The organism is Pseudomonas sp. ok266 (genome assembly GCF_900110195.1).
Lineage (GTDB): Bacteria > Pseudomonadota > Gammaproteobacteria > Pseudomonadales > Pseudomonadaceae > Aquipseudomonas > Aquipseudomonas neuropathica.
Window position 1 is genome coordinate 175,279 of record NZ_FOCU01000007.1, and the last position, 56,625, is coordinate 231,903.

Annotated in this window: 50 protein-coding genes and 1 pseudogene; 23 read left to right on the forward strand and 28 right to left on the reverse strand. The window is 58.7% G+C overall.

All coding sequences use genetic code 11. The features are described from left to right. The 12 genes and pseudogenes from BMY54_RS14770 to BMY54_RS14825 form a co-directional block, all read right to left on the reverse strand. Nucleotides 1–194 (reverse strand): annotated as a pseudogene (locus BMY54_RS14770) (hypothetical protein); the annotation flags it as partial. A gap of 132 nt (nucleotides 195–326) precedes the next feature. Next, the gene (locus BMY54_RS14775) at nucleotides 327–1,019 is read right to left on the reverse strand and encodes an anti-sigma factor (protein WP_093433910.1); all 693 of its coding nucleotides are present in this window, start codon (nucleotides 1,017–1,019) and stop codon (nucleotides 327–329) included. Next, nucleotides 1,016–1,549: a sigma-70 family RNA polymerase sigma factor gene (locus tag BMY54_RS14780; RefSeq protein ID WP_093433913.1), complete on the reverse strand. Its 534-nt coding sequence runs from the start codon at nucleotides 1,547–1,549 to the stop codon at nucleotides 1,016–1,018. The genes BMY54_RS14775 and BMY54_RS14780 overlap by 4 nt, the downstream gene beginning before the upstream one ends. A gap of 162 nt (nucleotides 1,550–1,711) precedes the next feature. Further along, nucleotides 1,712–2,233 carry a DUF3455 domain-containing protein gene (locus BMY54_RS14785; protein ID WP_093433916.1) on the reverse strand — a complete coding sequence of 174 codons (522 nt, stop codon included), beginning with the start codon at nucleotides 2,231–2,233 and terminating at the stop codon, nucleotides 1,712–1,714. A 167-nt stretch (nucleotides 2,234–2,400) separates the two neighbouring features. Continuing rightward, entirely contained in the window at nucleotides 2,401–4,035 is a 1,635-nt protein-coding gene (locus tag BMY54_RS14790) for an ABC transporter ATP-binding protein (protein WP_093433919.1), read from the reverse strand. A 1-nt stretch (nucleotide 4,036) separates the two neighbouring features. Then, on the reverse strand, nucleotides 4,037–5,059 hold the full coding sequence (locus BMY54_RS14795; protein ID WP_093433922.1) for an ABC transporter permease: 1,023 nt from the start codon (nucleotides 5,057–5,059) through the stop codon (nucleotides 4,037–4,039). Further along, nucleotides 5,059–6,123 (reverse strand): microcin C ABC transporter permease YejB, encoded by a 1,065-nt coding sequence (locus tag BMY54_RS14800; protein ID WP_093433925.1) that lies wholly within the window; start codon nucleotides 6,121–6,123, stop codon nucleotides 5,059–5,061. The genes BMY54_RS14795 and BMY54_RS14800 overlap by 1 nt, the downstream gene beginning before the upstream one ends. Nucleotide 6,124: 1 nt before the next feature. Next, the gene (locus tag BMY54_RS14805; protein ID WP_093433928.1) at nucleotides 6,125–7,990 is read right to left on the reverse strand and encodes an extracellular solute-binding protein; all 1,866 of its coding nucleotides are present in this window, start codon (nucleotides 7,988–7,990) and stop codon (nucleotides 6,125–6,127) included. A 151-nt stretch (nucleotides 7,991–8,141) separates the two neighbouring features. After that, nucleotides 8,142–10,853 carry a TonB-dependent receptor gene (locus BMY54_RS14810; RefSeq protein WP_175559612.1) on the reverse strand — a complete coding sequence of 904 codons (2,712 nt, stop codon included), beginning with the start codon at nucleotides 10,851–10,853 and terminating at the stop codon, nucleotides 8,142–8,144. A gap of 208 nt (nucleotides 10,854–11,061) precedes the next feature. Continuing rightward, complete coding sequence (locus BMY54_RS14815; protein ID WP_093433931.1) at nucleotides 11,062–11,463, reverse strand: ExbD/TolR family protein; 402 nt, start codon at nucleotides 11,461–11,463, stop codon at nucleotides 11,062–11,064. Further along, on the reverse strand, nucleotides 11,463–12,149 hold the full coding sequence (locus BMY54_RS14820; RefSeq protein ID WP_371748312.1) for a MotA/TolQ/ExbB proton channel family protein: 687 nt from the start codon (nucleotides 12,147–12,149) through the stop codon (nucleotides 11,463–11,465). Before BMY54_RS14820 ends, BMY54_RS14815 begins: the two co-directional genes overlap by 1 nt. 67 nt (nucleotides 12,150–12,216) lie before the next feature. Beyond that, nucleotides 12,217–13,041: an energy transducer TonB gene (locus BMY54_RS14825; protein ID WP_093433934.1), complete on the reverse strand. Its 825-nt coding sequence runs from the start codon at nucleotides 13,039–13,041 to the stop codon at nucleotides 12,217–12,219. Nucleotides 13,042–14,154: 1,113 nt separating this feature from the next. Between BMY54_RS14825 and BMY54_RS14830 the strand changes: the two genes are divergently transcribed. Then, complete coding sequence (locus tag BMY54_RS14830; protein ID WP_093433937.1) at nucleotides 14,155–14,778, forward strand: glutathione S-transferase; 624 nt, start codon at nucleotides 14,155–14,157, stop codon at nucleotides 14,776–14,778. A 127-nt stretch (nucleotides 14,779–14,905) separates the two neighbouring features. Here BMY54_RS14830 and BMY54_RS14835 read toward each other — a convergent pair whose 3' ends face one another. Then, the gene (locus BMY54_RS14835) at nucleotides 14,906–15,346 is read right to left on the reverse strand and encodes a CBS domain-containing protein (protein ID WP_008084932.1); all 441 of its coding nucleotides are present in this window, start codon (nucleotides 15,344–15,346) and stop codon (nucleotides 14,906–14,908) included. 198 nt (nucleotides 15,347–15,544) lie between these two features. Here BMY54_RS14835 and BMY54_RS14840 point away from each other — a divergent pair, with 198 nt between their 5' ends. Beyond that, nucleotides 15,545–17,905, forward strand: a complete 2,361-nt coding sequence (locus tag BMY54_RS14840) for a DNA polymerase II (RefSeq protein ID WP_175559613.1) — start codon at nucleotides 15,545–15,547, stop codon at nucleotides 17,903–17,905. On the opposite strand, the gene BMY54_RS14845 is transcribed toward BMY54_RS14840, so the two are convergent. Continuing rightward, the gene (locus BMY54_RS14845) at nucleotides 17,870–18,340 is read right to left on the reverse strand and encodes a DUF1810 domain-containing protein (RefSeq protein ID WP_093433943.1); all 471 of its coding nucleotides are present in this window, start codon (nucleotides 18,338–18,340) and stop codon (nucleotides 17,870–17,872) included. The genes BMY54_RS14840 and BMY54_RS14845 overlap by 36 nt on opposite strands. Before the next feature lie 25 nt (nucleotides 18,341–18,365). Then, complete coding sequence (locus BMY54_RS14850; RefSeq protein WP_093433945.1) at nucleotides 18,366–19,187, reverse strand: aldo/keto reductase; 822 nt, start codon at nucleotides 19,185–19,187, stop codon at nucleotides 18,366–18,368. A 374-nt stretch (nucleotides 19,188–19,561) separates the two neighbouring features. Between BMY54_RS14850 and BMY54_RS14855 the strand changes: the two genes are divergently transcribed. The 7 genes from BMY54_RS14855 to BMY54_RS14890 all read left to right on the forward strand — a co-directional run bounded on the left by BMY54_RS14855 (nucleotide 19,562) and on the right by BMY54_RS14890 (nucleotide 30,643). Then, nucleotides 19,562–20,077, forward strand: a complete 516-nt coding sequence (locus BMY54_RS14855; RefSeq protein WP_007949952.1) for an Hcp family type VI secretion system effector — start codon at nucleotides 19,562–19,564, stop codon at nucleotides 20,075–20,077. A gap of 126 nt (nucleotides 20,078–20,203) precedes the next feature. Then, nucleotides 20,204–23,110: a type VI secretion system Vgr family protein gene (locus tag BMY54_RS14860; protein ID WP_093433948.1), complete on the forward strand. Its 2,907-nt coding sequence runs from the start codon at nucleotides 20,204–20,206 to the stop codon at nucleotides 23,108–23,110. Next, complete coding sequence (locus BMY54_RS14865; protein WP_256573900.1) at nucleotides 23,107–27,780, forward strand: RHS repeat-associated core domain-containing protein; 4,674 nt, start codon at nucleotides 23,107–23,109, stop codon at nucleotides 27,778–27,780. Before BMY54_RS14860 ends, BMY54_RS14865 begins: the two co-directional genes overlap by 4 nt. After that, nucleotides 27,781–28,509, forward strand: coding sequence for a hypothetical protein (locus BMY54_RS14870; RefSeq protein WP_093433951.1), 729 nt, complete (start codon nucleotides 27,781–27,783; stop codon nucleotides 28,507–28,509). Between the two features lie 200 nt (nucleotides 28,510–28,709). Further along, nucleotides 28,710–29,216 (forward strand): DUF4265 domain-containing protein, encoded by a 507-nt coding sequence (locus BMY54_RS14875; RefSeq protein WP_256573901.1) that lies wholly within the window; start codon nucleotides 28,710–28,712, stop codon nucleotides 29,214–29,216. Nucleotides 29,217–29,903: 687 nt separating this feature from the next. Then, complete coding sequence (locus BMY54_RS14885; protein ID WP_007918680.1) at nucleotides 29,904–30,167, forward strand: PAAR domain-containing protein; 264 nt, start codon at nucleotides 29,904–29,906, stop codon at nucleotides 30,165–30,167. 80 nt (nucleotides 30,168–30,247) lie between these two features. Next, on the forward strand, nucleotides 30,248–30,643 hold the full coding sequence (locus BMY54_RS14890; RefSeq protein ID WP_093433957.1) for a hypothetical protein: 396 nt from the start codon (nucleotides 30,248–30,250) through the stop codon (nucleotides 30,641–30,643). Nucleotides 30,644–30,756: 113 nt separating this feature from the next. Here BMY54_RS14890 and BMY54_RS14895 read toward each other — a convergent pair whose 3' ends face one another. Beyond that, nucleotides 30,757–31,905, reverse strand: coding sequence for an aldose epimerase family protein (locus tag BMY54_RS14895; protein WP_093433960.1), 1,149 nt, complete (start codon nucleotides 31,903–31,905; stop codon nucleotides 30,757–30,759). Between the two features lie 278 nt (nucleotides 31,906–32,183). On the opposite strand from BMY54_RS14895, the gene BMY54_RS14900 reads away from it, so the two are divergent. From BMY54_RS14900 to BMY54_RS14910, 3 genes are all read left to right on the forward strand, one after another. Then, nucleotides 32,184–32,933 carry a hypothetical protein gene (locus BMY54_RS14900; protein ID WP_093433963.1) on the forward strand — a complete coding sequence of 250 codons (750 nt, stop codon included), beginning with the start codon at nucleotides 32,184–32,186 and terminating at the stop codon, nucleotides 32,931–32,933. A 176-nt stretch (nucleotides 32,934–33,109) separates the two neighbouring features. Further along, complete coding sequence (locus BMY54_RS14905; RefSeq protein WP_093433966.1) at nucleotides 33,110–34,324, forward strand: MFS transporter; 1,215 nt, start codon at nucleotides 33,110–33,112, stop codon at nucleotides 34,322–34,324. A 228-nt stretch (nucleotides 34,325–34,552) separates the two neighbouring features. Beyond that, a complete protein-coding gene (locus BMY54_RS14910) occupies nucleotides 34,553–35,338 on the forward strand; it encodes a sulfite exporter TauE/SafE family protein (RefSeq protein ID WP_034154648.1) in 786 nt (261 codons plus the stop codon). A 111-nt stretch (nucleotides 35,339–35,449) separates the two neighbouring features. Here BMY54_RS14910 and BMY54_RS14915 read toward each other — a convergent pair whose 3' ends face one another. Then, nucleotides 35,450–35,914 (reverse strand): GNAT family N-acetyltransferase, encoded by a 465-nt coding sequence (locus BMY54_RS14915; RefSeq protein WP_093433969.1) that lies wholly within the window; start codon nucleotides 35,912–35,914, stop codon nucleotides 35,450–35,452. A 208-nt stretch (nucleotides 35,915–36,122) separates the two neighbouring features. On the opposite strand from BMY54_RS14915, the gene BMY54_RS14920 reads away from it, so the two are divergent. Continuing rightward, nucleotides 36,123–36,686: a DUF4174 domain-containing protein gene (locus tag BMY54_RS14920; protein WP_093433972.1), complete on the forward strand. Its 564-nt coding sequence runs from the start codon at nucleotides 36,123–36,125 to the stop codon at nucleotides 36,684–36,686. A gap of 154 nt (nucleotides 36,687–36,840) precedes the next feature. Here the strand turns inward: BMY54_RS14920 and BMY54_RS14925 are convergent, their stop codons facing one another. Further along, nucleotides 36,841–37,974 carry an AAA family ATPase gene (locus BMY54_RS14925; RefSeq protein ID WP_093433975.1) on the reverse strand — a complete coding sequence of 378 codons (1,134 nt, stop codon included), beginning with the start codon at nucleotides 37,972–37,974 and terminating at the stop codon, nucleotides 36,841–36,843. 472 nt (nucleotides 37,975–38,446) lie between these two features. On the opposite strand from BMY54_RS14925, the gene BMY54_RS14930 reads away from it, so the two are divergent. Further along, nucleotides 38,447–38,773 carry a DUF6124 family protein gene (locus tag BMY54_RS14930; protein ID WP_093433978.1) on the forward strand — a complete coding sequence of 109 codons (327 nt, stop codon included), beginning with the start codon at nucleotides 38,447–38,449 and terminating at the stop codon, nucleotides 38,771–38,773. 16 nt (nucleotides 38,774–38,789) lie between these two features. After that, on the forward strand, nucleotides 38,790–39,056 hold the full coding sequence (locus tag BMY54_RS14935; RefSeq protein WP_093433981.1) for a hypothetical protein: 267 nt from the start codon (nucleotides 38,790–38,792) through the stop codon (nucleotides 39,054–39,056). 63 nt (nucleotides 39,057–39,119) lie between these two features. Here the strand turns inward: BMY54_RS14935 and ampC are convergent, their stop codons facing one another. Beyond that, a complete protein-coding gene (gene ampC / locus BMY54_RS14940; RefSeq protein ID WP_093433984.1) occupies nucleotides 39,120–40,286 on the reverse strand; it encodes a class C beta-lactamase in 1,167 nt (388 codons plus the stop codon). A 160-nt stretch (nucleotides 40,287–40,446) separates the two neighbouring features. Between ampC and BMY54_RS14945 the strand changes: the two genes are divergently transcribed. Continuing rightward, nucleotides 40,447–41,319: a LysR family transcriptional regulator gene (locus tag BMY54_RS14945; protein WP_093433987.1), complete on the forward strand. Its 873-nt coding sequence runs from the start codon at nucleotides 40,447–40,449 to the stop codon at nucleotides 41,317–41,319. Between the two features lie 124 nt (nucleotides 41,320–41,443). On the opposite strand, the gene gudD is transcribed toward BMY54_RS14945, so the two are convergent. Both gudD and BMY54_RS14955 read right to left on the reverse strand, forming a co-directional pair. Continuing rightward, a complete protein-coding gene (gudD, locus tag BMY54_RS14950; protein WP_093433990.1) occupies nucleotides 41,444–42,787 on the reverse strand; it encodes a glucarate dehydratase in 1,344 nt (447 codons plus the stop codon). 39 nt (nucleotides 42,788–42,826) lie between these two features. Beyond that, complete coding sequence (locus BMY54_RS14955) at nucleotides 42,827–44,173, reverse strand: MFS transporter (RefSeq protein ID WP_034154657.1); 1,347 nt, start codon at nucleotides 44,171–44,173, stop codon at nucleotides 42,827–42,829. Between the two features lie 346 nt (nucleotides 44,174–44,519). Here BMY54_RS14955 and BMY54_RS14960 point away from each other — a divergent pair, with 346 nt between their 5' ends. Both BMY54_RS14960 and BMY54_RS14965 read left to right on the forward strand, forming a co-directional pair. After that, nucleotides 44,520–45,233, forward strand: a complete 714-nt coding sequence (locus BMY54_RS14960) for a FadR/GntR family transcriptional regulator (RefSeq protein WP_093433993.1) — start codon at nucleotides 44,520–44,522, stop codon at nucleotides 45,231–45,233. Between the two features lie 92 nt (nucleotides 45,234–45,325). Beyond that, the gene (locus BMY54_RS14965; RefSeq protein WP_093433996.1) at nucleotides 45,326–45,559 is read left to right on the forward strand and encodes a hypothetical protein; all 234 of its coding nucleotides are present in this window, start codon (nucleotides 45,326–45,328) and stop codon (nucleotides 45,557–45,559) included. Between the two features lie 334 nt (nucleotides 45,560–45,893). On the opposite strand, the gene yegQ is transcribed toward BMY54_RS14965, so the two are convergent. Next, nucleotides 45,894–47,225 carry a prephenate-dependent tRNA uridine(34) hydroxylase TrhP gene (gene yegQ / locus BMY54_RS14970; RefSeq protein WP_093433999.1) on the reverse strand — a complete coding sequence of 444 codons (1,332 nt, stop codon included), beginning with the start codon at nucleotides 47,223–47,225 and terminating at the stop codon, nucleotides 45,894–45,896. A gap of 155 nt (nucleotides 47,226–47,380) precedes the next feature. Here yegQ and BMY54_RS14975 point away from each other — a divergent pair, with 155 nt between their 5' ends. Further along, nucleotides 47,381–48,442 (forward strand): AI-2E family transporter, encoded by a 1,062-nt coding sequence (locus BMY54_RS14975; RefSeq protein WP_093434002.1) that lies wholly within the window; start codon nucleotides 47,381–47,383, stop codon nucleotides 48,440–48,442. Here BMY54_RS14975 and BMY54_RS14980 read toward each other — a convergent pair. From BMY54_RS14980 to BMY54_RS14990, 3 genes are all read right to left on the reverse strand, one after another. Then, nucleotides 48,439–48,621 carry a hypothetical protein gene (locus BMY54_RS14980; RefSeq protein ID WP_093434005.1) on the reverse strand — a complete coding sequence of 61 codons (183 nt, stop codon included), beginning with the start codon at nucleotides 48,619–48,621 and terminating at the stop codon, nucleotides 48,439–48,441. The two genes, BMY54_RS14975 and BMY54_RS14980, sit on opposite strands and share 4 nt — an antisense overlap. Nucleotides 48,622–48,719: 98 nt before the next feature. Then, nucleotides 48,720–48,914 (reverse strand): hypothetical protein, encoded by a 195-nt coding sequence (locus BMY54_RS14985; RefSeq protein ID WP_016984641.1) that lies wholly within the window; start codon nucleotides 48,912–48,914, stop codon nucleotides 48,720–48,722. A gap of 230 nt (nucleotides 48,915–49,144) precedes the next feature. Further along, a complete protein-coding gene (locus tag BMY54_RS14990; RefSeq protein WP_093434008.1) occupies nucleotides 49,145–49,495 on the reverse strand; it encodes a hypothetical protein in 351 nt (116 codons plus the stop codon). A gap of 256 nt (nucleotides 49,496–49,751) precedes the next feature. On the opposite strand from BMY54_RS14990, the gene BMY54_RS14995 reads away from it, so the two are divergent. After that, the gene (locus tag BMY54_RS14995) at nucleotides 49,752–50,570 is read left to right on the forward strand and encodes a shikimate 5-dehydrogenase (RefSeq protein WP_093434011.1); all 819 of its coding nucleotides are present in this window, start codon (nucleotides 49,752–49,754) and stop codon (nucleotides 50,568–50,570) included. A 218-nt stretch (nucleotides 50,571–50,788) separates the two neighbouring features. Continuing rightward, nucleotides 50,789–51,307 carry a cupin domain-containing protein gene (locus tag BMY54_RS15000; RefSeq protein ID WP_093434014.1) on the forward strand — a complete coding sequence of 173 codons (519 nt, stop codon included), beginning with the start codon at nucleotides 50,789–50,791 and terminating at the stop codon, nucleotides 51,305–51,307. 135 nt (nucleotides 51,308–51,442) lie between these two features. Here the strand turns inward: BMY54_RS15000 and BMY54_RS15005 are convergent, their stop codons facing one another. Next, the gene (locus BMY54_RS15005) at nucleotides 51,443–52,090 is read right to left on the reverse strand and encodes a YceH family protein (protein ID WP_093434017.1); all 648 of its coding nucleotides are present in this window, start codon (nucleotides 52,088–52,090) and stop codon (nucleotides 51,443–51,445) included. A gap of 124 nt (nucleotides 52,091–52,214) precedes the next feature. On the opposite strand from BMY54_RS15005, the gene BMY54_RS15010 reads away from it, so the two are divergent. Beyond that, nucleotides 52,215–52,724 carry a DUF1993 domain-containing protein gene (locus tag BMY54_RS15010; protein ID WP_093434020.1) on the forward strand — a complete coding sequence of 170 codons (510 nt, stop codon included), beginning with the start codon at nucleotides 52,215–52,217 and terminating at the stop codon, nucleotides 52,722–52,724. Between the two features lie 254 nt (nucleotides 52,725–52,978). Here BMY54_RS15010 and sstT read toward each other — a convergent pair whose 3' ends face one another. Further along, nucleotides 52,979–54,211: a serine/threonine transporter SstT gene (gene sstT / locus BMY54_RS15015; RefSeq protein ID WP_093434023.1), complete on the reverse strand. Its 1,233-nt coding sequence runs from the start codon at nucleotides 54,209–54,211 to the stop codon at nucleotides 52,979–52,981. 336 nt (nucleotides 54,212–54,547) lie between these two features. On the opposite strand from sstT, the gene BMY54_RS15020 reads away from it, so the two are divergent. Then, a complete protein-coding gene (locus BMY54_RS15020) occupies nucleotides 54,548–55,711 on the forward strand; it encodes an MFS transporter (protein WP_093434026.1) in 1,164 nt (387 codons plus the stop codon). Here BMY54_RS15020 and nhaR read toward each other — a convergent pair. Continuing rightward, nucleotides 55,706–56,605, reverse strand: coding sequence for a transcriptional activator NhaR (gene nhaR / locus BMY54_RS15025; RefSeq protein ID WP_093434029.1), 900 nt, complete (start codon nucleotides 56,603–56,605; stop codon nucleotides 55,706–55,708). The genes BMY54_RS15020 and nhaR overlap by 6 nt on opposite strands. Between the last annotated feature and the right edge of the window lie 20 nt (nucleotides 56,606–56,625).

Genomic DNA, 56,625 nt, shown 5'->3' on the forward strand with positions numbered 1-56,625 from the left:
CGTTCGAGCAGACGATCCGAACCACCTTCAGCGACGCGGCGTTCAAGCAGACGATCCGAACCACCTTCAGCCAAACGGCTTTCGATCAGTTTGTCCGAGCCGCCTTCGGCGATCATGGTGTGGGCCGGGGTAGCGGCGAAAGCGTTGATAGCGAAGACCGAGAAAGCGATTCCGAGAAGAGTTTGGCGTTTCATGATGGTGTGCTCCGGGGTGTTGTTGGTTGGTATGGAGCAGATGTTACGCCCGGGATTTTTTATGAGAACTTCATTGCCGTGATGGTGAACATCGATGCCGATGATGGTAGCCAGGAGCCGCAGAGCAGAGCCTCACAGCACCTTTACAGCGCGCCCGATCGCCTGAATCGGCCCGGTCGGTTTGCCGATCGGCGAGCCATTGGCGCCCTCAATTGTCAGCTCGAATAGTTGATTGGGTTGCAGCGGCGGCAACTTGTCCAACGGCACCGACAACGCCTGTCCAGGCTTGACCAACCCTAGCGAAACCGGCCCCTGCCAGCCGTCAGCCTTGGTCCAGAATTCCAGCGCCTTGTCCGCCGGCACCTCAACCACACCGAGCGGAATCAACTGAATTTCCCGCGAATTGCTCGCCTGAATCACCCAGCCCGGGGCCTTGTCCTGCGGCGCAACCAGCACTACCAGATAGCTGGGTTTCGGCGTGGTCTGGGTCAGCAGGATCGAACCCAGAATCAACGTGGCGGCCAAACCGGCTGCGCTCAACCCACGCCAGAGCGGCAGCAGGTTCCACCATGAAGTTGAAGGTGCTTGCCGCGCCAGTCGCCCGACACTGCGCTCGATGCGTTGCCACAACTGCGCCGAGGGTTGCTGCGGTTCGGCCAGATCCGTCAGCTCCAGCAGACGCCGTTCCCAGGCGTCTACCGCTGCGCGCAATTGCGGATCATTCGGCAAGCGCCGTTGCACCTCGCTGCGCTGTTCGAACGACAGCGTGCCGAGCACATATTCGCCGGCCAGTTCATCTCGTTCCTGCGCTGATTCGCTGGTCATCCCATGCACTCCCGCAAGGCATTGAGGCTGCGCTTGATCCACGCTTTGACGGTGCCCAGCGGCGTGTCGAGGCGCGCGGCAATCTGCGCGTGGCTGTAGCCGTCGACGTAAGCATGCAGGACGCAACTGCGCCGTTGTGGCTCCAGCTGTTCAAGGCAATGGTGGATGCGCGCCGAGTGCGCGTGGGCGTCGAAGCTGGCATCGTCCGCAGCGGTTTCGTGGGCCTCGCTGAACGGCGTTTCCCGGCCGTGATCACGCAGCAGATTCAGCGCCAGATGCCGGGTCACGCTGAACATCCAGCCACGCGCCGAACCGCGCGCCGGATCAAACCCCGCCGCGCCGTTCCAGATTTTGATGAAGGCCTCATGAACGATGTCCTCCGCCAGCGCCGTATCGCGCACCAGGCGCTTGGCCACGCCGAGCAGACGCGGACCTTCCTGCACATACAAATCGCGCAGGGCCGAACGCTCGCCACGGGCACAGGCAGCGAGGCGGGCTTCGTAATCGAAAACGGATTCGGCTAAAGGCATGTCGTGCAATCTAGCTCACATTCCGTAAACATCCAGAACCCATTGTCCACTGTGGGAGCGAGCTTGCTCGCGAAGGCGGCCGGTCAGAGAAGACTGTGTTGACTGACACTCCGCCTTCGCGAGCAAGCTCGCTCCCACAGGGTTTATCAGTGGTGCCAGAAGTCAGTTCGCCGCCCAGAAAATGTAATCAGCCTGGTACTTCACCACTTCCTGCTTGCCCTTGTTCGCCGTCGTGCATTCGCTGCCCGGCGCCACGCCGCCCTTGAGCGCGACACGCTGGATGTAACTCACGCCGCTCATCGCGCCTTTACCCTCGGCGGGGTTGGCCTTGACCAGTTGATAGGGCAGGTTGCCAGGAGTCGATGGCGCCACGGCCAGTTGTGTGCCGGTGACTTTCGAACCGTCCTTGGCCTGCCAGGTCGCTGGCGGGCCGAAGTAGGTGCCGACCTGCTTGCCGCTGCGATCATTGAGCACCGCTTTCGGACCGACAAACGTCCACTCGGTCTGCCCGGCCGCGTTAGGCTTGTCGCGGCACTCGTAGGTGATCTCGCCGACGCCGGTGGTTTCCATCGCGATCTTGTGGCCGTCCGGCACTTTGATCGCGTCGGGGTAACTGCTTTGGGCGAAGGTCGTCGAGGACAGGGCGAGCAAACCGGTGAGGCCAATCAGCTGGGTGATGTTCATCAGTGTTATCTCCAAAAGGGTAGACCGCTGACAGCCGAAGAGGGCTGTTACAGGGACTACCCGTGACGGAGGCGTTTGGATGCAGTGCCTGAAAAATAAATTTCAATGACTCACCACCATCCATGTAGGAGTGAGCCTGCTCGCGATGGCGGTGGGTCAGGCAGCACTCATGTCACTGGAATACCGCTATCGCGAGCAGGCTCACTCCCACAGGGTTTTGTGTCGGGCTTGAGGCCGGAGGCTTTCAGGAGTTCCTGGGTATAAGGGTGTTTGGGCGCGGCAAAAATCTCGCGTGAAGAACCCTGCTCAACCACCTTGCCATCCTTGATCACCATCAAGTCATGCGCCAGCGCATGTACCACCGCCAGATCATGGCTGATGAACAAATAGGTCAGCCCATGCCTGATCTGCAACTGCCGCAACAACTCCACCACCTGTTTCTGCACCGTGCGATCCAGCGCCGACGTCGGTTCATCGAGCAGAATCAGCGCCGGTTCCAGCACCAGTGCGCGGGCGATGGAAATGCGCTGGCGCTGGCCACCGGAAAACTCGTGGGGATAACGATGGCGGCTCTGCGGGTCGAGACCGACTTCCTCCAGCACCCGGATCACCGCCGCTTCCCGCTCAGCCTCAGTGCCGATACCGTGAGTCAGCAAGCCTTCGGCAATAATCTGCTGCACTGACATCCGTGGGCTGAGGCTGCCGAACGGGTCCTGGAACACCACTTGAATCTGCCGCCGCAACGGCCGCATCAAACGTTGATTGAGCAAGCTCAGTTGTTTGTTACCAAAACGGATATTGCCCTCGGACTCGACTAACCGCAGGATTGCCTGACCCAGCGTCGATTTACCCGAACCCGACTCGCCGACAATCCCCAAGGTCTTGCCCCGTTGCAGAGCGAAACTGACCCCGTCCACCGCTTTGATGTAATCCTGCTGCCGGCTGAACAACGCCTTGGGCAACGGAAACCACACCTTCAAATCATCGACTTCGAGCAGGTTGTGATCGTACTCACTCGGCACCGGCGCGCCGCTGGGTTCCGCCTCGATCAGCAAGCGACTGTAAGGATGCTGCGGCGCCCGAAACAGCGCTTCGCAATCGGCCTGCTCAACGATCTCGCCTTTACGCATTACGCACACGCGCTGAGCGATACGCCGGACCAGATTGAGGTCATGGCTGATCAGCAACAGCGACATGCCCAACCGTTGCTGCAACTCGATCAGCAGTTCGAGAATCTTCTGCTGCACCGTGACATCCAGCGCCGTGGTCGGCTCATCGGCGATCAACAGTTCCGGCTCGTTGGCCAGCGCCATGGCGATCATCACCCGTTGCCGTTGTCCGCCGGAAAGCTGATGTGGATAGGCTTTCAAACGCTGCAACGGCTGGCGAATGCCGACCAGTTCCAGCAGCTCCAGAGTCCGTTCGCGGGCAGCGCGGCCCTTGAGGCCTTTGTGAATTTCCAGTACTTCGCTGACTTGCTTTTCCACGGTGTGCAGCGGGTTCAGCGAGGTCATCGGCTCCTGGAAAATCATCGCAATGCGGTTGCCGCGCAGGCCGCGCATCTGCTGCTCGCTGGCGTGCAACAAGTCCACGCCGTTGTAGCGGATCGCGCCGCTGCTGCTGACGTTCTTGCCCGGCAACAAACGCAGAATCGAATGCGCCGTCACCGACTTGCCCGAGCCGGATTCACCGACCAGTGCCAGACACTCGCCGCGGCGAATATCGAGGTTCAAACCGTGCACCACTTCCTGCCCGGCGAAGGCCACGCGCAGATCGCGGATCTCGATCAAATTGTCGTTCATCTCAGCTCCTTGGATCAAACGCATCACGGCAAGCCTCACCGATGAAAACCAACAAAGACAAAATCAGCGCCAAGGCGAAAAACGCCGTCAGCCCCAGCCACGGCGCTTGCAGATTGCGCTTGGCCTGACCGATCAATTCGCCCAGCGACGCAGTGCCGGCCGGCATGCCAAAGCCGAGAAAATCCAACGCGGTCAGCGTGGCGATGGCGCCGGTCAGGATGAACGGCAGGTAGGTGAGGGTGGAGGTCATGGCGTTGGGCAGGATGTGCCGGCACATCAGTTCGTTGTCGCTCAGGCCCAGCGCTCGCGCAGCTTTGACGTATTCCAGATTGCGCCCACGCAAGAACTCGGCACGTACCACATCGACCAATGCCAGCCAGGAAAACAGCGCCATGATCCCCAGCAACCACCAGAAACTCGGCGAGACAAACCCGGACAAAATGATCAGCAGGTACAGCACCGGCAACCCCGACCAGATCTCCAGCAGCCGTTGTCCGAGCAAGTCGACCCAGCCACCGTAATAACCCTGCAACGCCCCGGCAACGATGCCAATCAACGCACTGATGCCAGTGAGGATCAGCGCAAACAGAATCGAAATCCGCGTGCCGAAAATCACCCGCGCCAACACGTCGCGCGCCTGATCATCGGTGCCCAGCCAATTGCTCGATGACGGCGGACTCGGTGCCGGTTCGCTGAGGTCGTAATTGACCGTGTCGTAACTGAACGGGATCGGCGGAAACAGCATCCAGCCGCCCTGATCCTCAATCAGCTTGTGTACGTAACTGCTGGCGTAATCCGGTTGAAACGGCAGCTCGCCGCCGAAATCGGTTTCCAGGTAATCGCTGAGGATCGGGAAGTAGAAAGCGTCGTGATAACGGATCACCAGCGGCTTGTCATTGGCGATCAGCTCACCGCCCAGGCAAATCACGCACAGTCCGATAAACAGCCACAGCGACCAGCGTCCACGCCGATTGGCCTTGAACTGCGCGACACGGCGCTGGCCGAGAGGGGAAAGAGTGAACATCAGGCAGTCCTCGCCGAGAAGTCGATGCGCGGGTCGAGCAGGGTGTAACAGAGGTCGCCGATCAGCTTGATCAGCAAACCGAAGAGGGTGAACAGGAATAGCGCGCCGAATACCACCGGATAGTCGCGCGACACTGCCGCCTCGTAGCTCATGCGCCCGAGGCCGTCGAGGTTGAAGATGGTTTCGATCAATAAGGATCCGGCGAAAAACACCTCGATCAGCGCCGACGGCACACCGGCCACCACCAACAGCATCGCGTTGCGAAACACATGGCCGTAGAGCACGCGCCTCTCGGTCAAACCCTTGGCCCGCGCGGTGATCACGTACTGACGGCTGATCTCGTTGAGGAAGCTGTTCTTGGTCAGGATCGTCAGCGTGGCGAAGCCGCCGATCACCAGCGCCGTCACTGGCAGCACCAAGTGCCAGAGGTAATCGCCGACCTTGCCCAATGTGCTCAGGCTGTCGAAGTTGTCCGAGACCAGCCCTTGCACCGGAAACCAGTTGACGTAGCTGCCACCGGCAAACACCACGATCAACAGAATCGCGAAGAGGAACGCGGGCATCGCGTAGCCGATGATGATCGCCGTGCTGCTCCAGACATCAAACGCGCTGCCGTTCTTGATCGCTTTGCGAATGCCCAGCGGGATCGAAATCAGGTAGGTGATCAGCGTCGCCCATAAACCCAGCGACAGCGACACCGGCAACTTCTGCACGATCAGATCAGTGACCTTGGCGCCGCGAAAAAAACTGCTGCCCAGATCCAGCTGCGCATAGTTTTTCAGCATCAACCACAGGCGTTCGTGCATCGGCTTGTCGAAGCCGTAATGGTGTTTGATCTCCTCGATCAACGCCGGATCGAGGCCACGGCTGCTGCGCCCGGCGCCGCCAACCGCAGCGACCTCGCCACCACCGCCCATGCTGTGCCCGCCGAAGCCTTGCAAGCGTGCGATGGCTTGCTCCACCGGGCCACCCGGCGCGGCCTGCACGATGAGAAAATTGACCACCAGAATGCACAGCAGCGTCGGGATGATCAGCAGTAAACGTCGACTCAGATAACGCAACATGTCACTGGCCCCCCGCAAGCTGGCTGTGCATTTGTTGCTTGGTCAGCGCCTTGGCCGATACTTCCCACCAGGTGTTGAGGCCTTCGTCGTAGGCCGGTTGCACGGGCGGCATGCCGAAGCGGTTCTGATACACCGTCGGCGTGCCTTTGGAGTAATAGTTGGGAATCATGTAGTAACCCCATTGCAGCACCCGGTCGAGGGCGCGGGCGTAATGCACCATGGCTTCGCGGGTGTTGGCCTGGACCAGTCCGTCAATCAGTTGATCGACCGCCGGATTGGCCAGCACCATCGAGTTGGAACTGCCGACTTGCGTGGCGCTTTGCGAGGCGTACAGGCTGTACAACTCGCGGCCGGGAGAGACGATCGGATCGCCGCTGCGCGGGAAACTGGTGACGATCATGTCGTAGTCGCGGGCGTTGAGGCGGTTGACGTATTGCGCTGAATCGATGCGCCGCAAATTCAGGGTGATGCCGATCTGCGCGAGGGTGCGCTTGAACGGCAGCAACATGCGGTCGAAGCCGCCCTGACCGTCGAGAAAGGTGAACTCCAACGGCTCGCCAGCAAGGTTGACCAAGCGATTGTGTTGCGGTGTCCAGCCCGCCTCGGCGAGCAGCTGCAACGCTTGCAGTTGCTTGTCGCGAATGTAGCCGCTGCCGTCGGTTTTCGGCGCTTCATAGACCGTGGTGAAAACCTCGTCGGGAATCTGCCCACGCAGCGGTTCGAGGATCTTCAATTCTTCGGCGTCGGGCAGGGCGGTGGCGGCCATTTCGCTCTTCGGCCAGAAGCTGTTCTGGCGCACGTAGAAGCCGCGCATCATCTGTTTGTTGGTCCACTCGAAATCCCACAGCAGGCTGATCGCCTGACGCACGCGGCGATCCTTGAAGAACGGGTTCTGCAGGTTGAACACGAAGCCCTGAGCGGCGGTGGGTTTGTCCGGGGCGAGGATCGACTGTTGCAAACGACCGTCGCGCAATGCCGGGCTGTCATAGCCGACCACATAACCGGACGAGGAGAACTCGCGGTTGTAGTCGAACGCGCCGGCCTGCAGCAGTTGGCGGGCGACGTCGGTGTCACCGTAGAAATTCACCGTGAGCGTGTCGAAGTTGTACATCCCGCGACTGACCGGCAGGTCTTTGCCCCACCAGTCCGGATCGCGCTCGAAACTGATGCTGCGCCCGGCGTCGACCTTGCTGACCCGGTACGGTCCGCTGCCCAGCGGTGGCTCGAAACCGCCGCCATTGGCGAAGTCGCGAGTTTTCCACCAGTGCTCGGGGACCACGCGCATCGTCGCCAGATCCAGCGCCAAGGTGCGGTTGAGGTTGTTCTTGAAGGTGAAGCGCACCTGCCGTGGGCCTTCGATCAGCACGTCCTGCACATCGGCGTATTGCTGGCGATAACTCAGGCTGCCTTTGGTCATCAACAGGTTGAAGGTGTAGCGCACGTCTTCGGCGGTGATCGGCGTACCGTCGGCGAAACGTGCTTTTGGATTGAGGGTGAAGCGTACCCAGAGTCCATCGGGATCGCGCTCGATCTGCTGCGCGACCAGTGCGTAAACGGTGTACGGCTCGTCGAGTGAACGGAACGCCAGCGGCGAGTACACCCAGTCGTTGACCTGCACCACGGAAATGCCCTGATCGGCATACGGACTGATGTAGTTGTACTGGCCGATTTCCATCGACGCGCGGCTCAGCGAGCCGCCCTTGGGCGCGTTGGGATCGACGAAATCAAAGTGCTGGAAGTTCGCCGGATACTTCGGCGCCTCGCCGTACACCGTCAGCGCATAACTGCCGCCGGCCAGCGCCGAGGTGCCGGTGCACAGCAGCGCACTGCCCAAAAGCAGGCCCACCATGTTGCGCAAAAAACTCATGCAATCACTCCTCAAAATCCCTGAAGGAACCCGACCCCCCCTGTGGGAGCGAGCTTGCTCGCGAATGCGGTGTATCAGTGAAGGATGTGTTGACTGATACACCGCATTCGCGAGCAAGCTCGCTCCCACATTGGGTTTGCGGTGCTCTTGGTTAGAAGTGGTAAGTCATGCGCGCAAACAAGGTGCGGCCCAGCGGGTCGGTGTAGCGCGGGTCATAGCCGCTCTGGAAGTTGTAGGCCTGGTTGGAGAACGGCGGGTTGCGGTCGAATACGTTCTTCATCCCGGCATCGACATCCAGCACCTTGTTGAAGGTGTAGCCGGCCGACAGGTCCCAGACCGAATACGACGCCACGCGCGCGTGGGTGTCGCGGTCGTAGTCGTTGTAACCCGTGGTGAAGCGGTTGGTCAGTGCCGCCCGCGCCGCGCCGAAGGTCCAGCTGCCGGTGAGGTTGTGCTTCCAGCGCGCGATCACGCCGTCACCCTGGAAGTCGCCGACCTTATCGGTGAACGGTCCTTTGATGGTGCTCTGGAAGTCGTACTCGTCAACGTAAGTGCCTTGCAGGCCCAGACCGAACTGACCGTACGGCGTGTTCGGGAAGCGATAATCCAGCGACACATCGACACCGTTGGTTTCGACGATGCCAAGGTTGGCGTTGCCGGTGACGATGTAGTTGAGCGTGCCGTCGGCGTTGCGCACGAAGCGGTCCGGGTAGGAGCCGGCCTGATCAAACACGGTGGATTCCGGGAACGGCTGAATCTGGTTGGAGATGTGAATCCACCAGAAATCCAGACCCACCGAGAGGTTGTTGATCGGCTGATAGACGAAGCCGAGGGTCACGTTACGGGCCTTTTCCGGGGCCAGATCTTCGTTGCCGCCAATCTGATTGAGGAACTGCTGACCGCAATCACGGCCGCCGTTACCGCCCGGTTGCACCACGCCGCCAGTACACAGCACCGGGTCGTTGTAGTAACCCTGAGTGAAAGTGATGCTGCGCGGCGAATACAGCTCGTACAGCGACGGCGCCCGGAAGCCTTCACTGTAGGCGCCACGCACCACCAGCTCTTTCAACGGCTGATAACGGAACGAGTATTTCGGGTTGGTGGTGCTGCCGAAGTCGCTGTATTTGTCGTGACGCACGGCGGCGGACAGTTCGAGGCTGTCGAGCACCGGCACGTTGATTTCCGCGTAGGCGGCTTTGACGCTGCGGTCGCCCTCGACACTGCCGTTGGGGTCGATGCCGAGGCTCTGGATGTCGCCGGCGAACGACTCGAAGTCCTGATGGAATTTCTCTTTGCGGTACTCGCCACCCAGGGCCAGACCGGACGGACCTGCGCCGAACCAGTCGCCGATTTCACGACTGATACGACCATCGAAACCGGCTACACGGCCCACAGCAGTGGAGTAGGCGCCGTGGTAGGCCGCGTTGTCGATGTACTGCTGACCGGCGGCGGACTGCGGGACGAACGGGTTGAGCAAACCACTGGCCAGACCATTGATCATCGCCTGGTCGCTGACAAAGCCATTGGTGACGCTGGAGACGATTTTGTTCTGGTTGTACGAGGCGCCGACGTTGTAATCCCAGCCGCCAACCAGACCATCGAAACTGAGCAGGAAGCGCTGGCTGGTGTTCTGGTCTTTCGATTCACGCGGGCCGGCCGCAGTTTCACGCCAGTTGACGTCGACCGGTTGGGTCGGGTCGAGGGCGAAATCGGTTGGCGCCGGGGTGATGCCGTTGCCAGGGTAGTAGGGCGACGAGCCGTCGAGGCTCAGGCCGGTCAACGGCGCAGGGCCAATCGCCGTGGCGTTGTTGTTGCGCGACCAGAAGTATTCGAGGTTGACGTTGTGATCGTCGCCGAGTTTGCCGGTGGTCTTGCCGAAGAACGAGGTCTTCTCGGTCTGTGGCACCAGGTCGATGTATTCGCGGGTGCTGAAGCGGCACAAGCCGTCTCGGGCGACCAGGTTCGGCCCGTTGCAATTGCTGTTGGCCAGCGGGTTGGTGGCGTTGCCGTTCTGGCTGTAGTTGCCGGGAAACGCGGTGCCGGAGGTCTGATCGAGGCCGCGACCCGGGGAGTAGTCGGTGGCGAAGGAGCGGTCGTTGGCGTCGAGGTTCTGCTGCTTGTTGTAGTTGAACACGCCGAGGACGTTGAAACGGTCTTCTTCCAGATCGCCGTAGCCCCAACTGGCGCTCATGTCTTTGGTTGCACCGCCGCCGCTGTGGGTCGGGGTTTCGCCGCCGAGGGTCAATTGGCCGTCGGTCAGGGATTTCTTGGTGATGAAGTTGATCACGCCGCCGATGGCGTCGGTGCCGTACAGGGCCGAGGCGCCGTCGCGCAGCACTTCTACACGTTCGATGGCGGCAAACGGGATCATGTTCAGATCCACCGCGCCGCCGGCCGAGTTGGTCCCCGACAAGGCGTTGTTGGCCAGGCGTCGACCGTTGAGCAGCACCAGCGTCTTGTTCGCGCCGATGCCGCGCATGTCGGCGAATGAGGCGCCGCCAGTGGCTGCGCCCACGGAGCCTGCGCTGTTGTTGATCGATTGGCTGCCGGTGATGCGCTGCACCAGTTCGGCGGTGGTGGTCACGCCCTGTTTGCGCAGCTCATCGGCCTTGAGAATGGTGATCGGCACCGCCGTTTCCGCATCGACCCGGCGAATCGCCGAACCGGTCACTTCCACCCGTTGCAGTTGCGTGGTCGGCGCAACCACCGCCGCAGCCGCCGGGACGTTAGCGTTGTCGTCCTCGGCCGCCTGCACAGTCCCGGCGCCCATCCCCATGGCCACCAGATACAACGGAACAAAACGGTGACGAGAAATCGTTGCCACCAATGGTTTGAGCGTGAAGCGTGGAGTGTTCATCAGCATGGTTATTTCCGACTTTTTAGACGTTATCGAATTGGCCTTGTGAGCCCCTCATTGCTCCGCTATCGGTGATACCGCGTGCGGAAAACCACTTTCTTCAAGCAAGCCGATCCCCTCCGAAGACGCGTGGCGTTTTTTCGGTCGGCCGTTTACGACGGGATTCGGTCAGCGGTGCCAGACGCGTGTTTTCAGTACGCGGCCGCCACCGCACTCAGTGGGTGGTCATCACCGAAATCTTGGTAATGCCCGAGCGTTCGATCGACGCCATTGCTTTCGCCACCTGGCCGTAATTGACGGCGGAGTCGGCCTGCAACTGCACGCGCACCTCGCTGTCCTTGGCCTTGACCTCTTTGAGGCTGGCTTCCAGCGATTCCGGGGCCAGCTCGGTTTTCGCCAGATAGAACTTGCCGTCCTGATCGACGCTGACCACCACCGGATCCTTCTTCTCAGCGGGGGCGACAGCGTCGGTTTTCGGCAGGTTGACCTTGATCGCGTTGGTCATCAGCGGCGCGGTGACGATGAACACCACCAGCAGCACGAGCATCACGTCAACCAGTGGCGTGACGTTCATTTCGCTGAGCACTTCATCGCTGTCTTGAGTGGAAAAGGACATCAGCTGGCCTCCCGCACGGCGGCCGTGGTTTTGCTGGCGATGGCCTGACGGCTGATGGAAAACGCACTGCGCGAGGCGAGGGCGTCGAAGTCATGGGCGAAGTCGTCCATGTCTGCCGAAGCGAGCTTCAAGCGACGCAGGAAGAAGTTGTAAATCAGCACCGCCGGTACGGCGACAGCGATACCGACGCCGGTGGCGATCAACGCGTGACCGATGGGACCGGCGACCGCTTCCAGGCTGGCCGAACCGGTTTCGCCGATGCTTTTCAGCGCTTCCATGATTCCCCACACGGTGCCGAACAAACCAATGAACGGCGCGGTGCTGCCGATACTGGCGAGGATCGCCTGGCCGTTTTCCAGCGAGCGGCGTTCCTTCTGGATCTGCTGGCGCAGGTTGCGTTCCAGGCGATCCGAACGGTTGATGGTGTGCGCCAATTGCTGGGTGGTACGCGGCGAATCTTCCACCAGCAGCGCTTCGAAACCGCTGCTGGCGATACGCGCCAGCGAGCCCGGATACTGGCTGGCGTGTTCGGCGGCGGTGAGCAGATCCGGCGCGCCCCAGAAGGCTTTGCTGAATTGTTTGTTCTGCGCTTTCTGCCGCAGGTACTGCGCCGACTTGACCAGCAGGATCGCCCAGCTGACCACGGAAAACAGCACCAGACCCCAGAGCACGCCGGGGACAATCATCGAAGACAAATCGTTCATGGTGACACCTCGCTTGCGTTATTCGGTTGTGCGTTGATTGAGCGTTCGGTTATTGCGGCAATTTGAAATCGATGGTCTGGGTGGCGAAGCCGTCGATCGGCGTGTCACCGCGTTTGGCCGGAATAAACTTCCAGTTCTTCACAGCGGCGACGGCGGCTTCATCCAGTTGCGGCTTGCCGCTGGATTTGGTCACCGTCACCGTGCCGGCGCGACCGTTGGCGAGTACCTGAATGCGTAGCACCACGCTGCCTTCCCAGTTGCGCCGCAGTGCCAGCGACGGGTATTCCGGCGGCGGATTGCCAAGGCTGGCGAGACCGGAAATCGCTGCCGACTCCTTGACCGGACCCGGCGCGGCGGCAGGGGCCGGTGGCGCGCTCGGGGTAGCCGGTGCAGCAGGCGCGGCAGGTTGTGCCGGAGCGGGCGACGCTTTCGGTGGCTCGACCTTTTTCACCGGTTTCGGCTTTTCGACCGGTTTCGGTTTTTCGATCGGCTTGGGTTTCTCCACCGGTTTCGGTGGTGGCTTGACCGCGTCCTCGTCTTCCACCGGTTGTTCCGGTTCCGGCGGTGGTGGCGGAGGAGGCGGTGGTGGTGGTTCCGGTGTGGGCGGTGCCGGTGGCGTCGGGCTGGTCAGCTCAACGGTCATTTCCGGAATCTGCGGTGGCGTTGGCAATGGCTCTGTTTTGGATTGCTGGAGAAACCACCAGGCGCCGCCGTGTATCAGCGCCGACACAGCCACCAGCAACACCATCTGCTGTTTATTCAGACCGCCGGGTTGCGAAGTGTTGGCTTTAAACGCCGGCCTGCCCGGAGGCGGCGGAATTGGCGCTTCCCGCAACGACCCCGGCAGGGTTCTGTGCTTTACCGCATCGTTCATTAAAGCTCCCTCGGGTTGATGAAGGGCAATAAGGTGCCGTCCGAACATCCAGGAGATGTTCGAGTGGGTGGGTGCAACTTTCTTCAAGGTGAGCAGAAGCCGATAGTTTAACTATCCGGTTAACAAGGCTTGTGCAAACTTACTGGCTTGGCGTCATCGACTTTGAGTGTTCATTGGCCATTCCCTGGTTGTTCTTCTATTGCGTAAGACAACGGTCGGTGTCTCATGCTTGTTACACATAGCAACCGCTGTGCCAGATATTGCTGAAATGTAGAGTGCGTATTTCATGAGTGTTACCCATGTCGCATTTATATAAGTTTTAACCTTGTCGTGGTTTTTCCATGGCGCGCAGATTGCCGTTACTCCGGTCGAGGGAGCTTTTTCACAGGCGAGTCAGGCTGTACGCGCAATCCCGCTGAAAGGCGGGATAGAGCGGCGTCGTGACTTGCGGCCTAGGCACTTGCTGGTGCGCGGCGGACCGAATTGGTGCGGGTCAATGTTTTAGCGGCTCACGGGGCATGTTCCTTGTTGTTGGTTAAATGAAATCACTGTTTGAAGTATTGAATAGTTCAAACCCGTGGAGCAGTTTTGGTGCACTTGAAGTGGCGCTGGAAGTTATTGTTCGACAATCCTGCTGTCGTTCAATGCGCACTGCGTTTGCGTAGTAACTGTCCGAGTCTTATTTAAAAAATAAATAGCACGCTGCCGTCGGCCAATAACTCATTGGCGAACGCAGTGCGCTGTCGAGGTGTCAGGTAATAAAGTAAGTGTGAAGGCGGCCGGGACTGTTCGGATGAACTCGGCGGCGAATGGATAAATGCAAATAGGCTGTGATGCGGCAGAGCGTTTGAAGATTCACGCGGTGAACTCCTTGTTGCCAGCTCGGATACGCGAACTTTTGGTTCGGTATCGCACCTTACAAGAACGCGGATAGCGTTCGATGAATGCTCTTGGTGCGGGATGGGCACCGCCAGCGCTGTTTTGCGAGGTTTGAATTCGCAAGTCGCGAGTGCATGGGAAAACCGTGCCAAAGCCGATACACAGGCAGATTATTTCTCCATCCACGCTACAGCCATCTACCCTGTGGCAATGGTCTTTTCGGGGGGATTGGATATGTACCAGCTCTATGGGCACAGAAATTCAGGCGCGGCGGCCATCGAAGCGGCGCTGGAACTGTGCCAGATCGCTTACCGTTTCATTGATGTCGAAGCCAGCACCGAAGCTGCCGAGGCGTTGGCGCAGCTCAATCCACTCAAGCAGATACCGACCTTGCAACTGCCCGACGGCAGCGCCATCACCGAGAGCGCGGCGATCCTGATTCATCTGGGCCTGACATTTCCCAAGTCCGGCCTGCTGCCAGCCAAGGCGAATGATCGTGATCAGGCGATTCGCGGTCTGGTCTACATCGTCAGCAACTGCTACGCGGCGATCGGCGTCATCGATTATCCGGAGCGCTGGCTGCTGATGCCCGACGAAGCCTCGCGGCAGAATCTGGTCGCCGGCGCGCGCGAGCGTTTGCACTGGAGTTGGGAGGTGTTTGCCGATCAGTTTTCCGCCGAGCTGTATCTCGATGACGAAACGCCGGGGGCGCTGGATGTGCTGGCGGCGGTGGTGACACGCTGGGCGGGCAGTCGCGAGCATTTGCGCCAGACGCGACCGGGGTTTTATGCGTGGTTGCAGCGGATTGACCGGCATCCGGTGCTGGCGCCGGTGTTTGCCCGGCATTGGCCGTCCTGACCGCTAAAGAACCCTGTGGGAGGGAGCTTGCTCGCGAAAGCGGTGGGTCAGAAAAACAAGCGTCGACTGATACTCCGCCTTCGCGAGCAAGCTCGCTCCCACAGGGGTAGGGGATGATCCTGAAGGGTTATTCCCCGCGAATGTACTGCTCCAGCTGCTTGATCAGCTCCGCCTGTTCGGCAATCGCTTCCTTGACCAGGTCACCGATCGACAGCAAGCCGATCAGCTTGCCGTTCTCGACCACCGGCAAGTGGCGCAGGCGTTTGTCAGACATGATGCCCAGGCAGGTGTCGACGGTTTGATGGGTGTCGACGGTGATCACGTTCGCCACCATGATGTCGCGCACCGGCGTGCCCACGGATGAGCGGCCATGCAGCACCAGTTTGCGCGCGTAGTCCCGCTCGCTGATGATGCCGACCACCTTATCGTCTTCGACCACCAGCAAGGCACCGACGTTTTTCTCGGCCATCTTCATCAGCGCTTCGAGCACCATGTGATCAGGTTTGATCTGGTGCACTTCCTGATTTTTCTGATCTTTGAGCTTGAGCAGTTGGGCGACGGTCTTCATGGTGGTTACTCAGGTGTTGTCGTTGTTATCCAAGCATCGTAGACGCAAGCGCGCAGGGCAAGGTGGCAAAGCGGCAGATAACACGCAAAAAACGTCATTTGCCGGGTTTTTCCGGGTTTGGCGCCGATTTATCGCCAGAGTCATGCCACGCAATGCCGCGTAGAATGCCCCTCTGTTTCAATTTCCGAGGTTGCAGTGGTGGATTTACCGCAGGGCTTCGTCCTGACCCGGCATTGGCGCGACACCCCGGCCGGCACCGAAGTCGAGTTCTGGCTGGCGACCGACGCCGGGCCGCGCCGTGTGCGCTTGCCGCATCAGCCGTCAGTGGCGTTCATACCCGCCGAGCAGCGCGCAGCGGCCGAACGTCTGCTGCACGACGAGAAGAATGTCGAACTGCGCCCTCTGGCCTTGCAGGATTTCGAACATCGCCCGGTGCTCGGTCTGTATTGCCAGCAACACGGCCAATTGATGCGCCTGGAAACCGCGCTCAACCGCAACGGGGTCGACGTCTACGAAGCCGACGTGCGCCCGCCGGAGCGCTATCTGATGGAGCGCTTTATCACCGCACCGGTGCAGTTCAGCGGCACGCCCGATGCCGACGGCGTATTGCTCAACGCCCAGCTCAAACCTGACCCCGATTATCGACCGAAGCTGCGCCTGGTCTCGCTCGACATCGAAACCACCGAAACCGGTGAGTTGTATTCGATTGCCCTCGAAGGCTGCGGCGAACGTCAGGTATACATGCTCGGCGCGCCGAACGGCGATTACAGCATCGTCGATTTCGACCTCGAATACTGCGACTCGCGCACCATCATTCTGAAGAAGCTCAATGACTGGTTCGCGCGCCACGACCCCGACGCGATCATTGGCTGGAACGTCGTGCAGTTCGATCTACGCATCCTCCACGAACACGCGCGGCGCCTCGGCGTGCCGCTGAAGATCGGCCGTGGCGGCGAAGAAATGCAATGGCGCGAACACGGCAGCCGCAATCACTACTTCGCCTCGGCGGCGGGGCGGCTGATCATCGACGGTATCGAGTCCCTGCGTTCAGCGACCTGGAGCTTTCCGTCGTTCAGTCTGGAAAACGTCGCCCAGACCCTGCTCGGCGAAGGCAAGTCCATCGACAACCCGTACCAACGAATGGACGAAATCAACCGCATGTTCGCCGAGGACAAACCGGCGCTGGCCAAGTACAACCTCAAGGACTGCGAACTGGTCACGCGGATCTTCGCCAAGACTGAATTGCTGACCTTTTTGCTCGAACGCGCCAGCGTCACCGGATTGCCGGCGGACCGCAGTGGCGGCTCGGTGGCAGCATTCACGCATCTGTACATGCCGTTGATGCACCGCCAGGGTTTTGTTGCGCCGAACCTCGGCACTAATCCGCCGCAGGCCAGCCCCGGCGGGTTTGTCATGGACTCGCAACCGGGCTTGTACGAATCGGTGCTGGTGCTCGATTACAAGAGCCTGTATCCGTCGATCATCCGCACCTTTTTGATCGATCCGGTGGGCCTGATCGAAGGTTTGCAGCATCCGGACGATGCTGACTCCGTGCCGGGCTTCCGAGGTGCGCGGTTCTCGCGTACCCGGCATTGCTTGCCGTCGATTGTCTCGCGCGTTGCCGAGGGCCGCGAGACCGCCAAGCGCGAGCACAACGCACCGCTGTCGCAAGCGCTGAAAATCATTATGAACGCCTTTTACGGCGTGCTCGGCTCCAGCGGTTGCCGCTTCTTCGATACGCGGCTGGCTTCATCGATCACCCTGCGCGGTCACGAGATCATGTTGCGCACGCGCAAGCTGATCGAAGAGCAGGGCCACGCGGTGATCTATGGCGACACCGATTCAACGTTTGTCTGGCTGCGTCGTCCGCACGGGCAGGAAGAAGCGGCGAGCATCGGTCATGCGCTGGTCAAGCACGTCAACGACTGGTGGCGCGCGCATGTGCGCGATGAATATGGCCTGGAAAGCGCCCTCGAACTGCAATTCGAAATTCACTACAAACGTTTCCTGATGCCGACCATTCGCGGCGCGGAGGAAGGCAGCAAGAAACGTTATGCCGGTCTGGTCACCCGTGCCGACGGCAGCGATGAAATGGTCTACAAAGGTCTGGAAACCGTGCGCACCGATTGGTCGCTGCTGGCCCGGCAATTCCAGCAGGAACTCTACGAGCGGATTTTCCAGCGCAAGCCCTATCAGGATTACGTGCGCGACTATGTGCGCAAAACCCTAGCGGGCGAATTCGATGATCGACTGGTCTACCGCAAGCGCCTGCGTCGCACCCTCGACGATTACGAGCGCAACGTGCCGCCGCACGTGCGCGCGGCGCGCCTGGCCGACGACTACAACGCCCAGCACGGCCGCCCACGGCAATACCAGAACGGTGGCTGGATCAGCTATGTCATCACCCTGGCCGGTCCCGAGCCGCTGGAGGTGCGCCGCGCCGCCATCGACTACGACCACTACATCACTCGGCAATTGCAACCGGTGGCGGATGCGATTCTGCCGTTTGTCGACGACGACTTTTCAACCCTGATCGGGGGGCAACTGGGCCTGTTTTGAGTCCAGCAGTTGCAGCGTCCATTCATCGAGAATGCCGTGGAAGTAGCGTTCCAGCGCCTGATTGAACACGCTGTCTTCAGCGGCAAATTGAGCGAACAGCGTCATCGAGGAATGAAATTTCAGGTCATCGGGATGGCCGAAAATCTCCGCGATCGAGCGCTGTGGCACATTAAGTACAAGCTGCGTGCAGGTGCGTAGTCGGGCGCCGAGCAGCTCGTGGGACAGATAGGCCCGGGCTTCCTCGGCTGAACCGATGGCGTAGCGCCGGGACATTTCACTGCCGCCCAGGCCGGCGAACTGCGGGAAGACAAACCACATCCAGTGGCTGCGCTTGCGGCCCTCATCGAGCTCGCGTTGCACGCGCTCGAACACCGGGTCCTGAGCCTGGACAAAACGTTGCAGGTTGAACGGGTCGTACTGATCAGTGCTTCTCATCGCGAAGCCCTCGCCAGCCGCTGGCTCAAACCATGGCCAGCCGCTGCTTGCGTTGTGGCGCTTGAAACGCCTGGTCCAGCGCCGCCAGATCCCCGGCCTCCAGTTGCAGTTGCGCGGCTTGTGCATTGAGTTGCACGTGTTCCGGCCGTACAGCCTTGGGAATCGCAATCACCCCATCCTGACGCAGAATCCACGCCAGCGAAACCTGCGCGGGGGTTACGCCATGACGAGCGGCAATCTCATTCAGCAGCGGTTCAGCCAGCATCTCGCCGCCCTGGCCAATCGGACAGTAGGCCATCAGTGGCATGCGCTGGTGTTGGCACCACGGCAACAGATCGAACTCGATGCCGCGCTCTTCCAGGTTGTACAGCACCTGATTGGTCGCGCAGGCGGAACTGGAGAGTTCTTCGAGGTCGTCGACATCGAAATTCGACACGCCCCAACGGCCGATCTTGCCGTCCTCGCGCAGGCGTTCGAAGGCTTCGACGGTTTCTTCCAGCGGATACTGACCGCGCCAATGCAACAGATAGAGGTCGATGTAGTCAGTGTCGAGCCGGCGCAGACTGCGCTCGCAGGCCTGCGGGATGCCTTTGCGGCTGGCGTTGTGCGGGTAGACCTTGCTCACCAGAAACACCTGATCGCGCAGGCCGGCAATGGCTTCGCCAACCACGCTTTCGGCGCCGCCCTCGGCGTACATTTCGGCGCTGTCGATCAGGGTCATGCCCAGCTCGATACCGCTGCGCAGTGCTGCCACTTCACGCTTGTGCGCCGAGCGGTCTTCGCCCATGCGCCAAGTGCCTTGGCCAATGATCGGAACCTGGACGCCGGCCAGTTCGAGGGTACGCATGCAAACCTCCTTGCTGAATGTGTCGATACCTTTTAGTGGGCAGCAGGATAGCTCAGGGGTTCCTTCATCTGCCCGTACAAGTGCGCAAGAAGTTGCGCAGTGCCTTACCAGTTTTCACCCGGGTAAGTCTCTGCAGGCCGCGTAGCTCGTGGCCTTCAGCCAAGTGCGCAACTTCTTGCACACCACTGCGCAAGAAGTTGCGCACTTTCCCTTGTTTTTCATTGGCTTAGTCACAGGAAAAAATCAATCGATGAGCTCGGGGCCTTGATCTGTATGGGTTGCATAAAAGCTGGCATGAACTTTGATGGCGCATAGCCATCCCTTTCAGACAATGGTGCCTGAGAGGTATGTCTTTCAAGCAAGGAGAGCATCCCATGGCAACACCAGCGTACATGTCGGTTACCGGCGAAAAACAAGGCCTGATCACTGCAGGCGCCTTCACCGCTGACTCCGTAGGCAATACTTACCAGGAAGGCCACGAAGACCAGGTCATGGTGCAGGCTTTCACCCACGACGTGATCATCCCGCGTGACCCGCAATCCGGTCAGCCAACCGGTCAGCGTGTTCACAAGCCAGTGGTCATCACCAAGGTCTACGACAAGGCTTCGCCTCTGCTGCAAGCGGCGCTGACCTCCGGCGAGCGCATGAGCGAAATCGTTATCCAGTGGTACCGCACTTCGGCGCAAGGCACCCAAGAGCACTACTACACCACCAAACTGGAAGACGCGATCATCGTCGCCATCAACAACAAAATGCACAACTGCCAGGATCCAGGCAACGCGCACTTCACCCACCTGGAAGAAGTGCAGTTCACCTACCGCAAAATCACCTGGACCCACGAAGTCTCCGGTACTTCGGGTTCCGATGACTGGCGCGCTCCAGTCGTTTAATCACGGCTGACAGTTGTACCGCCCCGGCCGGCATCGCTGGTCGGGGCGCACTCACTTCTAAAGAATTTTTGCCAATAGCCCCGCAACGGGCTGTTGCGCGTCGCAGCACTGCGCGAGGAACAAGGGATGTTCTCACCGGCCAACCAGCCTCATTTCAATCTGACCGTCGATGGCATCGACAGCGATTTCCAAGTGCTGTCGTTCACCGGTCGTGAGGCCCTCAACACGCCGTTCGAATTCGAGCTGGAACTGGTCAGCGAAAAGGCCTCGATCAACCTCGAAAGCGTGCTGCACAAACTGGCGTTTCTTCAGCTGTCGCCAACCGGCACTGGCATTCACGGGCTGGTCTACAGCATTGCCCAAGGCGAGGCGGGCAAGCGCCTGACCCGCTACAAAATCTCTCTGCGCCCACAACTGGCGTACCTCGCGCACCGGGTCAATCAGCGCATCTTCCAGCAGATGACCGTGCAACAGATCATCAGCCAGGTCCTGGAAGAACACGGCATCCTCGCCAGCGACTACCACTTCCAGCTCAGCGCGATTTATCCGGAACGGATCTACTGCGTGCAGTACGACGAATCGGACCTGGATTTCATCCAGCGCCTGTGTGAAGAAGAGGGCATTCACTACCACTTCCAGCACACCGCCAGCGGCCACAAACTTACCTTCGGCGATGACCAGACGGTGTTCCCGAAACTCGCGCCAGTGGCCTATCAGCAGGACTCCGGACTGGTCGCCGACAAACCAGTGGTCAAGCGCTTCGGCCTGCGTTTGGCCACCCGCACCAGCCGCACCACGCGGCGCGATTACGACTTCGTCAAACCGAAGATCGAGCTGGAAAGCGACGCCAAAAGCAGCGCCCAACCCGACCTCGAAGACTACGATTACCCGGGCCGTTTCGTCGATCGCGAGCGCGGCAAACACCTGGCCAATCGCGCACTGGAACGCCATCGCAGCGACTACCGTCTGGCCGAAGGCAACAGCGATCAGCCGATTCTGGTCAGCGGACATTTCCTTGCCCTGACCGACCACGCCAACTCGACCTGGAACGACCTGTGGCTGCTCACCGAAATCTTCCACGAGGGCAAACAACCGCAAGTACTGGAAGAGTCGGTGACCAGCGACACCACCGACCTCAAGGACGATTTCCACCAGGGCTACCGCAACCGCTTCAGCGCCATCCCGTGGGATGTGCCGTACCGTCCGCCGCTCGATCACCCGAAACCGAAAGTCCTCGGCACCCAGAGCGCGGTGGTCTGCGGCCCGGAAGGCGAAGAGATCTACTGCGACCAGTACGGCCGGGTGAAGGTGCAGTTCTTCTGGGACCGCGAAGGCAAGTACGACGACATGACCAGTTGCTGGATGCGCGTCGCGTCGAGTTGGGCCGCGGAAACCTTTGGTTCGATCAACATTCCGCGGGTCGGCATGGAGGTGTTGATCACCTTCCTTGAGGGCGATCCGGATCAACCACTGATCACCGGTTGCCTGTACCACGGCGCGAATCTACCGCCGTACAAGCTGCCGGATTTCAAGACACTGGCTACGGTCAAGAGCAAGGAATACAAGGGCAGCCGCGCCAACGAACTGCGCATCGACGACACCACCAGCGAGATCAGTATTGCGCTGCGCAGCGACCACGGCGCGAGTGCGATCAACCTCGGTTATCTGACCCATCCGCGCCCGAGCGGTGGCCAGCCGCGCGGCGAAGGGTTCGAATTAAGAACCGACCGCCACGGTGCGGTGCGTGCGGGTGCGGGTCTTTTGATCACCACTGAGCCGCGTCCGAACGAATCCAAGCACCACAAAGACTTGCCGGAAACCGCTGAACGCCTCGCGACGGCCAGCGATCAGCAGGACGGATTCGCCGTGCAAGCCAAAGAGCTTCAGGCCCAGGAAGCCGGCGATCAGGACGACGTCGCCAAAGCGCTGCACGCCCAGCACCAAGGCGTACTCGGCAGCGGTCCGGCCAACCTCACCGCCAACGAATTCCCCGAATTCACCGAGCCGCATCTGGTCCTCGCCAGCCCGGCCGGCATCGCCCTGACCACGCCACGCTCCAGCCACATTGCCACCGGCGAACACCTGGCCCTGAGCAGCACCGGTCACACCAGTCTGTCGATCGGCAAACGCCTGCTCGCCAGTGCGAGTCGTGGCATGCGCCTGTTCGTGCAAAGCATGGGCTGGCGGCTGGTCGCCGCGTCCGGCGACATCGATGTGCGCGCGCTGAAGGACAGCATCAACCTGCTGGCCAAACTCAACATCACCGCCAATGCCGACCGCATCACCATCACCGCCAAGACCGAACTGGTGATTCAGGGCGGTGGCAGCGCCACCACCTACAACGCCGGCGGCATCACCCACGCCACCAGCGGCCCGTACACCGCGCACGCGGCGAACTTCGCCTACACCGGCGCGAAAAGTCTCGCCGGGGTATTCCCGGAACCGCCGAAACCGGGCAAGGGCAATCTGGAATTGTTCAACCAGTACGCCGGGCGCCAAGGCATCAAGGACGGCGATTACGAAGTCATCGATGCGCTGGGCAAAAGCATCAAGGGCAAGCTCGATGGCAAGGGTTTCGCCAGCGTCGCCGGCGCTGCGCCGGGGCCGGCGCGTGTGCTGTTCGGCAAGGATCCGGCGGACACCTGGAGCGATGGCAGTTATATCGGAAAACCGGAGTGGCCGTTGAATCCGCCGGGGGCTGAAGACGTGCCGAGCCAAGTGCAGGCGATGGTCGCGCAGGTGTTGCCGAGCAAGAGTTGGGAGATGTTGGAGAAGGGTAAGGACATGGCGCAAACAGGGATGAACGCAATGCAGACCGCGCAAGGCGCGATGCAAACAGCACAGCAGGTGAAAGGTGTGGTGCAGGGTGGGGTGGCCGGATTGCCGAAGTTGGCGAGTGCGGCGTTGCCGAGTGCGTCGGGGATTCTGGGGGAGGCGAGCAAGGCGGGAAAATTGCCGAGCCTGCCTGCACCGAGTCTGCCTAAACCTTCCTTGAAAACCCCGGGCCTGTTGGCGGGTGAGATGCTGTCATGACTAATGAAGTAGCTGCTGTAAAACGTGAACCTCAAGTTGCCATCGTTCCACTCAATGCCATCGACATTCAGGACGTCGCCAGCAGTGCGGCAACCTTTGATGCGTGGCTGCAATCGGCCACTGACGGCGTGGTCACGCTTGATCGAATCAAGAACTACGCCGGCTTCCTGCCGGTGGTGGGCAACATCATGGCGCTGGTCGATGCGCTGGGTGACATCGTCACGCTGTCGAACGCCAAGCAACGCGACTTGCTCGCATGGGCCAGCCTTGGCATCAACCTGATCGGCGTATTGCCTTTGCCGCCGTCGATGGCCGCTGCGCGTATGACTTTGCGCCCGACGCTGTTTCTGGTACGTCAGGAGATGAAAGCGAGCAGCAAGTTGTTGCTCAGCACCTCCGTGATCGAGGTGCTGATCGGGCACCTGAATGCTTCGATTGTCGGCACTCTGGACGACTTCGTCGAACAGGCCAAAGGCAAGTTGCCCGGCATCCTGGCGGACGCTGGCAAGCTCGGTGAAGAGGTCATCAACGAGATAGCGAAGGGCATCGAAGCGGTAGCTTTCGGCAATCTGGATGCCAAAGGTGATCTGAATGCGGCTGGCGCACAGGCTAGCGCAGCAGCCGATCAATTCAAGAATGATCCGCTGGGGTCATTGAGCAATGTGTTCGGGGCTGCCGCGAGTGCTTATAAAGCGGCTGGCAAGGGCCTGGCCAACAGCGTGGCACAAAATCTGGTGCCCGATGACTTCAAAAAAAACGTCTCCGACGAAACCAAAAAACTGCGCGCAATGGGCCCGGAGCTGCGCACTCAGTTGAGCAAGCTCGACGATGAATCGGTGCAGAACTCCATCGGCTGGTTGCTGTTTATCCTCTCCAGTGCCGTGACACTGTGGCGCAAGCGCAATGCTCATGGCCAGAGCACCGCAGTCCATCCAGACAAAACCGGTCAGGCAAAGCACACGGCGTCTGATGGTGAATTGGGATCCAATGGCCAACAGGCTCCGGCGAAAGGCGCGCCCGAGCCGAAGAAAAACGGCACCTGCACTAGCACCACGCATAGCATCAATTTTGCCTTGGGTTCGGAAAGCCTTAGCCATAAGGATTTCAGCCTGCCCGGTCCCTTCCCGATCGAATGGACGCGCACTTACAACTCCCGCCTCGACGCCTACGATCAGAGCGAACTCGGCGCTCGCTGGATCAGCGAATTCACCACACGCTTTGACTGCGTGGACGATGGACTGACGTTCTACGGCACTGACGGCCGCGACCACAGCTATCCACTGCCAAAAGTCGGCCTGTTTCACTACGACGCCATTGAAAACATCACCCTGGTCCGCAACAGCGAAGATCAGTTGTTGCTGTGCCGTGGTTTCGAGCGCAAGGAAACCTACGTCCGCCATGGCCAGCGCTATGTGCTGAGCAACATTTCGCTGCGCAACGGCGCCGGAGTGATGCTGCATTACGAACATCGTCACGGCGAATACTCACTGCTCTCGGATCTGATCACCTATCAGGAAAACGATTTCACCAAAGCCCATCTGCACCTCGGCACGATGATCGACGATCACGGCCGGTTTATCGGCCTCTGGCAGATCGTCGACGGCGAACCGCTGCGCCAGCTGTGTGCGTACCAGTACGACGCCTATGGCGACCTGATTCAGGCGCAGGACGAGAACGGTACAGTCTGGTCGTATCAGTTCGAGGATCACCTGATTACCCGCTACACCGACCGCACCGGGCGCGGCATGAACCTGCGGTGGGACGGTTCGGGCGCCAAGGCCAAAGCCGTGCGCGAATGGGCCGATGACGGCAGCTTCGACACGCGTCTGGAGTGGGACGAGAACATTCGTCTGACCTATGTCACCGACGCTCTCGGCAACGAAACCTGGCACTACTACGACATCCTTGGTTACACCTACCGCATTCGCTACGCGGACGAGCGTTCGGAATGGTTCTTCCGCGACGAGGCGAAGAATATCGTGCGGCGCGTCAATGCCGACGGCAGCACCGATCGCTACAGCTACGATGAACGCAGCAACCTGCTCGAGCACATCCGCGCCGATCACACAGTGATGCATTACGCCTACGACGATCAGGACCTGCTGATCAAGATCAGCGACGCCGAGGGCGGGCAGTGGCAACGCGCCTATGACGACCAAGGCAATCTGGTCGAAGCGCTCGATCCGCTCGGCAACAAAACCGAATACGCCTACAACAAATCCGGCCAGCCCACCGCGATCAAGGACGCTAACGGCAACGAAAAAACCCTCGACTACAACGACGCCGGGCAACTGGTCGAATACGTCGATTGCTCGGGCAAGACCAGCGCGTGGGAATACAACGAACTGGGGCAGATGATCTGCTTCACCGACGCCGCCGGGAACGCCACCGAATACGAATACAAGGCTGGCCAATTGGTGCTGATCAAGCACCCGGACAAGACCGAAGAGCGCTTTGAGCGCGACGCCGAAGGTCGGCTGTTAGCGCATGTCGACACTCTCGATCGTTGCACCACTTGGAGTTACAGCGCAGCCGGCATGGTCGCCGAACGCGTTAACGCCGCCGAGCAAACCCTGCGTTATCGTTGGGACCGCCTTGGTCAGTTACTCGTATTGGAAAATCAAAATGAACAACGCGCCTATTTTCACTACGACCCGGTCGGGCGCCTGCTTGAAGAAAGAAGCTTCGACGGCTGCAGCACGCGTTATCAGTACGACCCACTCACCGGGCGCTTGGCCCAAACAATCAACGGTGAGCGCGTCATCTCGGTGAGCTTCGACCCGATGGGCCGGTTGACCGAACGCCGAGCGACCTTAGGCGATCAGTCGCAAAGCGAGAGCTTCGCCTATGACGGCAACGGCAACATGGTACTGGCCGACAACGCCGACAGCCGCCTGCAATGGTTCCACGACCCGGCCGGCAATCTGCTGCGCGAACACCAACATTACCTCGGACTGGAAAAACCCACCGTCGCGATCTGGCACCACGAGTATGACGTGCTCAACCAGCGAGTCGCCACCGTGCGCCCCGACGGCCACCGCGTCAGCTGGCTGACTTACGGCAGCGGCCACCTGCTCGGCCTGCGCCTTGATGAACACGAACTGATCGGCTACGAACGCGACGACCTGCACCGCGAAGTCGCCCGCCATCAAGGCAACCACCTGCTGCAAACCCAAAGCTGGGACCCGGCCGGCCGTTTGCAAGAACAACTGCTGGGACGCAGCGACGACAAATCTACGCTGCTCAAGCGCGAGTACAGCTACGACGCCGCCGGCCAACTGACCGACATCAACGACAGCCGCCGCGGCCCGCTCGCCTATCGCTACGATCCCGTTGGCCGACTGCTCAGCGCCACCACACGCCAAGGCGTGGAAACCTTCGCCTTCGACCCGGCCGGCAACCTATTGGATGACAAGGCGACAGAGATTCGTCGACCACTGGACCTGACCCCACCGCGCAGCAAACTGGTCGATAACCTGCTGCGCGAATACGCCGGCAGCCACTACGACTACGACGAACGCGGCAACCAGATTCAGCGCTGGCACAACGGCCAACGCAGCGACCTGCGTTGGGACCTGTTTGATCGACTGGTGCATTTCGAAGATCCGCGACTGTCCGTCGAATTCGCTTACGACGCACTGGGACGCCGTCTGCGTAAAAACTCCCGCGCGCACTACAAACAACGTCCTGAAGCAGGTTCCCTCTGGAACAGAAACGAACACACGCGCAAACAGCGAGAACTCGGCTGCGGCTTCACCTTGTACGGCTGGGACGGCGACACCCTCGCCTTTGAAAGCAGCCCTGCACAAAGCGATGGCGAACCGGGTCGCACGGTGCACTACGTTTTCGAACCGGGTACTTTTATCCCTGTTGCGCAGGCTGTATGGCATGCGCCAATTGATCTGATGGGGCTGCCGGATTACAGCGGTGAATACAGCCTTGATGAAGATCCAGTGTGGAATCACAAGTCAACGGCATTACCGTTTGATGCGTTGGGCTGGTACCAGTGTGATCACTTGGGTACGCCGCAGGAACTGACCGATTCACAAGGCAACATGGCGTGGAACGCGCAGTACAAGGCGTGGGGACAGGTGACGGAACAGCGATCGGAGTGGGCGCAGCAGCACGGCGTTATGAACCCGATACGGTTTCAGGGGCAGTACCACGATCATGAGACCGGACTGCATTACAACCGGTATCGGTATTACGATCCGGGGGTTGGACGGTTTGTTAGTAAGGATCCGATCAGCTATGCAGGTGGATTGAATCTGTATAGCTATGCGCCAAACCCGATTGGATGGATGGATCCTCTTGGCTTGACACCTTGCCAAAAGAAAAAATGCGCTGCTCATCTTAGTGCGATATATCGTAAGTCGGAAGGAACAAAATCGGCAAATGGTGCCCGAGGATTACAAGAGCGTGTTGATCACTTACATGAAGATAAGTACGATCTTTATCGACTTGCGCCCAAGAATAAAATGGCAGTTGGGCCTCTGAGAGGCAAGGGTTCCTATGATGGCCATGTGCAGGCGGCGAAAGATCTCCAAATGAGTCTGCAGGGTGATATTAATAAATTCGACAGTGATGGGTGCGATAAGTACTATCGAGTGCCAACTCGCATACGTGAGATGGCTCATGCAAAGATCCCTACAGCTCCAGCGGGCCGATAAATGAATTTTGATCATATTATTTTTATTGCGAGCACCGACTGCTTTTCAGCAATGCTCTTAGGGGAGCGGTTTGCTGATAATCTTGATGGCATAAAGAATATCGCCAGAGCGGCGACTCTGGAGTTAATGAATGGAGATGCTGACTATTACTACGATGCAGATTTTAGAGAGGAAAGAATAAATAAGACAAAAAACGATTTTGTCCAAAAGCTCTCAATGCTCAGCGATTCAATTTCTGGAAGATTTGCTGAGCTTGACTCAATTGCTAACCAGCGGGCGCTAAGCCAGAGCGCCAATTCGATTCAACTTATAAAGAGTGTGTCTGCCAGGATATATTGGTTGAATACCGATGACTTCCAGATTGAAATTTCTGACGAATTAATCGAGGCAGTCATTCAGGCTCAGCTTATGGAAGTGCCTTTAGACACAGAAACAGATCTTGCTTGGGAAGAAATTCATGAGCGATGGGAGTATTCATCGTCCGAGTGGGATAAATATATAAAAAATATTATGAAGGACGTTCCTGACGCGATCTGTGCGATATTTAACGATCTTTACAACTCGCCGCTTTCTTTAAGCTACCTGAATGTCTGGAGTGAAAGATTGTCAAGAAAACACTTTATGACTCTGATTAAGGCCGTTGAAGATGAAGCTTTCTTGGAAATGGAAAAAATCGATAAGGGTTACGCGGAACTGGTCAGGCCTACTATGAAACAGTTTTACGAATGAAGAGTTTTTAACGGGCGGATCACGTTTTTAATACTATTTAAATCCAGTCTGTCCCTGATGAGTTTTGGCGAGTAAAGTTGGTGGCGGAGTTCGAGTGGTATAGAGGTTGGTCTTGTCAGAGCGCTTAGTGGGCGGGTCAAGTTTTTTGACTGTTAGTCAAGCACAGTCTGCGAGCGGCTCCTCACCCGGAGTGTATGGACATGAACGACATTGTTCACAAGATTGTCTTTGAGTTAACGCCTGACGAGGATGATTATCCTCCTGTATCCGCTGAGTCGATTTGGGGCATCTATGCCGGTGATGGCACCTATACCTTAGACAATACTCCCTATTACGTTTATGGCGTGAGTAAGGGAGATTCCGTGCAGGTAAAGTCCAGTGGCGATGAGATGATAGCTGTGCGTGTCGCAAAACAGGGCGGCCATTCGACTGTCAGAGTTTTTGCCAGTGATACTGAAGAGAAAAGTAAAATAATCGCTCATCTTCATCAGTTAGGTGCCTCGTGCTCAGTTAGTCAGGAAATGTCGCTGTTTACAGTGGATATTCCCTCAGATTGTGATTTTGTCGCAATCGACAGATATTTGTCTGATATTGCTGGTGGGGAAAATATTGCATATGAGGATGCTTGTCTGCAGCACTCAGATATCGAGTCATTTCGTCTAGGGGAGTGCCTGTCATTGGCTTCTTTACCACTACTAGCTCATTGATTGAGTAACCCCTGAAGTGGGTCATGGAGACAGGTCGGGATAAAGAGCGTTTTCGCAGGTGGGCTGCGTTTTTATAATTAATTAAACGTAGTCTGTCCCAGTAAAAAGTCTTGGTTAAGCACTTCATATTCATATGTCATCAAAGCTGCCTACGCCTAAACGGTGGAGACCACACGGATCATGAGTTATGAATGCAAATTGTTATTTGGCGACAGCTTTATAGCTCAGCATGTCATCGACGTTGTCAAAGCTAGTAGCGCTTGTGTTCGGGCGGAAACGGTGATCTTTATTTGAAGGGTCACCCGTTAAGTAACAGTGAAACTTACGATGCTCGTCTGATCTATGGGGATGATGGATCCTTGTGGCTCCAAGTGAATTTCCAATCAGCAGAACTTCACGCCCTACTTACTACAGCACTCAATGGAAGAAATTTCAGGTGCCTAGAGTATGGAGACGAGGATAATGAGGTTGGTTTAAATGAGGCCTTCCGTGTGTAGGTTTTATCTCGGTCAAAGTGCAACGGAATAATCTGTTTTTAGTTCTGAAAAGTTACGAAGCTCGCAGGGCGAGACCACGTTTTTGAAGATTGATAAAACGTAGCATACCCTTAATATCTCTCCTATGAATGGCTCAACGAAGCGAACGGTGTGAGATTGCAACCAACCCTATAGTCGAAGGAATGACAACATGAAAGACGCCATTCGTCTGGGCGACTCCACCACTCACGGTGGCAAAGTCCTCGAAGCTTTCTCCCAGACTGACCTCAACGGCAAGCCCATCGCCGGGGTTGGCCACAAAGTCAGCTGTCCTCTGTGCAAAGGCATTTTTCCAATTGCCGAAGGCAGCAGCACTTACACCGTCGATGGAACGCCCATCGCGCTGGACGGCATGAAGACCGCTTGCGGGGCCGCGCTGATTGCCAGTGGCCCGAAAGGAGCGGTGGTCAGTTGAATCCGCGAGGGTGAGCTCTTTGTTCGCCCTCAGGAATACTGCAAGTAAACAACCTGGCTTCATCCATTAAAGGAATAAACATGAAGAACACCGCATTGATCCTCGCACTGACCGCCGCTATCGGCACTGTCAATGTCGCTCACGCAGAAGAGCTGGACGCCGCTACGTTGAAAGGGATGTACGACACTGGGCGCAACATGTCCGGGCTGATTAACCATTGCGTCGACAAAGGTTTCCTGAAAGCTGAAAGCGCGGTGAACGCCAATAAAATGGTGGCGTTTGTTGCCGGTATTCCAGGGCAGATGGACAAGAGCGACGGCGATAAGAACGAGGCCCATGGTCGCAAGGGTGAGGTATTGGACGATGGTCAATACAAAACCCTGGAGGCCAATCTGCCGCCGAGTCTGACGCTGAAGCAGTGGTGTGAGCAGGCGGATCAAGGCATGCGCCAGGGATTGGAGCGGGTGGGTCTTTAATCCCTTGATGGTTGATCGTTCCTACGCGCAGCAAAGGAATGCCTCAAGGGACGCAGAGCGTCCCGGGCTGCGTGCCTTTGCTGCGCGTGGGAACGATCAGGTGCACGGGCAGGTTATTTTGCGGAGAACTTCAACACCACGCTGTGGCTGTAAGTCTGCCCCGGATCAAGCCGAGTACTCGGGAAGTCCGGCTGATTCGGCGAATCCGGATAGTGCTGAGTCTCCAGGGTAAACGCGCCCCAGTGCGGATACACCTTGCCACCCTTGCCCTTGACGGTGCCGTCGAGGAAGTTGCTGGTATAGAACTGCACGCCCGGTTCCGTGGTGAACAGCTGCAGCACACGACCGGACTGCGGATCACTCACCTCAGTCGCAACTTTGCCGATATCGCCCTTGGTATCCAGCGCCCAGTTGAAATCAAACCCACCCTGTTTCGGCTCGGCAAATTTTAGCTGCGGATGATCAGCCTTGATGTGCGTGCCAATCGCAGTGGGTTTGCTGAAGTCCATCGGTGTGCCCGCGACGGGTGCCAGTTCGCCGGTCGGGATCAGTTTGGCGGTGACCGGGGTGTAATGGCTGGCGTGCAGGGTGGCGACCTGTTTGAGGATGTCGCCATTGCCGGCGCCGGCGAGGTTGAAGTAGCTGTGGTTGGTCAGGTTGAGCACGGTCGGTTTGTCGGTGCTGGCCTTGTAGTCGATGCGCAGTTCGTTGTTGTCGGTGAGGCGATAGGTCACCTCAGTGGTGAGGTTGCCGGGGAAACCCATTTCTCCGTCCGCCGACAGATAGGTCAGGGTCACGCCGACCGAATCCTTGTCCTTGGTTTCCTGTGCCTTCCAGACTTTCTTGTCGAAGCCCAGCGGGCCGCCGTGCAGCGCGTTGGTCTTGTCGTTCTGCGGCACTTGATAGCGCTTGCCGTCGAGTTCGAAGGCACCTTCGGCGAGGCGATTGCCGAAGCGACCGATGGTTGCGCCGAAGTAGGCGGTGCCTTTCTGGTAACCCTGTACATCATCGAAGCCGAGCACGACGTCGTCGAACTTGCCGTGCTTGTCGGCGACTTTCAGCGATTGCAGGGTCGCGCCGTAGGTGATGACGGTGGCTTGCATGCCGTGGCTGTTGCGCAGGATGTATTGCTCGACGGGCGTGCCGTCATTGGTTTTGCCGAAAGCTTTGTGTTCGGCGCTGAGGCCGGCCGCGTTGGCGGAGAGAGTGGCGATCATCAGGGACAGTCCGAGGCCGGAGAGCAGGTGACGGGATTGAAGCATGGTAGACCTTCCTTTTTGTTGTTGTTTTTGAAAGCGGCGTTCTATCGGTATGTTAATCACCGAAAAAACAAAGTAGTCATACTAAATACTCATCAGGTGAAAATTTATAGCTGATTAATCGTTTATTTCAATAATAAAGACAGACTAAATTGCAGGTCGTAGTAGGTGGAAGGACGACCGGGCATTCGGCGCACTGCACTTTTTCGCAATCGGCGGCTCTATCCATGGCCAGGATGCGGTGACTCCCGCCGCACAGGAATGTGCCTGTTCGAGATTTCATGCCGAGAGTTTTTGCCCTGATCGCTGCTTTTTTCCGCCGCCCGTGCCTGTTGCTGGCGTGTTTGTCGTCGCTGCTGTTCAGCGGTTGCAGTCACCAGGACGGCAACGGCTTCTTCAACCAGATGCGTGAAGGGAAGCCGCAGGAATTCCTGCAGACCAGCGTCGACCGCATGGCCACGCTGGCGATGCGCGACAACCTCAGCAGTCTTTACCGCTTGCAAGCCAAGCTGTACCTGCGCAACCCGGACGAGCTGCGCAAGTCAGGGTTTCTCAACATCCATGCTGCGGTGAAACAGGTGCGGATGGCCGTCGAGCAGCAACAGCCGCTGCCGGTGCTGGGTGGTCGCAAGGATCTGGCGGCGCTGAGCTATGCGATGAGCCCGGAGTTTCTTGGTGACCGCGTCGGCGCATTCATCTATGCGATCGGCAGCATGCTGGTCACCGCCCATGGCAATCGCACCGAGTTCTATATGACGGACGCGATCAACCCGACGTTCGTTCACAACGCTGCACGCAATATCGAAAAAGCCACGTGGATTTTGTCCCAGCGACAAAACAAAGAAGGCCAGCCGCTACTGTTTTCCAATGAGATCTCGGAGGAGGGCAGCAACCTGAGCTTCGCCACCGAGTTCGGCAAAATCGTTGCGCGACTGGATCTGATCACGCAGATGCTTGATGAGCGTTACCGGCGGATCGGCCTTAACTACGCGCAGAGTTTGTTGTTTTTGAATTTCCTGCCGGTGCAGTGAGTGCAGAGATCCAATGTGGGAGCGAGCCTGCTCGCGAAAGCGGTGGATCAATCAACACTTCAGTGCCTGAAAGACCGCATTCGCGAGCAGGCTCGCTCCCACATTGAATCAATAGTGCAGGTGATTTTTGTATACAATCCGTCACCGCTATTGATCAAAATGGAGCCGCACCCGTCATGACCGACCCTGCAAGCGCCGATTTCAGCCGCGTCGACCGCACCGCCCGTGCGGACAAACTGCCCTATTCCGCGTTGCTGGCGTTCGCCATGACCGGGTTCATCGCCATTCTCACCGAGACCCTGCCTGCCGGACTGCTGCCGCAAATCGGTGCCGGGCTCAACGTCAGCGAAGTCTTCGCCGGGCAACTGGTGACGCTGTATGCACTGGGTTCGATTGTCGCGGCGATTCCGCTGACCGTCGCCACACGCGGCTGGCCTCGGCGCCGGGTTTTATTGATGACGGTCGGCGGGTTTCTGATATTCAACACCGTCACCACGTTTTCCAGCCATTACGGTCTGACCTTGGCTTCGCGGTTTCTCGCCGGGATGGCGGCGGGGCTGTCGTGGGGGATCATGGCCGGGTATGCGCGCGGCATTGTGCCAGTGCATCAACAGGGTCGAGCACTGGCGATTGCCATGCTTGGCACCCCGGTGGCGCTTTCACTGGGCACGCCGGCGGGGACGTGGCTGGGCAATCTGATCGGCTGGCGTGCGTCGTTCGGGATCATGTCGGCGCTGGCTCTGGTGCTGGCCGCGTGGATCATGATCGCGGTGCCGGATCGTCCGGGGCAGGCCAGTGACGAGCGTCTGCCGCTGCTCGAATCGCTGCGCCTGCCGGGTGTGCGACCGGTGTTGTTCGTGGTGCTGACGTGGATGCTCGGACACAACATTCTCTACACCTACATCGCGCCGTTTCTGATGCAGGCCGGTCTCGCCGATCGCGTTGATCTGGTGCTGTTGGTGTTTGGCCTGTGTTCGCTGGGCGGGATCTGGATCATTGGTCTGCTGGTGGATCGCTGGTTGCGCTGGCTGACGTTGATCAGCCTCGCGGTGTTTGCGCTGACCGCACTGGTGTTGGCAGTGGCAGCGCCGTCACCGCTGATCATTTATGCCTGCATGGCAGTGTGGGGCCTGTCGTTTGGTGGCTCGGCCACGTTGCTGCTGACCTCGGCGGCGGACTCGGCCGGTGATCACGTCGACGTGGTGCAGGCGATGCTCACAACCTCTTGGAACGTGGCGATCGCCGGTGGCGGGTTGTTTGGTGGCTTGTTGCTCGATCGGGCCGGGGCGATGTCGTTTCCGTGGGCGTTGCTGATTTTGTCGCTGATCGCGCTGGCCACGGTGTGGGTCAACAAACACCACAGCTTCAAACCGGGACGGCGGGTGCACTGATCTGCGGCACACCGAGATCCCCTTGTAGGAGTGAGCCTGCTCGCGATAGCGGTGTTTCAGTCACTGGACTCGTTACAGATAAACCGCTATCGCGAGCAGGCTCACTCCTACAGTAAAGCGATGGTGAGCTCGATATGGCATAACGATAGACCGCATCGATATATGTGGTTATAAGAAAAATCGCTATGCTGCGGGCCAGATTTTCCTGTCGTTTTTCTGGACGGTTTAATGGAATTGGCAAATTTCGGCCTGGTGATTGCCGGGCTGGTGGTGGGTTTTATTGTCGGCATGACTGGTGTCGGCGGTGGTTCGTTGATGACGCCGATCCTGCTGTGGTTCGGCATCAACCCGGCAACGGCGGTGGGCACTGACCTGCTGTACGCCGCCATTACCAAATCCAGTGGCGTCCTCGTCCATCGCAAAAACAAGAACATCGACTGGGCCATCACCGGTTGGCTGACCCTCGGCAGTGTGCCGGCGGTGGCCATGACCTTGTGGTTCCTCAGCACCCTGCACACCGCGCCGGACGCGATGAACGCCATCATCAAGCAGGCGCTGGGCTTCGTCCTGTTCGCCACGGCGCTGGCGATCTTCTTCAAGAAACGCTTGCTCGACTTCGCCCACAAACGCGCCGGCGGCAACTACAACCCGAGCGGTTCGCGGTTGAACGTGATGACTGTGATCACCGGTCTGATTCTCGGCACCATGGTCGCCCTGACCTCGATCGGCGCGGGCGCCCTGGGCACCGTTGCGCTGTTCATCCTCTATCCGCTACTGCCGACCCGCCGTCTGGTCGGCACCGAAATCGCCCACGCCGTGCCGCTGACCCTGGTTGCAGGCCTCGGCCACGCCAGCATGGGCAATATGGATTGGGGGGTGCTGGGCTTCTTGTTGGTCGGCTCGTTGCCGGGCATCTGGCTCGGCAGTCACCTGACCGGACGCATCTCCGATGAAGTGCTGCGCCCGTGCCTGGCGACGATGCTGGTGCTGATCGGCTACAAACTGGCGTTCTGATCTGGCCCCGCCAAATACGGTCTCATGTAGGAGTTGCCGCAGGCTGCGATCTCTTGATGTTGTTTTTAAAGATCAAAAGATCGCAGCCTGCGGCAGCTCCTACGGGGGTTCTTACCGGCGGATGGCGTATTTCATCACCGTCACCGGCAAATCGTCGTACACCAGTTCTTCAACCACTTCCCAACCCAGCCGCGCATATAGCGACTGCGACGTGTCGGTGTACAGATACAACTCAGGCACACCCAGCGCCGCCGCTTCTGCAACCACTCGATTGACCAGTTGCGAAGCAATCCCGCGACCGCGTTCCTCAGCCTTCACGTAAACCCCGGCCAGCCATGGCGTCAGGTTCGGTCGCAGCTTCAGATCGCTTTCGATCAGCAGCGCGCCGCCCAGCAAACGTGAACCCTCAAGCGCTACCACCACGCTGGGCACTGCGCCTTTGCCGCAGGATTCGCGCATGTGTTCGATACGGTCCTCGACGGTTTGCCCGGGACGAAACTCGCCCCACTCCTTGAAGTTGAGCGTGGCCAGTTCTTCGATCAATTCGCGGTGATCGCACAGGTAATCGATGTGCATGTGGCTGAACTCCATTCCATTGGCAGAACCACCACCCTAATGTGGTCATAAAAGGTAATCAAATCCGCGTTGCGATCACCTCGGATATGTTGCGCAATGTCGCGCCTGTCCTAAGCTTCTGACTAGGCGGAAGATATTTGCCGGGTTGTCCCGGAACAATCGCCACGATGCGCAATCATTAGAGCGTGGATATCAAAAGGAGATGCGCATGCTCATCAGGTCATTGACCCTGACACTCTTGCTGGCGATTGCCGGCCCCTTGTTCGCCGCTGACAACGATTCGCCCATCGCCGGGGACATGGGCCGCGCCCGACCGCTGATCGTGATCGCACAAAGCACGGTCGACCCCGTGTGGGTAAGCCTGAAAAAGTCGCTGGAAGACCCCGCGAACAAAAAAGGCGTAGCCGACCGCAACATCAAGGTCTACACCATCCTCAACATGTCCGGCCAGCTCGACGGCAAGGACATGGGCCAGCAAGACACCATGGCGCTGCTGCGCTCGCTGAAACTGGGCGCCGGGGCGTATCCGAAAGTGTTCCTGGTGGGCAAGGACGGCGAGACCAAACTCTCGGCTTCGGGGGATGAAGCGAAGGCAGTGGATTTGAAGAAAATCTTCGACACCATCGATGCCATGCCGATGGCCGAGAAGGAAGCAGCCGCTGCGGCTCAGGTGCCGGTCGCTGCTACGCCGGAACCTGCCAAAGGCGCGAAGAACGCGAAGCCGACCAAGCCTGCGAAACCGAGCAAGCCGCCGGAAATGCCGGATGATTGATCGCACAGTCACTGAATAAAACGCGTCCCCTGTAGGAGTGAGCCTGCTCGCGATAGCGGTGTATCAGTCACCATCAGCGTTGACTGATACACCGCTATCGCGAGCAGGCTCACTCCTACATATTTGCGGACACCGAAGCCTCACTGCAACCTGTCTACCCACGGCTATCGCCCTCATCAAGCAGGTAAACCAGCACACCTTTGGTATCACCTACGACCAGTGGAGAATGCGTGGTCAACACGAACTGGCAATTGGGAAAGGTCGTACTTAACTGTGCAATCAGACCGAGCTGCCATTGCGGATCCATGCGCAATTCCACATCGTGGATCAGAACAATGCCGCCACCGTGCAGCGGGTTGTCCATCGATGGATTCATCATCGCCAGACGCCTGGCCATGTCACCCACCAACGCAATCATCGACTTTTCGCCAAGCGAGAGCTGAGTAACATTGAATGTCGCGCCATGCTTGTCGATAGCCATATGCAAATGCGGTTTGCGTTGCACGCGCAGGTTAGTGAAGTCCGGCATGAATGCAGTCAGGGCCGAACGAACGGCAGTCAATTGGCGATCGCGAGTGGAGGTTTTCACATTGGCCAGCGTTTTCCAGGCGTCGCTGTCAGTACCGAATTTTTCCGCGATTTCGGCCAGTGCGGTATCGGAAATCCCGTCTTCGTTTTCGCTGTCCTCGCGTTCACGAAACCATTCGAAAAAACTGCCAAAATCGGCACCCCCATGAAAATTGGTGTCGTAGCCGTCGAGTTGATCGAAGGCTTGTTTGCTGCTGATTTTAAGCGGGATGTCGAGAACGCAACGTTCGGCTGGGTAATAAGCGATCAGTGGGAGTGAGGCGCTATCGTCGGCGGTGAGTTGAGTGCGGTAGTGGTTTGCAAGCAGTTTGACTTCGTTCAAATATCCACGGCCCGAAATTGCACCTTCTTGGCGACTTCGGGCAGCGCCCCATACGAACAATTCGTTTTCGGAACCCGCACCACTCTCAGCTGCGCGCGGATGTGAAACGTCGGTGATGCCAATCGAGAGGACAGCTCCTGAGGCGCCGTTGCGAATATCTTCATCGACAAGGTATTTGCCATTGCCTTTATTGGAGCGAATTTTTGCGATCAGCCAGCTCAGACAAATATTCAGGGATTTGAGAATGGTGGTTTTTCCGCTGCCGTTGTTTCCCACCAGCACCGTGATGTTCGAACGGTGTGTTGGGGTAGGGGCAAACTGAATATCCATGTCGCCAAAGTGTCCGACATCCGCAAGTTTCAAACTTTTGATTTCCATCACTGCGCCCTTCGAATGACTGTTTTTTGCCCGACGCCATCCTCGTCCAAAGATTGACTCGATGCAGTGTAGATACAACAAATTCATTCGCTAATACAAAGTCGTTGCAGCATGTGCCGGCCGAAATGTCTTACACAAAGCTCCTTCGGGTCTCGCGGATTTTTCCTGCAAGTCGCGGCGGCGGTGGTGAACTGGTGGGGTTGGGAGAGGAGGGATAGTCTTCTTTGGCCGCTGCAAAACACAGTGGTCGGATGTGGAAGTCCGGTGATTCCCGAGAGCGCGTTGCGCCTGTAAACACATGTTGGTGGTTTTTATGCCAACATTGTTTGCTTATGGCAGCGATGCGCAGGAGCACTCTCGAGTGCACCGGGTTCCTCGGGTTTCCCCGGACTTCCACCCCTGCGCAAAGCTGCCACCCTCTCGTGGAAGTGAGTTCGGCAGTTTTTTCTTTGAATGTCCCGAGGATTTACTAATGAAAAAACACACTCCAAGTCCCCCCGAATCCCCCATGGATTCAGGGTCCTTCGACGCCAACAACCCCCGCTTACGCAACCCCCGTCACCCCGATCCCATCAGCCACCTCTTCACCATCCTCCCCGATATCGATACGCCCACGCTGCTCTGCCACGCTTGCGAAACCCTCGCTTCATTGAACGTCCTGACCACCGACCTGGCCGCTGAACTGCAAGGTTCGCCGCGTAGCCTTGCCTTGTCGATTCAGCAGTTGGCCGTACTCGGCGAGTTGCTGGTCAACCGAGCGCTGGACAATCTCGATCCACCGGCGGCGACGCAACATTGAACAGGGAGGTTCAAACATGGCGCGATACATTCCAATTACCGGGATCGACTGCAAGATTCCTGCTCTGCTGATCGACCGCGAGGCGCCGGTGGATGTGCTGCATGGCACGGCGGCTTACCGTTTGCGCTGTGTGACGCAATTGATGGAGACACTGGCGCTCGGTGACGGCAAGGGCCACGACGCATTACTGCTACAGGATTTCGCCCGGGTGATGGCGATCCCGTTGCGGGACAGTTGCGACTTGATGGATGTCATCGGCTGGAAGTTGCAGGCGCAGCTTTAAAGGCTGAAACGAAAAAGGGCGACCTCGAAAGGTCGCCCATTTTTATTGTCTGACGCGAAACTTTTAATCGGCGACAGCACTGAGAATCTTATGGGCGATCTTCACCCGCTCAGGAATCGGGAAGTTCTTGTTGGCCATGATCACGATGCCAACATCCTTGCTCGGCACAAACGCCACGTAAGTCCCGAAACCACCGGTAGAGCCGGTCTTGTTGATCAGCACGTCATGCGGCTGCGGTTGCGGCGGGTTCAGCCACTGCACCTTGTGCGCCTCCATGGCCATTTCCGTCGAGTTGCCCGCCAGTAAACGGTCGAGGCTGATCGGGTAGCGGTACATTTCCCAACCGAGGCCTTGGGTCATGTCGCCGACGGTGTAGTAACCGGTGTGGGTGTTGGCGATGGTTTTTTGCAGGGACGCTTCAAGCGTTTCAGGCTTCAGGTTGGTCTGAACGTAACGCAGCATGTCCACCGCGCTGGTTTTCACGCCATAGGCCTGCGAGTCAAGCGCACCGGGCGTGACGCGCACCGGTTTGCCGTTCTTGTCGTAGCCCTGCGCATACAGGTCCATTTGCGCGGCAGGCACGCTGAGGTAAGTGTGCTGCAAACCGAGTTTAGGCAGCAGGGTTTGGGTCATCGCCTGATCAAACGGCTGGCCGAGGCTCTTCGCCGCCAGATAACCGAACAATCCAAGGCTTGGATTTGAATACTGGCGATGACTGCCTGCCGGATAAACCGGTTTCCACTGTTGGAAATAGCCGAGCATCTTGTCAGACGAATCCGCACTGTCCGGGAATTGCAGCGGCAAACCGCCGGCACTGTAGGTGCCCAATTGCAGCACGCTGATGTTGTCGAAGGCGCTGCCTTTCAGCTCAGGCCAGAGCTGACTGGCCTTGGTCGACAGATCGAGTTTGCCCGTCGCCAGGGCGTAACCGGCGAGGGTGGCGGTGAAGGTTTTGCTCACCGAGCCGATTTCGAACAAGGTGTTTTCGCTGACTTTTTGTCCGGTGTCTTTGCTGGCGACGCCGTAGTTAAAGTAATGCGCCTTGCCGTTGATGGTCAGCGCTACGGTGAGGCCGGGAACGTTCTGTTGCTGCATCACCGGCGTCACCGCTGCGTTGACCAGCGCTGACAGTTGCGCATCGTCGGGTACGGCGGCGAAGCAGGCACTGGTGCCGAAGAGCAGACCGAAAGCGGCGCAGGAAATGACTTTGCTCGATTGAATGGATGACATGAATGAACCACTCTCCATGAGTGCTGATGATGTTATCCCGCTACACTGCGGGCGATTTCTTCGTTGGGCAACTGAACAGCGCCGCCAATCTAGTCAGCGCGACGCCAATCGACAAACGACGAAAACTCGCACGAGCCATTAGAAAAATTTGGGACTGGGCATGATTCGACCGCAATTGCCGCTCAACGCACTGCGTGCCTTTGAAGCATCGGCGCGGCATTTGAGCTTCACCCGCGCCGCCGTGGAGCTGTGTGTCACTCAGGCTGCGGTCAGCCATCAGGTGAAAAGCCTCGAGGCGCAACTCAACGTCACCCTGTTCAAACGCCTGCCCCGTGGGCTGATGCTGACCAGTGAGGGTGAAACCTTGCTGCCGGTGCTGAGCACCTCCTTCGATCACATCGCGCAGATTCTGGAACGCCTCGCTGGCGGACAGTACCGCGAAATGTTGACCGTTGGCGCGGTGGGTACGTTCGCCGTGGGTTGGTTGTTGCCGAGGCTGGCGGACTTCCGGACGAAACATCCGCTCATAGATTTGCGGCTGTCGACCAACAACAATCGCGTGGATGTCGCCGCTGAAGGTTTGGATTACGCCATTCGCTTCGGTGCCGGGGCGTGGCATGGCATCGAGGCGACGCGTTTGCTCGATGCGCCGCTGTCGGTGTTGTGCGTGCCGGAGATCGCTCGGCAATTGCAATCGCCGGGGGATTTGCTGCAACAGACGCTGCTGCGTTCCTATCGCACCGATGAATGGCCGGAATGGTTTCAGGCGGCCGGTTTGGCGACCCAGGCTGCTCCGCCGCAGAGCATCGTGTTCGATTCGTCGCTGGCGATGATGGAAGCGGCGTTGCAGGGCAGTGGTGTGGCGTTGGCGCCACCAATGATGTTCGCCCGGCAACTGGCGGCGGAGGCGATTTGTCAGCCGTTTGCGATTGAGATTACGACGGGGAGTTACTGGTTGACGCGGTTGCAGTCGCGCCCTGAAACAGCGGCGATGACAGCGTTCAAGGAGTGGCTGTTACAGGCTTCCGTCTAGCGTAAACCCTGTGGGAGCGAGCTTGCTCGCGAAAGGGGCAGGTCAGTCAACATTACTGTTTATGACACACCGCATTCGCGAGCAAGCTCGCTCCCACAGGGGCAGTGGTGGATTGGAGATCAGGTTAGCGCACCAGACACGGCCGCTTGTTATCGAACTTCCACCCCGGAATCAGAAACTGCATCGCCACGCTGTCATCCCGCGCGCCGAGGCCCATGCCTTTATATAGCTCATGAGCCTTGGCCACCTGGTCCATGTCCAGCTCGACACCCAGCCCCGGTTTTTTCGGCACTTGCACCAGACCATCGACAATTTGCAGCGGCGCCTTGGTCAGCCGCTGGCCGTCCTGCCAGATCCAGTGGGTGTCGATCGCGGTGATCTCGCCCGGCGCGGCAGCGGCGACATGGGTAAACATCGCCAGCGAGATATCGAAGTGGTTGTTGGAATGCGAACCCCAGGTCAGACCCCATTCATGGCACATCTGCGCCACGCGCACCGAACCTTGCATGGTCCAGAAATGCGGGTCGGCCAGCGGGATGTCCACTGATTGCAACTGGATCGCATGACCCATCTCACGCCAGTCAGTGGCGATCATGTTGGTGGCGGTTTTCAGCCCGGTGGCACGGCGGAACTCGGCCATGACTTCGCGGCCCGAATAACCGTTTTCCGCACCGCACGGGTCTTCGGCATAGGCGAGCACCTGATGCTGATCGCGGCACAGGCGGATGGCATCTTTCAGTGACCACGCGCCGTTCGGATCGAGGGTGATGCGCGCGTCGGGGAAGCGTTCAGCCAGCGCCGTCACCGCTTCGATTTCGGCATCGCCACTGAGCACGCCGCCCTTGAGTTTGAAGTCCTTGAAGCCGTATTTCGCATGGGCCGCTTCGGCGAGGCGCACCACGGCTTCGGCAGTCATGGCCTTCTCGTGACGCACGCGGAACCAGTCATTGTCGGCGTCCGGTTCGCTGCGATAGGCGAGGTCGGTTTCGCGCTGATCACCGACGTAAAACAGATAACCGAGCATCTTCACTTCATCACGTTGCTGACCTTCGCCAAGCAGTGCTGCCACCGGTACATCGAGATGCTGACCGAGCAGATCGAGCAGTGCGGCTTCGAGGCCCGTCACCGCGTGGATGGTGATGCGCAGGTCAAACGTCTGCAGACCACGACCGCCAGCATCGCGGTCGGCGAAGGTCTGGCGCACTTGATTTAGGATCTTCTGATACGTGCCGATCGGGCTGCCGACCACCAGGCTGCGCGCGTCTTCCAGGGTCTGGCGAATACGCTCGCCACCGGGTACTTCACCGACGCCGGTGTGGCCGGCGTTGTCCTTGAGGATGACGATATTGCGGGTGAAAAACGGCCCGTGGGCGCCGCTCAGATTGAGCAGCATGCCGTCGTGGCCGGCCACCGGGATGACTTGCATGTCGGTGATGATCGGGGCTTTGGCGGTGTCGTGTGCGGTCATGTTCTTATCCTTTTAATACGCAATCTTTAACAATCGACGTCAGGCGTGTTTCGGCGCGGTCTCGACCACGGCGATGTCGGCAGCAGGTTTCGGTGTGGTGCGCGCGAAGAAGACGATGATCGCGGCGATGATCGAGGTCGCGGCCAGCCCATAGAGGCCGCCCTGAATCGAGCCGGTGTGTTCTTCGAGCAGGCCGAACGTGGTTGGCGCGACGAAGCCGCCTAGGTTGCCCACCGAGTTGATCAGTGCGATCACCGCCGCAGCGATGCGGGCATCCAGATAGGCCTGTGGGATCGGCCAGAACAGCGACGAAGCGGATTTGAACCCCAGCGCAGCAAAGCAGATCGCAACGAAAGCGAAGATCGGCCCGCCGGTAGTGGACATGAACATCCCCGCAGCGGCGATCAACAGTGCGGTGGCGACCCACGCCTGTTGGTGTTTCCACTTGGCCGAGAACGAGGCGAAGGCGTACATGCCGATGATCGACAGCAACCATGGAATCGAGTTGAACAGGCCGACCTGGAAGTCGCTCATCTCGCCCATTTTCTTGATGATGCTCGGCAGCCAGAAGGTTGCCGCGTAAATGGTCAACTGAATGAAGAAGTAGATCAGGCAGAACAGGATGATCTGGCGGTCCTTGAGCAGTTTGCCCATCGATGGCCGGATCGGCGTCGCGGCTTCGCGGGCCTTCTGTTCAGCATCGATGGCGTTGACCAATGCATCCTGTTCGGCGCGGGTCAGCCATTTCGCGTCGTGGGGTTTGGCGTCGAGCCAGAACCAGACGAACACGCATAGGCCCACCGAGAACATCCCTTCAATGAAGTACATCCATTGCCAGCCGTGCATGCCCAGCCCGTTGATTTGCAGGAGCAGACCGGACAACGGGCCGGAGATCAACGAGGCCACGGCGGAGCCGCTGAGGAAGATCGCAATCGCCTTGCCGCGTTCGGCGCCGGGTAACCAGCGGGTGAAGTAGTAGATCACCCCGGGAAAGAACCCGGCCTCGGCCACGCCGAGCAAAAAGCGCAACACATAGAAGTGGGTTTCGTTCTGGATGAAGGCCATGCCGGCGGCGACCAGGCCCCAGGTGAACATGATGCGGGTCAGCCAGATGCGTGCGCCGACTTTCTGCAGCAACATGTTGGAGGGAACTTCGAACAGCGCGTAACCGATGAAGAACAGGCCGGCGCCGAAGCCATAAGCGGCGGCACCAATACCGAGGTCATGTTCCATGTGAGTGCGGACGAAACCGATGTTCACCCGGTCAATGTAATTGACGATGAACATGATCACGAAGAGCGGTAGGACGTGGCGTTTCACTTTCGAGATGGCCGACGCGAGTGTCGAATCGACGCCCTCGTTCATCCCGGAGACGGAGGTTTTCACTTGGTTTTCTCCCACTGATTATTTTTATGCGGGGTAGGGCAGGTGCTGCATTGTTGCTAGACATCATACAACTGAGAAATTTTGTCCGACAAGTAGGGTTGGCCGATTATTTTTCTCTGGGATGCCGGTTTTTTATGCTTTTTTGCGTTAATGATCAATGTTTGCTGGGTTTTTTAAGGCGTAGAGCATCGCGTCACCCCCAGGGGGACACGCTTCTGTTTGTCAGGAGTGTTTGAAGGTATTTCCGTTTATTTGAGTGTTGTCATACAAGTTGAGCCGCTAGACTCAATTTCGTCATCCCCGCAGGATGCTACGATCCACAAGCCCCCGATCACCGGAACCGATCATGCAAGAAGACCTCGACGCTCCCGCCCGTAAACGTGCGCACAACCTCGCCCATGACCTGGTGGAGAAGCTCACGCAAAGCATCCTGCTCGGTCAGCTATCGCCCGGCGACAAGCTGCCGTCAGAGAATTCCATCGTTCAGGAACACGGGGTCAGCCGCACGGTGGTGCGCGAGGCGATTTCCAAGTTGCAGGCTTCCGGGCTGGTGGAGACGCGCCACGGCATCGGCACCTTTGTCATCGAGCGTGTTGCGGAGCAGGGCTTACGCCTGAATGTCGACACGGCGCTCGGTGTGCGCAGCATTCTCGAACTGCGTCTGGGCCTGGAAACCCAAGCGGCGGCGCTGGCGGCGCAGCGGCGCACGGAGGCGCAAGTGCTGCAGATGCGTCAGGCGCTGGATGACTATCAGCGGCTGCTCGACAACAACGACAGTTGCGTCGAAGCGGATCGGCGTTTTCATCTGCTGATCGCCGAGGCCACCGGCAATGTTTGCTTCAGCGAGATCATGCAGCATCTGGGCAGCGCGATGATTCCGCGTCATCGCCTCAATGCTGCTGAACGTGGCGCGGCGGATCTGAGCAAGCTCGGGCAACTGGCCCATCTGGAACATGAGGCGATTCTGAATGCGATCAAGCGTCAGGATGCGGACGCCGCGCGCGCGGCCATGTGGCTGCATCTGACCAACAGCCGCGACCGGTTTTCCGCGCGGGGTTGATGGCCGTTGGTCTGTTCGGTAGCACGCCGTGCACAGGGCTGATTCCAAGTTGTACGGCCCGGGTATTCCGGACCTCCTGAGTGAGGTGCGTCATGGCTAACGATTTGCTGTTTCAGGGTGGCGTGCTACCCACCGATTCGACCCGGCCGCTGCCCGGTACCGATGAACCGACACTGGCTGATCATGATTCTCCAATGGGGATGCCACCGGGGCGCGACCCGCTGAGCGATGCCGATCGGCCCGAAGACTGGAAGGACCCGGCGGCGGAAGATGAGGATGTGCCGCCGGCGGATGAGCCGACGCCTCTTTCCGATGATCGGCGCTGAATCCTGGTTGTTGTGCTGGATTTACCGCCCCCTTCGCGAGCAGGGAAGCGCGTCCCAATGTGGGAGCGAGCCTGGCGATGTTGCGGGAAGAGTCTGTTTTCGTAAGCTTCCCTCACCCCAGCCCTCTCCAGGAGGGAGAGGGGGCCGACCGAGATGTCTTGCGTTATGTATCGACCTGAACAACCGAGTCGATTATGGACTCGGCCAAGTCCAGTTTTCTTGATCAGAAGAGTCGATTGTGGATTCACCGGCGTAATTTCAGGTCGGCGGATTTCTCCAATTTCCCCCAATCGGTCCCCTCTCCCTCTGGGAGAGGGCTAGGGTGAGGGCCTTCTCAGGCATCACGCAGATCCCGCATCAACAACCCAAACCGCAAATCCACCGCATCCGGAATCGGCAGATACACCGTGTGCCCATCCCCCGGTGCCACCTCGATCGCTTCTTCTTTAGCGTTCTGCAACTCATGCAGATCAAAATGGAAATTGCCCTTCGGCGTCATCAACTCCAGATGATCACCCAAGGCAAAGCGGTTCTTCACCTTGACCTCTGCCAACCGCCCACGCCGTTCGCCGGTCAACTCGCCAACGAACTGCTGACGCTCCGACACCGAGCTGCCGTGCTGATAATTCTGGTACTCGTCATGTACATGCCGACGCAGAAATCCTTCGGTGTAGCCACGCTGTGCGAGTGATTCCAGATCGGTCATCAGGCTACGGTCAAATTCACGCCCGGCCACCGCATCATCAATCGCGCGGCGATACACCTGGGTGGTGCGCGCGCAATAGAAGTGCGATTTGGTCCGGCCTTCGATTTTCAGGGAATGCACGCCCATGCGCGTCAGGCGCTCGACATGCTGCACCGCGCGCAGGTCCTTGGCGTTCATGATGTAGGTGCCGTGTTCGTCCTCGAATGCTGGCATCAATTCATCGGGGCGATTGGCTTCCTGCAGCAGGAACACCTGATCGGTGGGCGTGCCCAGCCCCAGCGTTGGCTCTGGCTGGAAGGTCTGGACGATCTCGCCGAGCTGGTTTTCGGTGGCTTCTTGCGCTGAGTATTTCCAGCGACAAGCATTGGTGCAGGTGCCCTGATTGGCATCGCGCTTATTCATGTAACCCGACAACAGACAGCGCCCGGAATAGGCCATGCACAGCGCGCCGTGGACGAACACTTCCAGTTCCATGCCCGGCACCTGCTCACGGATTTCGCCGATTTCCTCTAGCGACAATTCTCGCGACAGGATGATCCGGCTCAAACCCATCTGCTGCCAGAACTCGACGCTCGCCCAGTTCACCGTGTTGGCCTGCACCGACAGGTGAATCGGCATCTGCGGGAAATGTCGCCGCACGAGCATGATCAGTCCCGGGTCGGACATGATCAGCGCGTCGGGGGCCATGTCGATGACTGGTGCCAGATCCTTGAGGAAGGTCTTCAACTTGGCGTTGTGCGGCGCGATGTTGACCACCACGTAAAAGCGTTTGCCTTGCGCCTGCGCTTCACGAATACCCAGTGCCAGATTGGCGTGATCGAACTCGTTGTTGCGCACCCGCAGGCTGTAACGCGGCTGGCCGGCGTAGACCGCATCGGCGCCGTAAGCGAAGGCGTAACGCATGTTTTTCAGGGTGCCAGCGGGGGCGAGCAGTTCGGGGGCGGCGAGGGTAGGGGTCATGGCGGTGTCGGTCGCAAAAGCGCGGCAGGGTAAGTCAGATGCGGCGAGTGTTTGTTGATCTGGATCTATGCTCCATGAATAAAGATGGCACTCGTGCAGGTCGCGGTTGACTAAGCATCGGGGCGTGCATGACGCCTGACTGACATGGATCGGACATGAACGAAAAAAGCCTTCAATTCAAATCCCTCACCGTGCTGCTGTTGCTGGTCACGGTGGCGTTTATCTGGATCCTCTTGCCGTTCTACGGTGCGGTGTTCTGGGCGGTAATTCTCGGCATTGTGTTTGCGCCGATGCAACGCCGGCTGCAGGCGAAATTCGGCTGGCAGCGCAACCTGACGTCCCTGTGTACCTTGTCGGTCTGCCTGGTGATCGCGATTCTGCCGGTGATCATCCTCAGTGTGCTGTTGGTGCAGGAAGGCGCAGCGGTCTACAAGAACATCGAAAGCGGCGAGCTGGACATCGCTGCGTATCTGGCGCAATTCAAGCACAGCCTGCCGCCGTACTTTCAGCACTTGCTCGACCGGTTTGGCATGGGCGAGCTAAACGGCTTGCGCGAGAAAATCGTCAAATCGGCGATGCAGGGCAGCCAGGTGCTGGCCAGTCAGGCGTTCAGTTTTGGCCAGGGCACATTCGAATTCGTGGTGAGTTTTTTCATCATGTTGTATCTGCTGTTTTTCTTTCTGCGTGACGGCGCCGAGCTGGCGCGCAAGGTGCGCACCGCTGTGCCACTGGAGGAAGGCCACAAGCGGCGCTTGCAGTTGAAGTTCAACCGTGTGGTACGGGCGACGGTGAAGGGCAATCTGGTGGTCGCGGTGACGCAGGGCGCATTGGGCGGGGCGATTTTCTGGTTTCTCGACATCCCCAGCGCGCTGCTGTGGGCGGTGTTGATGGGGTTTTTGTCGTTGCTGCCAGCGGTCGGTGCGGGGATTGTCTGGGCGCCGGTGGCGGTGTATTTCCTGCTCAGCGGGATGATCTGGCAAGGCGTGGTGCTGGGCTTGTTCGGGGTATTCGTGATCGGTTTGGTGGACAACGTGCTGCGGCCGATTCTGGTGGGCAAGGACACCAAAATGCCCGATTACATGATTCTGATCTCGACCCTTGGCGGCCTGGCAGTCTTCGGTCTCAACGGCTTTGTGATCGGGCCGCTGATCGCGGCATTGTTCATGTCGAGCTGGGCGCTGTTCGCCGAGACCAAGCCCAAAGTGCAACTGCCTTAAGCGTGAAACGGCTCGCTGACAAGCTTCTGCGACAGTGCCTGCGCAGCGGGCAAGGAAGTCAGCGGGCCACTGATCGCTTCGCCGTCGCGCATCAGATACCAGCAGGCAAGCAGGCCCGTGGCCCTGAGCGAAGCGGGGACGGCGCTGCCGATAACGGACATGATTTGAACCTGAGCCATGACGAGTACCTCCATCTATCAATGGAGCTACCTTAAAGATTCGCCGGTTCTACGGACAATCAACGCTTTCGATAGTGGTCATTGACGCCGTTGAGGCTTCAGTCGACCACTTGATCAAGCATGTGCATGACTTCACGCTCGTTGAGCAAACCTTTGTGCACGAGGTTTTCCGCCAGCAGCGAAAGGAACTTGGCGCAACGATGGCCTTCCAGGTGCTTGAGCTCGGTCAGCGCGCTGTACACCTTGCTGGAGGTGCACAGGCCGACGATGCGGTGCGGGTTTTGTGTTGGCATACAGTCGTCCTTGTTGTTATCAACCTGTTGTTTACGGACGGATTCAGATTGCGGCTCCGTCATGACAAATAAATGACCGTTTTATGGAAAAGTACATAACGGTCAATCAATCATGCCGACTTTAGCCGGTGAAACTGTCCTCACAGCGACCTTGGCGAGATTTTTTCAGACGCTGGCCGACCAACGGTCATAAAAAAGCCCCGCTATAAAAGCAGGGCTTTGTGTTTCGGTTACCAGCGTGGGCCGCCGTAGTAGTGCGGACGACCGTAGTAGCCGCGCGGCGGGCCGTAATACACCGGGGCCGGTTGCACGTAGACCGGTTGTTGAACATACACCGGCGCGGGCTGGTAGTAGACCGGTGGCGGTGGCTGCTGCACATAGACCGGTGGCGGGGCGTACACCGGCGCCTGTTGCACATAAACCGGACGATCCTGGTTGATAAGCGCCGAACCGATGATGGCCGAGCCGACGATTGCGCCAAACACCGCCGGACCCTGCCAGCCACCGCCGTGGGCTTCTGCTTGCCCTGTGACAGCAAAAGCACCGATCAGCAGGGCGACGATAGGGAGTTTACGAATCATGATAATTCCTCGGTTCTTCGACCCGGCATCGGGGCCTGCACCAGGCCCACAGTTGTCGCGGGGATACTTCTAAGACAGCGAATTTTGGAAAATCAGCACAGCCACTGGGTAAATTTTGTGTAAGGTCTGTACCGGTTTATTTACCGGGCTGTGTGATGGCCGCGGAAGACGTTTAAAACAGGCCTCTATGATCGTTCAGAAGCCGATGGGCTGGCTAATCCCGTTTATCCGAAAGTGCGTTTGAAGGAGAAGTTTCATGCAGATGAACCCGAACAAAGACACCCAACTGTGCATGTCCCTGTCCGGGCGCCCGGGGAACTTCGGTCTGCGTTTTCATAACCATTTGTATGAGCAGTTGGGCCTGAACTTCTACTACAAGGCGTTCAGCAGCCAGGACCTGACCGGCGCAGTCGGCGGCATTCGCGCCTTGAGTATCCGTGGTTGCGGCGTGTCGATGCCGTTCAAGGAAGCGTGCATTGCGCTGGTCGATGAGCTGGATGCGTCGGCAGCGGCGATCCAGTCGATCAATACCATCGTCAATACCCACGGCCATCTCAAGGCTTACAACACTGATTACATCGCTGTGGCGCAGTTACTGGAAACCCACGCGGTGCCCAAAGAATCGACCTTTGCCTTGCGAGGCAGTGGCGGCATGGCCAAAGCGGTGGCCAGCGCCCTGCGTGACGGTGGTTACAAAAACGGCTTGATCGTCGCCCGCAACGAACGCGCCGGACGTGCATTGGCGGATTCGCTGGGCTATCGCTGGCAGGCTGAACTGGGCGATGAACGCCCGCAGATGCTGATCAATGTGACGCCAGTGGGCATGGACGGCGGGCCGGAGGCGGGGCAGTTGGCGTTTGAACCGGAGGTGATCAAGGCTGCCGAAACGGTGTTTGATGTGGTCGCGATCCCGTCGGAGACGCCGCTGATTGTGCGCGGTCGAGCAGAGGGCAAGCGGGTGATCACCGGACTTGAGGTGATTGCGATTCAGGCACTGGAGCAGTTTGTGCTGTACACCGGCGTGCGGCCGACTGAAGAGCAGTTTGCGGCGGCGGTGGCGTTTGCCCGGAGCTGATTGAGTATTGTGGTGGCTGGGCGGGCCTCTTCGCGAGCAGGTTCGCTCCCACAGTGGAATTTTTGTCATACACAAGTTGTGTGTTCGCTGTAGATCCCCTGTGGGAGCGAGCTTGCTCGCGAAGGAGGCGACGCGGTTTCACGCCGGCCATCAATGCCTATACTGCCTCCTCAGCAAGCCCAGACTTGCCCACCATAAAAACCGTGACCGAGGCTCCCATGCATCCGCCTATCCTCAACCTGCATCAGGTCGAACTCGAACCCCTGCCCGAAGCCCTGGCCCCGGAAGGCGAAACCGCCGGGCGCTATCAACAGCGCATGGCGCGGATTGGCCAGCAATTGGGGTCGCAAAAACTCGGTTATCGCCTGTATGCCTTGCCACCGGGCATGCGTGGCAGCCCGTTTCACAGCCATCGGGTCAACGAAGAGATGTTTTACGTGGTGGCCGGGGAGGGCGAGGTGCGTCTGGGCGCCGAGCGTTTCCCGATCCGCGAAGGCGACGTGATCGCTTGCCCGCCGGGTGGGCCGGAGAAGGCGCATCAGATCATCAATACCAGCTCGGGCGAATTGCGCTATCTGGCGGTGAGCACCCAGCAGCAGCCCGATATTTGCGAATACCCGGATTCGAACAAATATGCGGTGATGGATAATTTTCAGGTTGATGCCGAAGGTAACACTTCAGGCTTTGTCGCCGTGGCGCGGCAGAAGGATGGCGTTGATTACTGGGATGGTGAATAACCCCAAGACCTGAAGCCTGAAGAATAACCCCTGTGGGAGCGAGCTTGCTCGCGAATGCGGTGTGTCATTCAAAAATGATGTAGCTGACACTACCTCTTCGCGAGCATGCTCGCTCCCACAATAAAATGGTGGTGGTTATTCGAGGCGGGCCAGGCGTTCTTCCAGCGCGGCGATTCGCGCTTCTAGCTCTTCGATACGCTCAACCGAAACGCCACTGCTTGCACCGCGATCCTGCGGACTCTGCCGCGCTGCCATAATTGCCTCGCTATCCGCCGGATCACCCAGCGCATGGGTATAACGGTCTTCGCGCTGCCCGGCCTGACGCGGAATCAACACCGCCAGCCCCCGCGCAATCAAGCGCTCAAGCTGATGCACAACTTGTTCGGCGTCTTCGAAATCATGCATGCGCCCGCTGCGGGTCAGCAGCTCATTGACGGTTTGCGGGCCGCGCAGAAACATCAGTCCGCTAAGAATCACCTGCGCTGGCACCAGTTCCAGCGCCTTGTCGACTTTGTGCTCCCAGCGGTCGGCGCGGCTGCCCATCACCAGTTTGGCGAAACCGCGACCTTCCAGCGCCCGCAAACTCTGGCCGACCTGACCCTGAGTCAGGTTCATCACCGGTTCGCGGCTGGTTTTCTGATTACACGCCGTGACCAGCGCATTAAGGGTCAGCGGGTAGGTTTCCGGGCTGGTCGCCTGTTTTTCGATCAGCGAACCAAGGATGCGGATTTCCGTGGCATTGAGCCGTGGTTCGTCGAAGCTGGATTCTGTCTCTGTGGTCATCGCGCGTTCCCTCTGCAGTCGAAGGCGCCTAGCCTAATCCTTGCCAAACAAAAGGCAAGCCGTGTGGTCATCAAGCATGGCTATAATCGCCTCCTGTTCCACCCAGCCACCACACGAGACTGCCATGACCATTTCCCTGTACGCCGCATCCGTCCCGGTTTTTCAACAAATGCTCAACGCACTGAGCGATGTCCTGAAAAAGGCTGAAGCCCACGCCACCGAGAAAAACATCGATCCGAACGCTTTCCTGCAGGCCCGTCTGTATCCGGACATGTTCCCGCTGACCCGCCAGGTGCAGATCGCCGTCGACTTCGCCAAAGGCGTTTCTTCGCGTCTGGCTGAAGTCGAAGTGCCTAAGTACGACGATACCGAAACCACCTTCGCCGAGCTGCAAGCCCTGATCGCCAAGGTTCTGGCCTACATCGGCGAGATCAAGCCGGAGCAGATCAATGGCAAGGAAGGCATCGAAATCGTTACTCGTCCGGGCACGCCGAAAGAGAAGCGCTTCAGCGGTCAGGCTTACCTGCTGACTTACGGTCTGCCGCAGTTCTTCTTCCACGTCACTACCACTTATGCGCTGCTGCGTCATAACGGGGTTGAAGTGGGCAAGCGCGATTACATGGGCGCGTTCTAAACCGCCAGAAGCCCCTCATCGGAACGCCGCCCGCCTAGCCCTCTCCCGGAGGGAGAGGGAACTGACCGAGTTGTTTGTTCGAAATACACCGACGTGAAATATCAAGTCGAACTCAAGTCTTGAAGGCAACAACGATCGGCTCCCTTCCCCCTCGCCCCCTTGGGGGAGAGGGTTGGGGTGAGGGGGAAAAGATCTCAGCCACAAAAAAGCCCGCCAAGGTTCACACCGTGGCGGGCTTTTCATTACAGCGTCTGTTACGCCGTACGTTGGGCTTTTGCTTCCTCACCCAGGCACGCCGCAGCGGTAAACAGCACATCAGTCGACGAGTTCAGCGCCGTCTCTGCCGAATCCTGCAACACGCCAATAATGAAACCGACCGCCACCACCTGCATGGCAATCTCGCTCGGAATCCCGAACAGGCTGCACGCCAACGGAATCAGCAACAGCGATCCACCCGCCACACCCGACGCGCCACAGGCGCAAATGGCGGCGACAACGCTGAGCAGAATCGCCGTTGGAATATCCACGGCAATACCCAATGTGTGCACGGCCGCCAGGCTCAGCACCGTAATGGTGATCGCTGCACCGGCCATGTTAATGGTCGCGCCCAGCGGAATCGACACCGAATAGGTGTCTTCATGCAGACCCAGACGCTTGCTCAATTCCAGATTGACCGGAATGTTTGCCGCCGAGCTGCGGGTGAAGAATGCGGTGATGCCACTTTCACGCAGGCATTTGAGAGTCAGCGGATACGGGTTGCGACGCAGTTTCCAGAACACGATCAGCGGGTTCATCACCAGTGCCACGAACAGCATGCAGCCGAGCAGCACGGCCAGCAGGTGTGCATAACCGATCAATGCGCCGAAACCGGAGGTGGCCAGCGTCGAGGCCACCAGACCGAAAATGCCCAGCGGGGCGAAACGAATCACCACGCGCACGATCACCGTCACGCCATTGGACAGATCACCCAGCACTTCACGGGTGGTGTCGCCGGCATGGCGAATTGCGATGCCCATGCCGATCGCCCACGCCAGGATACCGATGAAGTTGGCGTTCATCAGTGCGCTGACCGGGTTGTCGACCACGCTCAACAGCAGGCTTTGCAGCACTTCGCCGATACCGCCCGGCGCCGTCACCGAAACGTTGTCGGTCGACAGCACAAGGTGCGATGGGAACGCCATGCTCGCAACCACGGCCACGACCGCCGCCGCAAAAGTGCCCAGCAGATAGAGGAACAGAATTGGGCGGATATGAGTTTCCTGGCCGTGCTTGTGGTTGGCAATCGAGGCCATCACCAGCACGAACACCAGAATCGGTGCGACGGCTTTCAACGCTGAAACAAACACTTTGCCGATGAACGCCGTGCCTTTCGCCGCTTCCGGGGCGAGCAGCGCCAGGGCGATACCGGCGATCAGGCCGATGACGATCTGCGTGACCAGGCTGAGGTTTTTCAGGCGTTGCAGTAGAGAAGGGGATGAAGCGGTCATAGCGGCATCTCTGATTTTTTATAGGGTGCAAGGTTGCGTAAAGCGATGGCAAAGCAGTGGCAGACCACCGCCACGAACCGAAAGTGTTGACGCGACATCAACGCCAATAAACCGGTCGTTGAGCAGGTTGTACGTTTTTCAGGGCGCGGACTTTATCACAGCGTAGGCCTTATCCTTCAGGCATGTGACGATCTGCCACCGGATCAGGCAACAAAGTCGGCAGGTTTGTGCAAGTCAGCCCGGACACACTCTGTTAAGATTGCGCATCCTTATTTTCAAATTTCGCCAGCGGGCCTTCGGGTCAACGCTGGTGTCGTCGTTTTGCTGGAGTTGCGCATGCTGTTGCCCATTCTTCTGTTGTCCGCCGCCGGGTTCACGGTGCTGACCACGGAATTCGTCATAGTCGGCCTGTTGCCGGCGATTGCCCGAGACCTCGAAGTCACCATCCCGCAGGCCGGGTTGCTGGTGACTTTATTCGCTTTTACCGTGGCGATGTTCGGGCCTTTCCTGACCGCGTATTTCGCCCGCTTTGAGCGGCGCAAGCTATTTATCAGCATCCTGATCATGTTTGGTCTGGCCAATACCGTGGCGGCGCTGGCGCCGAACATCTGGGTGATGGCGATTGCCCGGTTGATCCCGGCGCTCGGGCTGCCGGTGTTCTGGGCCTTGGCCAGTGAGACCGCAGTGGACATCGTCGGCCCGGATTTCGCCGGCCGCGCGATCGCCAAGATCGGTTTCGGCATTGTCTGCGCCACGGTGTTCGGCATCCCGGTTGGCACGTTGATTTCCGATGCGTTCGGCTGGCGCAGTGCCTTTGGCATTCTGGCGGTGATCGCTTTTGCCAAAGCCTTGTTGCTGTTTGTTTATCTGCCGAAAACCAGCCTGCACCAACATCAGGTCAGCTTCCGCTCGCAGTTCAAGATTCTGCGCAGTCCGTTGATGATCGGCCACATCGTCCTGTCGATCCTGGTGTTCAGTGGCATGTTTACCGCTTACACGTATCTGGCCGACATTCTTGAGCGCCTCGCCGGGTTCAACGGCACCGTGGTCGGTTGGTGCCTGATGGCTTTCGGTGCGGTCGGGCTGATCGGCAACTCCCTGGGCGGTCGTGCGGTGGATCGCCATCCGCTGGGCGCGTCGGTGTTGTTCTGTGCGTTCATGATTGCCGGCATGGTCTCGCTGGTACCGAACATTCATTCGCCGCTGGGGCTCGCGGTGGCGATGGGGATCTGGGGCGTGACTCAGGCTGCGTTGTTCCTGGTCAGCCATGTGCGCCTGATGAAAGCCGCGCCGGAAGCGCCAGCGTTTGCTGCTTCGTTGAATATCGCCGGGGCCAATCTGGGGATCGGCCTGGGTGCCATCGTCGGTGGCCGGGTGATCGACAGCGCGGGTCTCGGCTTTCTCGGGTTTGCCGCCGCCGGGTTCATTTTGCTGTCGGTGTTCCTCGCCATGGTGCTGATGACGCTCAAGCCGCGCGAAATGTGCGCCGAGCCCTCATAACGCGGTAAACAGCTCGCGTCGGGCACCTTCGGTAATCGCAACGATGCCGGGGTGCTTGACCTTGCGCTCTACCGAAATGGCATAGAACGACTCGGTCACTGCGTCGGTCTGGCCAATCAGCTCGACGCCGCACTGGCGCTTCGCTTCATCGGCAATCACGCTCGGACCGATAAAAATCCCGCTGCCGGATTGGCCGAAAGCCTGCATCAACGCACTGTCATCAAACTCGCCGACGATTTGCGGCTGGATCTGCTGCTCGGCAAACCAGCGCTGCAAGCGGCTGCGCACCACGGTTTCCGGTCCGGGAATCAACAGTGGCGCACCGTGCAGGCTACGCGGGAAATCCTGACCGTATCTGGCTGCCAGTTCCGGGGTGGCGAAGAAACTGATTCCGCACTCACCGAGCTTCTGACTGTAGCCCTTGATGTCGAGGTGCGAGGGCATCGGGCTGTCGGAAATCACCAGGTCGAGGCGCTGGATCGCCAGATCGGCGAGCAAACGTTCGAGTTTGTCTTCGCGACAGGTAATGCGCAGAGGCTCGTTCAGCTCCATGGTTGGCGCGATCAGGCGATAGACAATGGATTTAGGCACCACGTCAGCCACGCCGACGCGGAACAGGATCTGCTGCTCGTTGGGCTGGGCACGCAGCATCAGTTCCAGTTCGCCGCCGAGCTGGAACATCTGCTCGGCGTAGGGCAGGGCTTGTCGCCCGGCTTCGGTCAATTCGAGTTGCCGGCCGACGCGTCTGAATAACTCGATGCCATACGTCTGTTCGAGCAGTGATATCTGCCCGCTGATGGTCTGTGGCGTCAGGTTCAGTTGCTCGCAGGCGCGCACGATGCTGCCGGTCTTGGCTACGACCCAGAAGTAATGCAGTTGTCGGTAATTGAGCATGACGTTCTACAGTTCGTGAA

What these genes read in the sequence shown, in the direction of transcription:
- BMY54_RS14875 (WP_256573901.1), top strand. Translation starts at nt 28,710, where the DNA reads ATGAACGACATTGTTCACAAGATTGTCTTTGAGTTAACGCCTGACGAG.
- BMY54_RS14820 (WP_371748312.1), bottom strand. Translation starts at nt 12,149, where the DNA reads ATGATTGTCCCCGGCGTGCTCTGGGGTCTGGTGCTGTTTTCCGTGGTC.
- BMY54_RS14825 (WP_093433934.1), bottom strand. Translation starts at nt 13,041, where the DNA reads ATGAACGATGCGGTAAAGCACAGAACCCTGCCGGGGTCGTTGCGGGAA.
- BMY54_RS14895 (WP_093433960.1), bottom strand. Translation starts at nt 31,905, where the DNA reads ATGCTTCAATCCCGTCACCTGCTCTCCGGCCTCGGACTGTCCCTGATG.
- BMY54_RS14870 (WP_093433951.1), top strand. Translation starts at nt 27,781, where the DNA reads ATGAATTTTGATCATATTATTTTTATTGCGAGCACCGACTGCTTTTCA.
- BMY54_RS14930 (WP_093433978.1), top strand. Translation starts at nt 38,447, where the DNA reads ATGAAAAAACACACTCCAAGTCCCCCCGAATCCCCCATGGATTCAGGG.
- BMY54_RS14925 (WP_093433975.1), bottom strand. Translation starts at nt 37,974, where the DNA reads ATGGAAATCAAAAGTTTGAAACTTGCGGATGTCGGACACTTTGGCGAC.
- sstT (WP_093434023.1), bottom strand. Translation starts at nt 54,211, where the DNA reads ATGACCGCTTCATCCCCTTCTCTACTGCAACGCCTGAAAAACCTCAGC.
- BMY54_RS14985 (WP_016984641.1), bottom strand. Translation starts at nt 48,914, where the DNA reads ATGCCAACACAAAACCCGCACCGCATCGTCGGCCTGTGCACCTCCAGC.
- BMY54_RS14815 (WP_093433931.1), bottom strand. Translation starts at nt 11,463, where the DNA reads ATGTCCTTTTCCACTCAAGACAGCGATGAAGTGCTCAGCGAAATGAAC.
- BMY54_RS14805 (WP_093433928.1), bottom strand. Translation starts at nt 7,990, where the DNA reads ATGAGTTTTTTGCGCAACATGGTGGGCCTGCTTTTGGGCAGTGCGCTG.
- BMY54_RS14980 (WP_093434005.1), bottom strand. Translation starts at nt 48,621, where the DNA reads ATGGCTCAGGTTCAAATCATGTCCGTTATCGGCAGCGCCGTCCCCGCT.
- BMY54_RS14775 (WP_093433910.1), bottom strand. Translation starts at nt 1,019, where the DNA reads ATGACCAGCGAATCAGCGCAGGAACGAGATGAACTGGCCGGCGAATAT.
- BMY54_RS15020 (WP_093434026.1), top strand. Translation starts at nt 54,548, where the DNA reads ATGCTGTTGCCCATTCTTCTGTTGTCCGCCGCCGGGTTCACGGTGCTG.
- BMY54_RS14890 (WP_093433957.1), top strand. Translation starts at nt 30,248, where the DNA reads ATGAAGAACACCGCATTGATCCTCGCACTGACCGCCGCTATCGGCACT.
- yegQ (WP_093433999.1), bottom strand. Translation starts at nt 47,225, where the DNA reads ATGACCCCTACCCTCGCCGCCCCCGAACTGCTCGCCCCCGCTGGCACC.
- BMY54_RS14995 (WP_093434011.1), top strand. Translation starts at nt 49,752, where the DNA reads ATGCAGATGAACCCGAACAAAGACACCCAACTGTGCATGTCCCTGTCC.
- BMY54_RS14990 (WP_093434008.1), bottom strand. Translation starts at nt 49,495, where the DNA reads ATGATTCGTAAACTCCCTATCGTCGCCCTGCTGATCGGTGCTTTTGCT.
- BMY54_RS14845 (WP_093433943.1), bottom strand. Translation starts at nt 18,340, where the DNA reads ATGAGAAGCACTGATCAGTACGACCCGTTCAACCTGCAACGTTTTGTC.
- BMY54_RS14965 (WP_093433996.1), top strand. Translation starts at nt 45,326, where the DNA reads ATGGCTAACGATTTGCTGTTTCAGGGTGGCGTGCTACCCACCGATTCG.
- BMY54_RS14915 (WP_093433969.1), bottom strand. Translation starts at nt 35,914, where the DNA reads ATGCACATCGATTACCTGTGCGATCACCGCGAATTGATCGAAGAACTG.
- BMY54_RS14795 (WP_093433922.1), bottom strand. Translation starts at nt 5,059, where the DNA reads ATGTTCACTCTTTCCCCTCTCGGCCAGCGCCGTGTCGCGCAGTTCAAG.
- BMY54_RS14790 (WP_093433919.1), bottom strand. Translation starts at nt 4,035, where the DNA reads ATGAACGACAATTTGATCGAGATCCGCGATCTGCGCGTGGCCTTCGCC.
- gudD (WP_093433990.1), bottom strand. Translation starts at nt 42,787, where the DNA reads ATGACCGCACACGACACCGCCAAAGCCCCGATCATCACCGACATGCAA.
- BMY54_RS14785 (WP_093433916.1), bottom strand. Translation starts at nt 2,233, where the DNA reads ATGAACATCACCCAGCTGATTGGCCTCACCGGTTTGCTCGCCCTGTCC.
- BMY54_RS14830 (WP_093433937.1), top strand. Translation starts at nt 14,155, where the DNA reads ATGTACCAGCTCTATGGGCACAGAAATTCAGGCGCGGCGGCCATCGAA.
- BMY54_RS14780 (WP_093433913.1), bottom strand. Translation starts at nt 1,549, where the DNA reads ATGCCTTTAGCCGAATCCGTTTTCGATTACGAAGCCCGCCTCGCTGCC.
- BMY54_RS15005 (WP_093434017.1), bottom strand. Translation starts at nt 52,090, where the DNA reads ATGACCACAGAGACAGAATCCAGCTTCGACGAACCACGGCTCAATGCC.
- BMY54_RS14800 (WP_093433925.1), bottom strand. Translation starts at nt 6,123, where the DNA reads ATGTTGCGTTATCTGAGTCGACGTTTACTGCTGATCATCCCGACGCTG.
- BMY54_RS14885 (WP_007918680.1), top strand. Translation starts at nt 29,904, where the DNA reads ATGAAAGACGCCATTCGTCTGGGCGACTCCACCACTCACGGTGGCAAA.
- BMY54_RS14855 (WP_007949952.1), top strand. Translation starts at nt 19,562, where the DNA reads ATGGCAACACCAGCGTACATGTCGGTTACCGGCGAAAAACAAGGCCTG.
- BMY54_RS14910 (WP_034154648.1), top strand. Translation starts at nt 34,553, where the DNA reads ATGGAATTGGCAAATTTCGGCCTGGTGATTGCCGGGCTGGTGGTGGGT.
- nhaR (WP_093434029.1), bottom strand. Translation starts at nt 56,605, where the DNA reads ATGCTCAATTACCGACAACTGCATTACTTCTGGGTCGTAGCCAAGACC.
- ampC (WP_093433984.1), bottom strand. Translation starts at nt 40,286, where the DNA reads ATGTCATCCATTCAATCGAGCAAAGTCATTTCCTGCGCCGCTTTCGGT.
- BMY54_RS14860 (WP_093433948.1), top strand. Translation starts at nt 20,204, where the DNA reads ATGTTCTCACCGGCCAACCAGCCTCATTTCAATCTGACCGTCGATGGC.
- BMY54_RS14945 (WP_093433987.1), top strand. Translation starts at nt 40,447, where the DNA reads ATGATTCGACCGCAATTGCCGCTCAACGCACTGCGTGCCTTTGAAGCA.
- BMY54_RS14975 (WP_093434002.1), top strand. Translation starts at nt 47,381, where the DNA reads ATGAACGAAAAAAGCCTTCAATTCAAATCCCTCACCGTGCTGCTGTTG.
- BMY54_RS15000 (WP_093434014.1), top strand. Translation starts at nt 50,789, where the DNA reads ATGCATCCGCCTATCCTCAACCTGCATCAGGTCGAACTCGAACCCCTG.
- BMY54_RS14900 (WP_093433963.1), top strand. Translation starts at nt 32,184, where the DNA reads ATGCCGAGAGTTTTTGCCCTGATCGCTGCTTTTTTCCGCCGCCCGTGC.
- BMY54_RS14810 (WP_175559612.1), bottom strand. Translation starts at nt 10,853, where the DNA reads ATGCTGATGAACACTCCACGCTTCACGCTCAAACCATTGGTGGCAACG.
- BMY54_RS15010 (WP_093434020.1), top strand. Translation starts at nt 52,215, where the DNA reads ATGACCATTTCCCTGTACGCCGCATCCGTCCCGGTTTTTCAACAAATG.
- BMY54_RS14865 (WP_256573900.1), top strand. Translation starts at nt 23,107, where the DNA reads ATGACTAATGAAGTAGCTGCTGTAAAACGTGAACCTCAAGTTGCCATC.
- BMY54_RS14850 (WP_093433945.1), bottom strand. Translation starts at nt 19,187, where the DNA reads ATGCGTACCCTCGAACTGGCCGGCGTCCAGGTTCCGATCATTGGCCAA.
- BMY54_RS14960 (WP_093433993.1), top strand. Translation starts at nt 44,520, where the DNA reads ATGCAAGAAGACCTCGACGCTCCCGCCCGTAAACGTGCGCACAACCTC.
- BMY54_RS14935 (WP_093433981.1), top strand. Translation starts at nt 38,790, where the DNA reads ATGGCGCGATACATTCCAATTACCGGGATCGACTGCAAGATTCCTGCT.
- BMY54_RS14835 (WP_008084932.1), bottom strand. Translation starts at nt 15,346, where the DNA reads ATGAAGACCGTCGCCCAACTGCTCAAGCTCAAAGATCAGAAAAATCAG.
- BMY54_RS14920 (WP_093433972.1), top strand. Translation starts at nt 36,123, where the DNA reads ATGCTCATCAGGTCATTGACCCTGACACTCTTGCTGGCGATTGCCGGC.
- BMY54_RS14905 (WP_093433966.1), top strand. Translation starts at nt 33,110, where the DNA reads ATGACCGACCCTGCAAGCGCCGATTTCAGCCGCGTCGACCGCACCGCC.